Here is a 56,511-nt window from a genome sequence, read left to right on the forward strand (position 1 = left end):
CGACGGCATCCAGACGGACATCGCCGGTGGTCAAGGCGAAGGCATCGATTCCCTGTTCATCTCGGGCGGTCTGGCCGCATCGGAAACCAAAACTGGCATCAACCCGGATCCGGTTGCGCTAACTGCATATCTGGAAAGAGAAAACAGGAGCCCAACCTATACTATTGGACAACTGCGCTGAGCAGAAAGGGCTTGATTTTCTGCACCTGCAAAGTAATAAAGTTGCCAAAGTCAGGTGGAGACTTGCTCAAAGTTGCTCCGCCACCTGGATAGAGAGGGTGACATGTTGGACAATCTGCCGCGCGGAACGATCTGTATCGAAGATATCGAGATGGGCATGACCCGGTACCTGCGCAAACAGGTCACCGACGAGGATATCGAGATGTTCGCCCAGGTCTCGACCGACCGCAACCCGGTGCATCTGGACGACGAGTATGCCCGCGACACGATCTTTGAAGGCCGTATCGCCCATGGCATGCTGACCGCCGGGCTGATCTCGGCGGTGATTGGCGAGCAGCTGCCGGGCCATGGCACGGTCTATATGGGCCAGTCGCTGAAATTTCTGGCGCCGGTGCGCCCGGGCGACACGGTCTATGCCGAGGTCAAGGTGATCGACATCGATTTTGCCAAGCGCCGAGTCAAGCTGGACTGCCATTGCGCCGTCGATGGCAAGAAGGTGTTGGTGGGCGAGGCGATGGTGCTGGCCCCCTCGCGCAAGTTCGACTGATCAGAGGTAGGCGCCCACGAAGCGTGCTGGCATGCACTTCCAGCCAGCGCGAATCGTGTGATCGTACTCGTCCGGTGTGCCAAGGCGGACCAGCAGAAACCGCGTTTTGAGCGACCGGTCTGCGCTTCGAGACACGAAGATGTGATCTGCCTATCCAGGCACGACCTTAACCTCCGAACCCTGCTTTCCTGCACCATATCAACGAATTGTACGCTGGTGCCGATACAAGCGGCGCCCGTGCGCCTCTGGCACAAAACGGCTGACAACCGGCCCGGGCTTGTTATCGTCTGAAGAGATGACGCTTAACTTGTTCACGAAGGAGGGCGGGATGCGGGCAATCATCATCGGCGCAGGCATGGGAGGGTTGATGGCGGCCCTGGCGCTCCGGCAATCCGGGGTCTTTTCCGCGATAGAGGTTTACGAGCAGACCAGACACCCCAGCACAGCCGGGGCCGGGCTCAACATTCCACCCAATGGGGCGCGGATCTGCCGCTGGCTGGGGGTCGATCTGGATGGCGGTGACCCAAAGGGGCCGGATGGCGCGATTGATGGCGGTCGGGCCGCGATCCTGAAATCGACCCGGCAGTTCAACACCGATGGCAGCGTGACCGAAAGGCCATTCGACCATGTCACCGCAGCGGGCGATGCTGCCGGGTTCCATCACATGCACAGGCTGGACCTGCTGATGTGCCTTTACAAACGGGTGTTCGAGTTCGGCCCCGACAGCGGCGCGCCTTGCCCGATCTCGGTGCATATGGACTGTCGGCTCGACCGGTTGCACCAGACGGACGAGGGCGTGACAGCGGTCTTTGCCAACGGACAGAGGGCAACCGGCGACATTCTGGTTGGCGCCGATGGGATCAACTCGGCCACGTTGATGCTGGCATGGCCCAACCCGCGCCCCAAGCGCTGGACCGAGGTCACCTGTTTTCGCGGCCTCATTCCCCGCGCAACCGTGGCCGCGCTGCGCAAGCCTGATGGCCGTCCGCTGGACCACAATCCAATCCACTCTTTCAGCATGGACCGCCACAAGACGGAACGCAGCGGCGCCACCACCTATTGGGTACGCGGCGGCGAGTTGCTGAATGTCTGGATCGCCCGGTATGAACCCGACTCAACCGCCTTTGAACAGGAAGAGGGCGACTGGTTTCCCATCAGTCAGGAGGAGATCACCCGCGACGTCAGCGTGGCCTTTGCCGAGCTTCCCAATTGCGATGACTTAGTCGCCCTGGCCGGGGCGATGGTGCGTCCGACCAAATGGGGGCTTTATGACCGCGACGCGCTGGAGACCTGGGTGCAGGGGCGCATCTGCCTGTTGGGCGACGCGGCGCATCCGATGCTGCCCACGTTCGGCCAGGGGGCGGCGCAGGCATTCGAAGACGCCGCCGCGCTTGGCCGCGCCTTTGCCTTGCACCGCGGCGACGTGCCTTCGGCCCTGTCGCATTACGAACGGGTGCGGCACTATCGCGCCACCCGGTTTCAACTGGGGTCGAAGTTTGCCTTCGACCATCTGCGGCCCAAGGATACGGAGGCGCAAAAGGCACTGCTCGAAGGGCTGGATGAACGCGTCACGCCAGCGTTTTCACACGACAAGCGGGGCGGCGAGAATGACGCCTGGATCTATGCCTTTGACGCCCGCAATATCGGACTGGCCCTGCCCGCCAAGAAATGGGGGCCGTGGGATTACCGCGAGGCGTCGAAAGAGGACCATGCAAAGGCGATGCAAAGCCTCTGGCGGCCAGAGATCCCGGCCAATGGCGCCCGTCGCGTGACCCGCGCCGAGGTCGCCCGGCACAACACCCGCGACGATTGCTGGATCATCGTTTCGGGCAATGTCTATGACATCACGGCCTGGGCGCCCCATCACCCCGGCGGCGCGGGCATTGCCCGGATTTATGCGGGCAAGGATGCGACCGCCGAGTTCGGCGATTATCACAGCACGCAAGCGATCGCGCATATGGCGCATTTCTGTATCGGTGAACTGGTCGAGACAACGGAGGGGGCAGAGCCCTCGGCATGACCCGAGTGACCCAAACAGTCTCTGCCCGGTGACCGAAACGCCCCTGCTCCATCAAGTCGCGCTTGAACCCGGGGCGACCTGCGTTTACCCAACCTGCATGCGTATCATCCGCGACTACAGATTTCTTGAACCCGCAGACCGGGGCGCCAGCGTCGCCATCGGGAATTTCGACGGCGTGCATATCGGCCACCGGTCGGTGATCGAACTGGCGCGGCAGGCGGCGCCCGAGGCGCCACTGGGGGTGATGACCTTCGAGCCGCATCCGCGCGAGTATTTCGCCCCCGACAGCCCGCCCTTTCGCCTGATGCGCGGCCCGGCTCGCGCGCACCGGCTGGAAAAGCTGGGCGTCGAGCGGCTGTATGAGCTGCCCTTCAACGCCGCGCTGGCCGGGTTGACGCCCGAAGAGTTCGCGCGCCGCGTCATCTGCGACGGTCTCGGCCTGGCGCATGTGGTAATCGGTGCCGATTTCTGTTTCGGCAAGGGCCGCAGCGGCAACGCCGCCGACATGGTGCGGTTCGGTCAGCAGATGGGGTACGGTGTCACCATTGCGCCGCTTTTGGAGCAGACCGAGCGCGTGATCTCCTCGACCGCGATCCGCTCCGCGCTAAGCGAGGGCCGCCCGCGTGACGCCGCCGCAATGCTGGGCCATTGGCATCGGATCGAGGGGCCGGTAATCGGCGGCGAGCAGCGCGGGCGCGAATTGGGCTTTCCCACCGCCAATATGTCCATTGACGGGCTGCACCCGCCCCGGTTTGGCGTCTATGCGGTGCTGGTCGATGTGCTGGATGGGCCACACAAGGGCAGCTATCATGGCGCCGCTTCGGTCGGTGTGCGACCGATGTTCAAAGGCGAGCAGCCCAATATCGAAACCTTCCTGTTTGATTTTTCCGGCGATCTTTATGGCGCGACGTTGAGCGTCGGGTTGGTTGAGTATCTTCGTCCCGAAATGACCTTTGACGGGCTGGACGCCCTTATCGCGCAAATGGACGCCGATTGCGCCCGCGCCTGCGACATCCTGGCCGCCCTATGAAAGATCCGATCGACCGCAACGGGCTGCGCCCGCGTTTTTGGGAGCGCAAGCCGCTGGCGCGGCTGAGCAAGACCGAGTGGGAGGCATTGTGCGACGGCTGCGGCAAATGCTGCCTGAACAAGCTCGAGGACGAGGATACAGGCGAGGTCGAACTGACCCGGGTCGCCTGTCGGCTGCTGGATGACGAGAGCTGCCATTGCACACAATACCCGATCCGTCACCAGTTTGTGCCCGATTGCATCGTGCTGACACCTGACAATCTGGACAGCCACGCCTATTGGATGCCCCGCACCTGCGCCTATCGGCTGCTGTGGGAGGGCAAGCCGCTTTTTGACTGGCACCCGCTGATCTCGGGCGATGCCGAAAGCGTGCACCGGGCGGGCGTGTCGGTGCGCGGCATCACCGTATCCGAATTCGAAACCCCCGAAGAAGACTGGGAAGACCATATCATCGAGGAGCCCATCTGATGTTCTTTGCCTCTGACAATTCCGGCCCTGTCCACCCCGAGGTTCTGACTGCCCTGGCCGAGGCCAACCAGGGCTATGCCATGGCCTATGGGGCGGATGCGCAGATGCAGGCGGTGCGCGAGAAAATCCGTCACATTTTCGAGGCGCCCGAGGCGGCGGTTTATCTGGTTGCAACCGGAACGGCGGCCAACTCGCTGGCGTTGGCCACCCTGTCGCAGCCGTGGCAGACGATCTTCTGCTCGCCCGTGGCCCATATCCACGAGGACGAATGCAACGCACCCGAATTCTATTCGGGCGGCGCCAAGTTGACCCTGGTGTCCGGCGGCGACCGGATGACGCCCGAAGCGCTGCGCGCCTCGATCACGGGCGAAGAGACCCGTGGCGTGCACGGGCCGCAGCGCGGCCCGGTTTCGATCACCCAGGTGACCGAACGCGGTGGCGTCTATTCCATCGGCGAGTTGCAGGTTCTGTGCGCCGTGGCCAAGGAGTACGGTCTGCCGGTACATCTGGATGGCGCACGCTTTGCCAATGCGCTGGTCGCCCTCAACGCCTCGCCGGCCGAGATGACTTGGAAGGCGGGCGTTGACGCGGTCAGCTTTGGCGGCACCAAGAATGGCTGCATGGGGGTTGAGGCGGTGATCTTCTTCGACCCGAAACATTCCTGGGAGTTTGAGCTGCGCCGCAAGCGCGGCGCGCATCTCTTTTCAAAACACCGCTATCTGTCGGCGCAGATGGATGCCTATCTGACGGGTGACCTCTGGCTGCGCTCGGCACGGCGGGCCAATGACAATTGCGCCCGACTGGTCGAGGGGCTGCGGACGGCGGGGGCCACGTTCCTGCACGAACCGCAGGCCAATATCGTCTTTGCCAGCTTCCCGCGTGCCACGCACCGGCGGCTGATGGACGCGGGCGCGTCCTATCACCTGTGGGGTGCGGAACTGGAGGGAGAGGACGAGAGCGAGATTCTGGCCTGCCGCATGGTCTGCGACTGGTCGATCGGGACGGATCAGATCGACCGCTTCCTGTCCCTGCTCTAAGCGCGTGGGGGGCGCTGCCCCCCGCGCCGTTCGGCGCTCCCCCCGGAGTATTTTCAGCGAAATGAAGAGGCTGACCGTCAGCCGGCTCGCGACCAGAGCGCGCGGATGTACGCCGCCGTCTCTGCCGGGTGGCTGATGGGCAGCATGTGACCGGCCCCTGCTATGACCTCTTCGGTTGCATCGGGCAGACGCCGCACGAGACCTTTTGAGATCGCCTCCATCACCGGATGGGTCAACCCGCCGCGCAAGAGCAGGACCGGCATCGTGGCGCGGTCGAGCCGCCCGGGCGCCAGCAGCCCGGCCGTGTCATTGAACAGCGCCTCATCCACAGTTGGCACGATGTGAATGCCCCGGATCATTGCCGCGCGGGTCGCTTCGGGCAGGTCCGGCCAACGCGGGCTGTCGGCGGTGCTCCACATCCGGTTGAACAGACGGGCGGCCAGCGCCTTGTCGCCGCTTTTCAGGGCCGAGATATAGGGTTGTGCGTCCTGACCATGCTGTTCGATCAGGTCAGGCGCGTCCCGGCAGGCCACGGCGAAGAACACCGGCTCGATGAGCGTCAGGCTGCGCACGAGGTCCGGGTGTTCGACCGCCAGCCGCAAGGCGACGGTGGCGCCGAAGGAATGGCCGATCACATCCATAGGAGTGTCGAGACAGGCCTGCGCGTTTTCCAGGATGCGATCCTGATAGCCCCCCTGCCCGTCCCAATCCGGGCTGCGGCCGTGGCTGAGCATGTCGGGCGCTGTGAACCGGGCCTCGGCCCCCAGAGCGCGTGCCAGACCCTTCCACGCCCCGGAATGGGCAATGGTGCAATGCAGTGCCAGCACCTTCCGCGGCCCATGGCCGAAATGGCTGACGTGGACGGGTTGGGGCAAAGAGGATGTATCCCTCAACCCTTCATCTCCGACAGATGCGCGTCGAGATCGTCCAGCCGGTCCTGTCCCCAGAACCTCTGGCCATCCGAAGTGATGTAGAACGGGGCGCCAAAGACACCGCGATCGACCGCCTCCTCCAGGTTGGAGGCATAGGTTTCCGCCCCAACCAGCAGGCCGCTGTTTGCCAGATCCGGATCGAAACCGGCGCGGTCCAGGCAATCGCGGATCACCTCGTCCTGCGCGATGTCCGTGTCTTCGGCCCAGCAGGCCCGCAAGATCGAATGACACAGCGCACCGACATCGCCGCTGCCGTCCCGGATCGCTGCAATGATCGCGTAAGAGGAGGGCGCGGCATTCGTCGGCCAATGTGCGGGCTTGAGGTTGAACGGCAAACCGGTCTTCCTGGCCTGACGCTGCAACTCCTGGGCCCGGTATTCGATGCGCGAGGGGTGCCGGTCCTTCGGGGGCACGCCGCCGGTCCGGCCGAAAAGCGCCAGGATATCCACCGGCTTGTAGGCGATGCTGGCCCCGTGCTTTGCGGCCACCTCCTCCAGTCGCATCCCGGCCAGATAGGAAAAGGGCGAGAGTGTCGCAAAAAAGTAGTCGATATCGGCCATGTTCACTTTCTCCGCAGCGTTACCTTTGCTGGACCGTAAGCCCATGCTAAGCGGTGTCAACATCACGAATCTGTCACAACAGACAGTGCTGCCTGGGGATATCCGTCATGCCGTCACTCACCGAACCCAAGCTCATCTCTGGGAACGCCAATCTGCCGTTGGCCCAGTCGATAGCGCGCCGTATGAGCCTGTATCGAGGTGTCGACCAGGGTCTGGTCAACGCCCGTGTCGAACGGTTCAACGATGGCGAGATCTTTGTCGAGGTGTTCGAAAATGTCCGCGGCGAGGACATGTTCATCATCCAGCCGACATCGAACCCCGCCAATGACAATCTGATGGAGCTGCTGATCATCGCAGATGCGCTGCGGCGGTCGTCAGCGGCGCGGATCACGGCGGTAATCCCGTATTTCGGCTATGCCCGGCAGGACCGGCGGACCAAGGCGCGTACGCCTATCAGCGCGAAGCTGGTGGCGAACATGCTGACCGGCGCTGGGATCGAGCGGATCCTGACCATGGACCTGCACGCGGCCCAGATTCAGGGTTTCTTCGATATTCCGGTCGACAACCTCTATGCTTCACCGATTTTCGCCCTGGATGTTCGAACCCATTTCAAGGACCGGATGGGCGACCTGATGGTCGTCTCGCCAGACGTGGGCGGCGTGGCGCGCGCACGCGAACTGGCCAAGCGGATCAACGCGCCGCTGTCGATCGTGGATAAGCGCCGTGAAAAGCCGGGCGAAGTCGCCGAGATGACGGTGATCGGCGATGTGACCGACAAGATCTGCCTGATCGTCGACGACATCTGCGACACGGCCGGAACTCTGTGCAAGGCGGCGCAGGTGCTGCTCGATAATGGCGCGCGCGAGGTCCACTCGTATATCTCGCACGGTGTGATGAGCGGGCCGGCGGTCGAACGGGTGAGCAACTCGGTGATGAAATCGCTGGTGATCACGGATTCGATCCAGCCGACACCGGAAATCCTGGCCGCGCCGAATATCCGTGTGGTCCCAACCGCGCCGATTTTTACCCAGGCGATCCTCAATATCTGGAACGGCACCTCTGTCTCGTCCCTGTTCGAGGACAAGACCCTGCGGCCGATCTACGAGTCGCTCTATCATATGGACTGACGCACCGGTTGCCCGAACCGGGATGGAAATGGCGGCTTCCGGCAACGGTGGCCGCCATCCCTTTTTTTGTTGCATTGGAAATGCATCGCCCGGTCGCGATGGATGATTTCAGTAAAATTTTGTACACTTCATTGGAGCAGTCAGAGACCACCATCGGAAACCGGTAGGCTTTCGGGCGAGGAGCAGACGTCGGAGCGCATATGTCGGATGTGACCATGATTGGCCTTGGCGCGATGGGATCCGCGCTGGCGCTGGCGTACTTGCGAAACGGGCATGGTGTCTCGGTCTGGAACAGAACCACAGCGCGTATGACCTCTGTCGGGAACGAAGGCGCCGTGCCTTGTGAGACCGCTTGGCAAGCCGTCCGCGCCAGCCCGGTCACGGTCATCTGTTTGGACAACTATGACGCGACCTGAGCCCTGATCGACTCCGAGGGTCTTTTGGAAGCGCTGGCCGGTCGCACTCTGGTGCAGTTGAGCACGGGGACACCGGCCGAAGCCTGGCAGCTCGCGCGGTGGCGAAACTCGAACGGCATTGTTGTCCTTGACGGTGCCATCATGCCCTATCCGGAGGGCATCGGCGCCGATTATGCCTGAATCCTGTTTTCGGGGCCTGATGATGATTGCTCCCGGCATCAGCGATTTCCGGCGCCTTGGAAGAAGAATTGCGATACGTCGGCGCAGAAACCGGTGGTGCGGCAGTACTGGACATGGCCTTGTTGAGCCACCAACTCGCCTACTATCTTGGCGTCTGGCACGGGGCGCGGGTCTGTGAGAGCGAAGGGCTCGGCATTGATCTGTTTGCATCGTTGTTGCCGCCCCAGGACCCGGCGGCGCATTTGGCACGGCGCATTTCCGAGCACGACTATGACCAACCCGGAGCGACCCTGGAAGTCTGGAACGCCGCCTTGGACCGGATTCTGGAACAGGCCCAGACAAACAAGATCAATCAGGAGATTCCGGAGCTGATTTCAAGCCTCTTTCGGCGGGCCATCGCGCTGGGTCACGGCCATCGGGATATTGCGACTGTGATAGAAGTGCTTCGAGGGTCCCTCGGCACCTGAAGCTGGCAGCGCCCTCCCAAAGCACCTTGATCGTTCGGCAGCCATCTTTCGCCGATCTGGTTTAGACGTTTTGGTGCCCTACTCGACATCCCAATCGTCTTCGTTGGATACTTCACCGATCGCCGTCCATCCAATGCGAAGCCGGGCGACACGTGTATCGGCCCATGTGCGAAACACGATGTCGAACCCGTCCGGGGTGACGTCATCCGCCTTTACTTCGGCCCGAACTGCCGCTCCGGTATCGACATCCCAAAGTGAGATCCCAACCACAATGGCCGGAGCCGAGCGGAATGCCTGCTTGAAGCGGACGGTATGTCTGCGTTCGCGGTTTCCCGATCCGGTCCACATATCCCCTCCGTTCTCGTAGTCCGAGAACATCGCAACATCGCCTTGCTGAATGGCCATACGGTGGGCGGAGAAAACTTTCATGGGTCACGATCCAAGACGACGACAGGCGGGTGAGAAATATCACAGGCCAATCAGGCCAAAAATTGACGCAAAAAGGGCCAGCCCGTTGCCCGGCTGGCCCCATGTTCTTGCTGCGAAAGCCAGAAGCTTAGAGCCCCATATGGGTGCCCAGGGCCTCCATATCGGCCAGAAGCTTCGCCGCATCGTCCACGATGCTGTGATGCTCCTGTGCCTTGGCCGCGTCATGCGACGCACGCGCTTCGGCGATCAGCTCGTCCAGATGCGCGCGGGTGACTTCCGTTACCGGGATCGCCTTTTCGGCCAGCACCGACAGGGTGTCGGCACCGATCTGGGCGAACCCGCCGGTCACCAGATATTCGCTGGATCCTTCGGGTCCTTCGACCTTGAGGATCCCTGGACGCAGCGTGGTGATGGTGGGGGCATGATCGGGCATTGCCGTCATGTCCCCGTCCGCACCGGGAATCTGGACCGCAGTCACCTGGAGCGACGCAAGGCGGCGCTCCGGGCTGACGAGGTCGAATTGCATTGTATTTGCCATCAGGGATACTCCTTAGGCAGCTGCGGCGGCCATACGCTCGGCTTTGGCGATCACTTCATCGATGCCGCCAACCATATAGAAGGCCGCTTCGGGCAGGTGGTCGTATTCACCGGCCACAACTGCCTTGAACGACGAGATCGTGTCTTCCAGCGGAACCTGCACACCGTCCGAGCCGGTGAACACTTTCGCAACGTCGAAGGGCTGGCTGAGAAAACGCTGGATCTTCCGGGCGCGGGCGACGGTCAGCTTGTCCTCTTCGCTCAGTTCGTCCATGCCAAGGATGGCGATGATGTCCTGGAGCGACTTGTAGCGCTGGAGGATACCCTGAACGTCACGGGCAACCTGATAGTGCTCTTCACCGACAACCTGCGGGTCGAGGATCCGCGACGAGGAGTCGAGCGGGTCAACGGCCGGGTAGATACCCAGTTCCGAGATCGCACGCGACAGAACGGTGGTTGCGTCAAGGTGCGCAAAGGTGGTTGCAGGCGCGGGGTCGGTAAGGTCGTCCGCGGGAACGTAGACGGCCTGGATCGAGGTGATCGAGCCTGCCTTGGTCGAGGTGATGCGTTCCTGCATCGCACCCATGTCGGTGGCCAGCGTCGGCTGGTAACCCACGGCCGAAGGGATACGGCCGAGCAGAGCGGACACTTCGGAACCGGCCTGGGTAAAGCGGAAGATGTTGTCCACGAAGAACAGAACGTCGGTACCGGACTGGTCGCGGAACTGCTCGGCCAGGGTCAGACCGGTCAGTGCGACGCGAGCACGGGCTCCCGGAGGCTCGTTCATCTGGCCGTAGACCAGGGCCACCTGCGACTCTTCGAGGTTATCCGGCTTGATAACGTTGGATTCGATCATCTCGTGGTAGAGGTCGTTGCCCTCACGGGTCCGTTCACCCACACCCGCGAACACCGAGAAACCCGAGTGCACTTTTGCGATGTTGTTGATCAGTTCCATGATGAGAACGGTCTTGCCCACGCCTGCACCGCCGAACAGGCCGATCTTACCACCCTTGGAATAGGGGGCCAGCAGGTCGATGACCTTGATGCCGGTGACCAGGATGTCGGTCGCGGTCGACTGTTCTTCGAACTCGGGTGCGGGCTGGTGGATGGCGCGGGTCTCGGTCGCGTTGACCGGGCCCTTTTCGTCCACCGGCTCGCCGATCACGTTCAGGATGCGGCCCAGGGTGGCATTGCCGACCGGCACCGAGATCGGGCCGCCGGTGTCGGTCACCACGGCGCCACGAACCAGACCTTCGGTCGCGTCCATTGCAATGGTGCGGACAGTGTTTTCGCCCAGGTGCTGAGCCACTTCGAGAACGAGGCGTTTGCCGTTGTTCTCGGTTTCCAGCGCGTTCAGAATTTCAGGCAGTGCGTCATCGAACTGGACGTCGACGACGGCCCCGATGATCTGCGTGACTTTGCCTTTTGCATTCGCCATGTTTCGTCTCCGGATAGTCTTACAGCGCCTCGGCGCCGGAAATGATTTCGATCAGCTCGTTGGTGATGACGGCCTGACGCGAGCGGTTGAACTGGATTGTCAGCTTGTCGATCATCTCGCCCGCGTTGCGGGTCGCGTTGTCCATCGCCGACATCCGGGCGCCCTGTTCCGAGGCCCCGTTTTCGAGCAGTGCCGAGAAGATCTGCGTTGCAACACCACGCGGCAGCAAGTCGGCCAGGATGGCCTCTTCGCTGGGCTCGTAGTCAAACAGCGCAACCTCATCGCCCGCGCCATCGGTCTCGAAGGCCGCCGGGATGATCTGTTGCGCGGTCGGCACCTGGGTCACGACGTTTTCGAACTTCGAGTAGAAGATCGTCGCAACGTCGAACTCCCCGGCATCGAACCGGCCGAGAATGTCGCGGGCGATGTCCTGCGCGTTGGCATAGCCAAGCGATTTGACACCGCTCAGATCCACGTGCCCCACCATATTGGCGGCAAAGTCACGCTTGATCGCATCGCGGCCTTTCTTGCCGACCGTCAGGATCTTGACCGTCTTGCCCTTGGCCAAAAGTTCATTGGCGCGGTTGCGGGCCAGCTTGGCGATGTTCGAGTTGAACCCGCCGCACAGGCCGCGCTCGGCCGTCATGACGACCAGAAGATGGACCTGGTCGCTGCCGGTTCCGCTGAGCAGCTTGGGCGCACTGTCGCTGCCGCCGACCGAGGCCGCCAGCCCCGCCATCACGGCATTGAACCGCTCGGCATAGGGACGGGCTGCTTCGGCAGCGTCCTGGGCGCGGCGGAGCTTTGCCGCCGCGACCATCTGCATGGCTTTGGTGATCTTGCGGGTCGATTTGACCGACTCGATCCTGTTTTTAAGGTCCTTGAGAGAAGGCATGTCCCAACTCTCTCCTTATGCGAACGTGGCGGCGTATTCGTCGATCGCTGCCTTGAGTTTGTTCTCGGCGTCGCCCTTGATCTTCGGATCTTCCTTGGTGATCCACTCAAGGATATCGGCGCGCTTGCCACGCATGTGAGCGATCAGGCCTGCTTCCCAGCGGCCGACGTCCTTCAGGGCGACCTTGTCGAGGTAGCCGTTGGTGCCAGCGAAGATGACGCAGACGATTTCCGCGTTGGTCAGCGGCGAATACTGCGGCTGCTTCATCAGCTCGGTCAGACGCGCACCGCGGTTCAGCAGCTGCTGGGTTGCGGCGTCGAGGTCGGAACCAAACTGGGCAAAGGCCGCCATCTCGCGATACTGGGCCAGCGACAGTTTCACCGGGCCTGCAACGGTCTTCATCGCGTTGGTCTGGGCCGAAGAGCCCACGCGCGACACCGACAGACCGGTGTTCACGGCGGGGCGGATGCCCTGGTAGAACAGTTCGGTTTCCAGGAAGATCTGGCCGTCGGTGATCGAGATCACGTTGGTCGGGATAAAGGCCGACACGTCGCCGCCCTGGGTTTCGATGACCGGCAGAGCAGTCAAGGAACCGGCGCCGAAGTCTTCGTTCAGCTTTGCCGAACGCTCCAGCAGGCGCGAGTGGAGATAGAAAACGTCGCCCGGATAGGCTTCACGTCCCGGCGGACGGCGCAGCAGCAGCGACATCTGGCGATAGGCCACGGCCTGTTTCGACAGGTCATCATAGATGATCAGCGCATGGCGGCCGTTGTCGCGGAAGTATTCGGCCATCGCGGTTGCGGCATAGGGCGCCAGGAACTGCATCGGCGCCGGGTCGGACGCGGTTGCGGCCACGACGATCGAGTATTTCAGCGCGTCGGCTTCTTCCAGCTTCTTGACCAGCTGGGCAACGGTCGAACGCTTCTGACCCACGGCCACGTAAACGCAGTAGAGCTTCTTGCTCTCGTCGTCGCCAGCGGCTTCGTTATAGGACTTCTGGTTCAGGATGGTGTCGAGTGCGATCGCGGTCTTGCCGGTCTGACGGTCGCCGATGATCAGCTCGCGCTGGCCACGGCCGATCGGGATCATCGAGTCAACAGCCTTGAGGCCGGTCGCCATCGGCTCGTGCACCGATTTACGCGGGATGATGCCGGGCGCCTTGACGTCGGCAACGCCGCGCTGCTTGGCGTTGATCGGGCCTTTGCCGTCGATCGGGTTGCCCAGACCGTCAACAACGCGTCCCAGCAGCTCGTCACCCTGCGGCACGTCCACGATGGAGTTGGTGCGCTTGACAGTGTCGCCTTCCTTGATGTCCCGGTCCGAGCCGAAGATCACGACGCCGACGTTGTCGCTTTCCAGGTTCAGCGCCATGCCCATGATGCCGCCCGGGAACTCGACCATTTCACCAGCCTGAACATTGTCGAGGCCGTAAACGCGGGCGATACCGTCGCCGACGCTCAGCACGCGACCGATTTCGGCCACTTCTGCTTCCTGACCAAAATTCTTGATCTGGTCCTTCAGGATTGCAGAAATCTCTGCAGCTTGGATACCCATTTATCCGACCTCTTTCATTGCATTCTGGAGGGAGTTGAGCTTGGAGCGGATCGAGCTGTCGATCATCTTCGAGCCAACTTTGACGACAAGACCGCCGATGAGGGCTTCATCCACGGTCGCATTGATGGTGACAGACTTGCCGACGCGCTCGCTGAGCGTCTTGGTCAGCTTGTCGATCTGGGTCTTGGTCAGGGCCTTGGCCGATGTGACCTCGGCGGTCACTTCACCGCGTTCTTCGGCCAGCGCGTCCTGAAGTGCCTTGAGCAACTGCGGCAGAACAAACAAGCGGCGCTTTTGTGCCATAAGACCCAGCGAATTGGTCAGCACGGCGCCAAGCTTCATTTTCTTGGCAATCGCAGTGATCGCGGCTTCCTGTTCTGTGCGGGACACCAGCGGCGACGCGATCAGACCACGCAGGTCGGCGCTTTCGGCCAGGGCGGCAGCCAGATCATTGATGCCGGTTTCCAGACCTTTCAGGTCATTATTCTCTTTCGCGATCTCGAAAATCGCGGTGGCATAGCGCGCGGCAATGCCTGCGGAAATCGAAGCTGGTTCGGACACGTCCACCCTTCCGATATTATTGGCCCCGAACGCGCCGTTTGCGCGACCCCGGGGGCGTGAAGAAACCCCGCCGTGACGGCGGGGCATCGAAATCACCGGGGATGTAGCAGAGCGTTCCTTATGTCGCAATATAGTATAGCGATAACGGCCTTGCACCCAAATCGTGTGTTTTCAATGTCTTAACGAAACTGCGACCCTTTGGACCCCCATGACTGCTTGAAAAATGTTACCCGATTGCAGGTTTTCGCGATTCCTGTGATGCAAAACGGCATGCGCACACGGGCAGATGCCGCCAAGGGCACGCAGGACCGCTGTTGCCGGGATCAGCTCTGCAAGCCGCCCTGACAGCTGCCCCTGATGCATCGACATACGGTGCCCCGCGTCCTGTTACTTGACAAGAGCGGATCAACTGACGCGATATAGAGTCAGGTGATTTTTCCGAGGAGTGTTTTCGAATGGGTTTTCTTTCAGCTTTGCTGGGCCTCGGCGCACTTGCCGCGTTGAGTGGTTTGTTCGACTCATCGGACGACGGGGAAAGCGAAACACCGGGCGAACCGGACGAAACGCCGGAAACCCCCGAAGAAGAGGGCGCGCAGGACACCGGTGCAACGGTTACCACGCTCGAAGACGGCACGGTTGAGGTTGAACTGGGTGAGCACGAAACCGGTGGCCTTGTATCCCTGATCTATCTGGATTCCGAGGACACCGGCGAGAGTTCCGATTTCTACACCAAGTTCGAAACCCGGATCTATCTAGCGCCGGAAGGAACCGATTTATCGCAAAACGCTTCTGAATCATCGTCCGGGATTCCCGGATATGACGCGTTCGTAGCAGGCAATGGGACCGGAGCGTATGATCTGGAAGCTCTGGAAGAAACGCTTGGTCTGGAACTGCTCCATACCATTGACCTGATGCCGTCAATGCCTGACGGACAACCCACCTTCCCTGCCCTGATTGATCTGGGTCTGGACGCTCTTGATCAGGTCGAGGCGAACGCTCCAATCAAATCCTACTTTCTTGAGGCTGTGACAGATGGTGACGACCTGTCGCTCTTCCTGCCCGAAGATTACGTCCCGACCTACAACGGCGTCGCCGCGACCGCTGTGACCGACAACGTAACTGGGGGAGATGAAACCGACTGGTTTGCCGTGGAAGAAGGCGCGCCGACAGGGCTTGTCGTCGACACACAGGGTGGCGACGATTTGGTAACGACCAAAGTCGATGACACCGAAATTCGTGCGGGCGACGGCGATGACCTAGTCATTGCATACAGTAACGGTAACTCTGTCAGCGGTGGCGCAGGCAACGATACAATCAACGCCAGCGGTCATGATCTGGTGATCACAGGCGATGCCGGTGCCGACCAAATCCACACCTACGGGAGCGGCCAGGTGATGGGTGGCGAGGGCAATGACACACTCTACGCCGGAAATGATCAAGACCATTCCAGCTTGTCAAGCCGTTGGAATCCCTTCGAAATCGCACTGGAAACGGGATTGCCACTTGAAGTTGATGGTGGCGCAGGAAGCGACAATATCATTGTCAGCGGCGTCAACACCACAGGCTATGGTGGAGAGGGCGACGATTTCCTGTCCGTCGAGAACGGTGCCATGGGCTATGGCGGCGACGGCAATGATCATCTTCAGTTGAGCGCGGGCAGCACGGTTTTTGGTGAGGACGGCGACGATCTGTTCACAATGAACGAGTTTCAAAATGCCCCGGACAGCGCCGTTGCGACCGGTGGCGATGGCGCTGATACCTACCGCCTGGCGATACGCGGAGCAAATGCCCCGGATCCCGAACCCTATTTGAGGATCACCGATTTCGATCCCTCCGAAGATGCTCTCGAGGTTGCCCTGTGGAACCGCGATTCGGAGACCATCGAGTCGGTCACCCTGAGCGAGGCCTCGGACGGCAGCCATACGGATGTGCTGGTCAATGTGTCCAACATCTACGGGCAACCGCCCGCCTCTGTAATCATCCGGCTGGATGGTGTGACCGGAATGTCGCCGGACGCGGTGGTGATCCAAGCCTGACCCATGAGCCAGCTCGCCCGGGACGGCGGGCGGGGCGCCTTTTGGCGGCAGCCAAAACAGCGCCGTGCGCCGTTACACCGGTTCGGCCTTGCCGTTCGGCTGCGGATTCAGCACGCCCAGCGGGTTGAGCACGCGCACCTTGTCCTGCACTCCCTTCCGGCGTGGGGGATGAACCCGCTTGGAAGCTTCGACCATGAACACACCGCCCGCCATGATCGTCGGCAGTCGCGTTCCGGTTCTTTCCAGCAAGGCACCGGATTTCAGCCAGAACCGCCTCGAGGACGGAGGCTGGTACAGCGCAGAGCAGTGGAATTCGGGCAGGAACTGATGCTTGCGTAACTGGGTTTCCAGTTGCCCCAGAGTATAGGGGCGGCCAAAGCCGAATGGCGTCTTGTCGGACCGCGACCACAGTCCGGCACGGTTCGGAACGACAAAGATCGCCTTGCCCCCCGGTCCCAGCACGCGCCAGCATTCATCCAGAACGGCCGACGGGTGTTCCGAGGTTTCCAGCCCATGCATCACCACCAGCCGGTCTACATGACCTGTCTCGATGGGCCACAACGTTTCCTCGCACAGGACCGAGACATTGGGTAGCCCTGCGGGCCAGGGCATCACGCCCTGTGGCCCCGGCATCAGGCCGATGACCCGACGCGCGTCCTTCAGATAGGGGCGCAACAGCGGCACCGCAAAACCGTATCCGGCAACCGTCTGTCCCTTGGCCTCGGGCCAGATACCCAGAAGACGCCCCCGCACGGCCGCCTGCGCTGCCCGCCCCAGCGTGCTGCGATAATAGAAATTCCTCAGGTCCTGCACGTCCAGATGCATTGCAGCCGCTCGCCCGATCTGTTTGGCTGGGGCAGTCTAACAACGAAAAGGCAAAAGGCCATGCCTCTTGAAATCGTCACCATCCCCTGTCTCAGCGACAATTACGCGTATCTCGCCCATGATCCGGCCAGCGGAGAGACCGCGCTGGTGGACGCCCCCGAGGCCGGTCCCATCCTGGCCGAGCTGGCGGCGCGCGCCTGGCGGCTGAGCCATGTGCTGCTGACGCATCATCATTGGGACCATGTCGACGCCCTGCCCGAGATTCTGGCTTCCCATCCCGCACGGGTCATCGGTGCCGCAGCCGATGCGCATCGGCTGCCGCCCCTGGACATGGCGGTGGCCGAGGGGGACCGGTTCGACATTGGCGGTGAACCGGTCGAGGTACTGGATGTCTCCGGTCATACCGTCGGGCATCTGGCTTTTTACCTGCCGGAAAGTAACGCGGTTTTCACCGCTGACAGCCTTATGGCGCTGGGGTGTGGCCGCCTCTTCGAGGGAACGCCCGAGCAGATGTGGACCTCGCTGTCCAAACTGACCGCCCTGCCCGACGATACGGTTGTGTGCAGCGGACATGAATACACGCAATCGAATGCGCGCTTCGCCCTGACGATCGACATCGGCAACGACGCCTTGAAAAAGCGGGCGGCGGAAATAGATCATGCCAGAGCAGCAGGACGCCCGACCGTTCCCAGCATGCTGGGGTTGGAAAAGGCGACAAACCCGTTTCTGCGGGCTGCCGACCCGGACATTCAGGCGCATCTGGGCCTGCCCGGCGCCGACCCGGCTAAGGTCTTTGCCGAAATTCGCGGCCGCAAGGACAGGTTCTGATGCCGCAAATGCAACATTCACGCCACCAGTCACGACAAATGTGAGCGGTAAAGAAAAGAAAACCCTTGAAGCGCCGCTAACATCAACCAAACTCTAATAGTATGAGCACATGGTTGGCAGAGGGGTCCGACCGCAACTCGACCCCCTCCCGACCCAAGACAGAGGAGCACGCCTGTGCCTTCATTCTCGAGCACACTTGAGCAGGCCATTCACGCAGCCCTGGCGGCGGCAAACGAACGGCGACACGAATTCGCAACGCTGGAACATCTGTTGCTGGCGCTGCTCGACGAACCCGACGCAGTACGGGTGATGAAGGCATGCAGTGTTGATCTGAGCGAATTGCGCAGCACCCTGGTCGAGTTCATCGACGAGGATCTTGCCAATCTGGTCACCGACATTGACGGGTCCGAGGCGGTTCCCACCGCTGCGTTCCAGCGCGTGATCCAGCGCGCCGCGATCCATGTCCAAAGCTCGGGCCGCACCGAGGTGACTGGCGCCAACGTGCTGGTGGCGATCTTTGCCGAAAGGGAGTCGAACGCGGCCTACTTCCTGCAAGAACAGGATATGACCCGCTATGACGCGGTGAATTTCATCGCCCATGGCGTGGCCAAGGACCCGGCTTATGGTGAAAACCGGCCCGTTACCGGGGCCGAGCGCAGCGAAGAAGAAAACCGCGCCACGTCGTCGGGTGAAGGCGAGCAGAAGGAAAGCGCACTGTCCAAATATTGCGTGAACCTCAATGCCAAGTCGCGCGCCGGCGATATCGACCCGCTGATCGGCCGCGACCAGGAGGTCGAGCGCTGCATCCAGGTGCTGTGCCGCCGCCGCAAGAACAACCCGCTCTTGGTGGGTGACCCCGGCGTAGGCAAGACCGCCATCGCCGAGGGGCTGGCGCGCAAGATCGTGGCCGGTGAAATTCCCGAGGTGCTGTCGAACACCACCATCTATTCGCTCGACATGGGCGCGCTGCTGGCCGGTACGCGGTACCGCGGCGATTTTGAGGAACGGCTCAAGTCGGTCGTGAACGAGTTGGAAGAGCATCCCGACGCGGTTCTGTTTATCGACGAGATCCACACCGTGATCGGGGCCGGCGCCACTTCGGGTGGGGCGATGGACGCCTCGAACCTGCTCAAGCCCGCGTTGCAAGGCGGCAAGCTGCGCACCATGGGCTCGACCACCTACAAGGAGTTCCGCCAGCACTTCGAGAAGGACCGCGCGCTGAGCCGCCGGTTCCAGAAGATCGACGTGAACGAACCCTCGGTCGAGGACAGCGTGAAGATCCTCAAGGGCCTGAAGCCCTATTTCGAAGAACATCACGACGTGCGCTACACAGCCGACGCGATCAAGTCGGCGGTGGAACTGTCGGCGCGCTATATCAACGACCGCAAACTGCCGGACAAGGCCATCGACGTGATCGACGAGGCGGGTGCAGCGCAGCATCTGGTGGCCGAGAGCAAGCGGCGCAAGACCATCGGCGTCAAGGAGATCGAGGCTGTCGTGGCCAAGATCGCCCGCATCCCGCCCAAGAACGTCACCAAGGACGATGCCGAGGTGCTGAAAGACCTCGAAGCCAGCCTGAAACGGGTGGTCTTTGGCCAGGACAAGGCGATCGAAGCCTTGTCGAGCGCCATCAAACTGGCCCGCGCAGGTCTGCGCGAGCCGGAAAAACCCATCGGAAACTACTTGTTCGCCGGTCCCACCGGTGTCGGCAAGACCGAGGTCGCCAAGCAACTGGCCGATACACTGGGCGTGGAGCTGCTACGCTTCGACATGTCTGAATACATGGAGAAACACGCAGTCAGCCGCCTGATCGGCGCGCCGCCGGGCTATGTCGGCTTTGACCAGGGCGGGCTGTTGACCGACGGGGTCGACCAGCATCCCCATTGCGTGCTGCTGCTGGACGAGATCGAAAAGGCGCACCCGGATGTCTACAACATCCTGTTGCAGGTGATGGATCACGGCCAGCTGACTGACCATAACGGCCGCACAGTCAACTTCCGCAACGTGGTGCTGATCATGACCTCGAACGCGGGCGCCGCCGAACAGGCGAAAGCCGCCATCGGGTTTGGGCGCGACCGGCGCGAGGGCGAGGACACCGCCGCCATCGAGCGAACCTTTACGCCCGAGTTCCGCAACCGTCTGGATGCCGTGATCTCGTTTGCCCCCTTGCCCAAGGAGGTGATCCTTCAGGTGGTCGAGAAGTTCGTGCTGCAACTCGAAGCACAGCTGATGGACCGCCATGTCCATATCGAGCTGACCCGGCAGGCCGCCGAATGGCTGGCCGACAAGGGTTATGACGACAAGATGGGTGCCCGGCCGCTGGCGCGTGTAATCCAGGAAAACATCAAGAAGCCTCTGGCCGAGGAATTGCTGTTCGGCAAACTCGCCAAGGGCGGTGTTGTCCGCGTCAGCGTCAAGAAGGGCGAGTTGGTCTTGCAGGTCGATGGCCCGGACCGGCCACGTATTTCGGGTGACAAGCCGCCCCTGCTGACGGCCGACTGATGCGCACAGGCCTTTGGGCTTTTTTGTTGCTCGCCGCGTATCCCGCGGCGAGCAACCCCATTCTGGGCCTGCCCATCGACTGCACATTGGGCGAAACCTGTTACATCCAGCAATATGTCGATCGCGACCCCGGAGAAGGCGTGAGAGATTTCACCTGCGGCAAGCTCAGCTATGACGGGCACAAGGGCACCGACTTCGCGGTGCCGACGCTCGAGGCCATGCGTGCCGGTGTCAACGTGATTGCTTCGGCCGCCGGTGTCGTGCGGGGCGTGCGCGACGGGGTCGAGGACCGTGTCTACGGCCCCGACAATGCCGAGGCGGTCAAGGGTCGCGAATGCGGCAATGGCGTGGTTCTGGTGCATGAGGACGGGTGGGAAACACAATACTGCCACATGAAACAGGGGTCGGTCCGGGTGCGCAGCGGCGAACGGGTCGAGCGGGGCGATATCCTGGGTCAGGTGGGGATCAGCGGCAAGGCGCAGTTTCCCCATGTCCATCTGTCGGTTCGCCGTGACGGTGCGGTTGTGGATCCTTTTGATACCGGATCTGATGCCACTTGTGATCAAGTCGAATCCAGCCTTTGGCAAGAGCCAATCACCTACGCCGCAGGGGGCCTGATCGACGCCGGATTTACGGATCATGTCCCGGAGTTTGACGCGGTCCAGGAGGGCACGGCGGCGGCCGGACACCTGCCGTCCGATGCCGCTGCAATCGTGCTCTTCGTTCTGGCCTATGGCGGGCGCGCGGATGATACGCTGCGCCTGACTATCGACGGCCCCACCGGTCGCTTCGTGGCGCAGGACATGAAACTGGACAGAGATCAGGCGCGGCTTTTTCGTGCATCGGGGCGCAGGGCCGGAAGCGGTGATTGGCCTGAAGGCACCTATTCCGGCGAAATCATACTCTTGCGTGAAGGTCAGGAGATCGACCGGATCACTACAAGGATCACGGTGAAATGACCCTCATTTCTCGGTCAGTTTAAGCTCGATCCGGCGGTTCTGTGCCCGGGCCTCGGGCGTGTCCGCCGGGTTGATCGGCTGGTATTCGCCAAACCCGTTGGCCGACAGCCGATCTGGCGCGATGCCCAGGAAGTCAACCATGTACCGCACGACCGAGAGGGCCCGGCCCTGGCTGAGTTCCCAGTTGTCGGCGAACCGCCCGGTCCCCGACAGAGGAACGTTGTCGGTGTGCCCGTCTACCCGGATCACCCAATCGATCTCGGGCGGAATTTCGGCCGCCACCCCACGCAGAATGCGCGCGACCTTGGCGATTTCAAATTGCCCCTCGGGCGACAGATCGGCGCTACCGGGGTCGAACAGAACCTCGGACGAGAACACGAACCGGTCGCCCTCGATACGGACACCTTCCTGGTCCCCCAACAGGCCACGCAGCCGGCCAAAGAATTCCGAGCGATATTGTTCCAGGTCCTTGGCCTGAGCCTCAAGCGCTTTGGCTTCTTCGGCCAGTCGGATGGCCTCGGCCTCCAGTCGCTTGCGTTCGGCTTCTTCCAGGATGCGGCGCTTGCGCTCCTCGGATGCCGCCCGCGCCAGGGCCGCGTTCAGATCCTGACCCAAGGTCTGCACCTGCACTTGCGCCGCCTCATTCCGGCTTTTGTAATCGTCAAGCAGGGCCTGCAAGCTGCCAAGCTGGGACCGCAGCGCAGCCACCTGCTGGTTCAAGAGCGCGGTCTGGCGCTGAGCCTCAGCCGAAATCACCTGTTCCTCGCCCAGTGCCGCGCGCGCCTGCGCCAGCAGGTCGGCGCGTTGCTCGGCCAGGGTGCGCTGCTCGGCCGCGCTGGCCTCGGCTTCGGTTTGGGCGTTCAGGGCGGCCAGCAGCCGCTGTTGCAGGACCTCCTGATCCGAGGCGGCGGCCTGCGCCCGCTCCAGCGTTTCAAGCGCAGCAAGCAGGCGCGCCTCTACCGAGGCGCGATCCTCTTCCGTCGAAACGGCCGCGTTTTGCGCCGCCGCCAAATCCGCACGCGCGCGTGCCAACTCGGCCTCCAGCGCCGCCTTGGTGCCGGCTGCGTCCTCTTCGCTCTGCGCCAACCGTTCTTCGAGTGCCGTCCGTGTTGCATCCGCCAGGGCGCGCAATTCGGCCATTTCCCCTTCCAGCGCGGTGCGGGCAGCGGCGTATTCGGACTGGAGCCGCTCCAGTTCAACCTGGTACTGCGACCGGGTGGCAACCGTGGCGGCCCGCTGTTCCGCCAGTGCGGCCTCAAGCGCGCCTTGCGTATCGGCGGCACGAGCGCGGGCGGCGGCCAGGTCTGTCCGGGTCTGCTCGCCTTCGGCACGAATACGATCCAGCTCTGCCGACAAGGCATTCACCCGCGCCTGACTTTCGGATTGCGCCACCTCCATCTGGGCCAGGACCCGCGTCAGACGTTCGGCCAGTTCGTCACGCTCGTGCAGCTGCGCCCGTGCGGCTTCGATCTCGGCCAGCACCTCGGAAAGCCTTTCATCCAGCTGCGCCTTGGCGGCATCGGCTGCCGCCAGCAAGGTCAACGTGTCTTCGGCCTGTTTTCGCTGCGCCTCGAGCGCCAGGGTCATCGCCGTCAACTCGGCATCGGCGTTCTTGAGCTTGTCACGCAAGGCCTCGGCTGCCGCCGCTTCGGCCAGCCGTGCGGCTTCTTCCGCGCTCAGCTGTTGCTCCAGCGTCCCGATCCGGGCGGCGCTCCGGTCCCCTTCGCGTTCCAGATCGGCGATCATGGCTTCCAGCGCCTCGCGCCGGGCCGCAGCCAGGCGGGCGGCCTCGGCCCGGTCGTCGATTTCGCTGCGGGCTTGTGCCAGGGCCAGGTTCAGTGCCTCCTGCTCCGACAAGAGCGTGGCGCGCTGTTCCTCAAGCGCTGCCACAGTGCCCAGCGTCTGCTCGCGATCCGAGAGCAGCGCGGCGACCTGCGCCTCGAACGCCGTGATCCGGGTGGCTGCGTCGTCCAGGGCCGCGCGCTGCTGGTCGCGTTCGACGGTAAGCGATGCGATCAAGGCTTGCGCCTGGGTCAGATCGTCCTGAGCGTCGTTCAAGGTCGCGTTCAGCGCCCCCAGCCGGGCCTGCAATTGGTTGTTGGTGCGCTCTTCCAGACCAAGCGCCTGCGCCAGCCTGCCAACTTCATCAGCCAGCGCGTCCAGTTCGTGCTCTTGTCCGGAAATCGTTTCGCGGAGCACAAATTGTACCACCATGAAAATGGTTAGCACAAAGGTCAGCACCATCAACAGACCGGTCATCGCGTCGACGAAGCCCGGCCAGACCGATCCCTGGAACCTGTGGCCGGTGCGCCGCGACAGGGACATGATTTACACCTCGTCCCGGGTGGAGCCACGCAACGGCCTGCGTCCACCGGACAGCGCCTTGGCCAGCAACTCGATGTCCGTTCGCAACTCAGCCATGCTTTCTTGGCGTCCGGCGGAAATCTCTTCGAGAATGCGCAGCATCTGAACGTCAATGGAGCGCAGCCGCATCCGGCTTTCGGCGTCCATCCCCTCGTGCAGCCCATGGGTGCGCAAGTGGTCCAGCAGCGCCTCCTGCCCAGAGGCGACCCGATCGAGCGAAGCGGTAATGCTCTCCGTTTCGGCATCGCGCATGTTCATCTCGGAAATGGCGTCGGCCAGTTGCCCGAGGCGACCGGTGATCTCGCTTCGCCCCTCTTCGGAGGCTGCAAACATGGCCTTCAACGCATCCATCTGCTCGGCCATGGTATCCAGCACAGCCACGATCACACCGCTTTCCGAATGGCCATCCTCGCCCGACGAGAAACTGACCCGGGTGATGGTCGACAACCATTCTTCAAGCTCGCGGTAGAACCGGTTCTGGCCATGCCCCGCGAACAGTTCCAGCAGCCCGACGATCAACGACCCCGCCAGACCCAGCAGGGACGAGCCGAAAGCCGTGCCCATGCCGCCCAACTGCGCCTCGAGCCCGGTCATCAGCCGGTTGAAGACGGCAAGCCCCTCTTCGCCCTCCTGCGGGTTGAGGCTGCGGATCGTGTCGACCACGGCCGGGATCGTCGTCGCCAAGCCAAAGAAGGTGCCCAGAAGACCCAGATAGATCAGCACGTTGGTGATATAGCGTGTGATCTCGCGCTCTTCCTCGATCCTCTCGGCCACCGAGTCGAGGATCGACCGGGTCGAAGTCGACGAAATCTGCATCCGGGCCGCGCGCGACCGCAACAGCGAGGCCAGTGGCGCCAGCAAGGACGGCGCCGGCGTGCCGTCGCGCTCCATCCCGGCGGCAAAATCCTCGATCCAGCGCACCGAGCCGATAAGCTGGATCACCTGCCAGAAACAGGTCACCACGCCGATGAAAAAGACCATCAGGATGAACCCGTTCAGGTACGGGTTCGCCTCGAACACCGGCAGCACCCGCGGCATCGCAACAAACGTGCCAAAACCGGACAGTCCAATGACGATCAGCATCATCAGGATCTGACGGAACGGTTGCGAGAATTGCGGTCTCGCTTCTCGGTCTGGCTGCGCCATGCGCGGACTTCCTGAACCTGTCACTGCTCTTGTTTCGAACCTATCGAAAAGTTGTTCGCAACGCCAAGGGTTTATGCCGTGATTTGCCGCACACGGGCCGAAAGCCAATCAAGATCCGGGTCATTGAGCCCGATTTCGGCCAGATGGGCGGCAGTGTTGTAAAGATACTCGGTGTTGGGGCCTCGCCCGCCCACGGCATTGGCGATGATCAGCGCCTGTTCTTCCAATGGCATGCCGCCGCAATACTGCTCATGATGCGGGTCGATCACATAGGTCACGGCGGTTACCTGTTCGCCCCGATCCAGCTGCACATCCAGCAGACGTTCCAGATAGGCCGAGGAGATCAGTTCGCGCTCGCGCAACTCGTCCAGCGTGCGATCTTCGTGCCCGGCTTCGACCGCAAAGGCGATGCCACGGCACTGCGCGCCATGATGCTCGTCCAGGGCCAGAACCAGGCCCGGTTTCTCAACGCTCCCTCGATGATGGATCGAACTCATGCAAAAGGACCGCGACCAGCCATGCAGGGTTGCCAATTCGCGCCGGACCACCGGGAAACCGGGGTTCCACATCAGCGATCCGTATCCGAATACCCACATCGTCATCGTACTGGTCCTTGCCCGTTTCGGCCTATAAACAGGAAAACGAGAGCAGACAAAAGGGGCAGGCGATGTTGAACCTTGTACGGGTTGTGCTTCTGGCGGCGGTGCTGTGGTCTGGCTACTGGGCCATTGCAGGTTTCGGTTTGCGCAGCTCGGTCACAAACTGGTTCGCGGTACAGGCCGAACGCGGCTGGCAGGCGGAGCATTCCGAGATCAGCCTTTCCGGTTTCCCGCTGCGGCACCGGATCACCATCGACGGCCCGGCGCTGGCCGATCCCACGACCGGAACCGCCTGGCGCGCCGACTGGCTGGCGCTGGAAAGCCCGGCAATCTGGCCTGGCCGACAAACGCTGTACTTTCCCGAAACCCAGCAGCGTCTGTCCTATTACGACCAGACACTGGTGATCGAAGCCGCAGCGATGCACGCCGATCTGGACCTGGCGCCGGGAAATGCGCTGACACTCAGGTCCATGGCCCTGACCGCCGGCGAATGGTCCGTGTCCCGCGGAGACGAAGTATGGGCGGATGCAGACGCCCTTTCCATCTCGATGCAACAGCAGGAAAAACCGGAAACCTATCGCATCCATGCCGAAGCCTCGGACCTTGCACCGGGCAAGGACATTCGCCGCTTGCTTGGCGGGGCCGAAGAGTTGCCGCGCAGTTTCGACCGGCTGGAACTCGACCTTGACGTTGATTTCGACAAATCCTGGGACCGGACCGCGCTGGAGGAAAGCCGCCCGCAACCCCGCCTGATCAACCTGAAACTGGCCGAAGCCGCATGGGGCGAGCTGCGCCTGTTCGCGGCTGGAAAGGTTTCTGTTGATGACTATGGCGTTCCCACGGGCGAGGTAGCGCTCAAGGCAGAGAACTGGCGCGAGATGGTAGCGATGGCGCAGCAATCGGGCGCGCTGCCTGTTCGGGCGGCGGAACCGCTGACAAAAGTGCTGAACATGCTGGCAGGGCTCGGCGGAAACCCCGAGGCGCTGGATCTGGAACTTGGGTTCCGGGGTGGCTACGTGACGTTGGGCCCGATCCCTCTGGGACCGGCGCCGCGCCTGTTCCTGCGATAGGCGACCGCTTTACCGACAATAAGGCCCGCCCCGATGGCGGGCAGTGTCCAGGTGCAGGTGGTTCCAGTGATATCTGTCCGCCTCCGGTCCCAGAACAGTACCAAACGGGCCGCAAGCCTCTTTCCAGACCTGCCGAAGCATCTTGCGGGTCGCGCCCCGTTTCCAGCCTTCGGCGACGGTGATCACTTCGCCGTCGTTCATGGTAAAGGCTGAAATGTCGATGGCTCGGCCACGGCCATGTTCCGAGATCTTGGCGCCGCGCTGGTTGTTGCGCGTGCGACAGGCATAGTGGGCAGCCACATTCAGTTCCACAACGGGCCCGCGCCGGCGAAACGTGGGCTTGACGCTGCTATCGACCCACCGGTTCAGCGATTCCGCAGTGGTACAGTCCATGGTCGCGGGCACACTGAGCCGTACCCCCGATACTGCGGTCACCCGCACCGCATCCTTGAGCCCGCAGCCCTTGATCTTGCCCGGCACCTTGCCCACCGGTTCGCCTTGAATGTCAGGATTGCCGCAGACCGAGCCCTTGAGCCGTTTCTTGCGCCCGAAAAGCGCGCGTTCCTCCACCTCTTTGGGGCGTGCTTCGGGGCGGCTGGAGTGCTCGGGTCCCGCATCTTGTGGCACGGGCATCCGCGCCGCAGCCAGTATCTCTTGCTCCGATGCCGGACGAACGGTTGGCCGCAAGCGGGACACGGCGACCGATGCCGAGGCATCGGCGGCCGCCAATCGCACAGCCGCCTCTACGACCGGATCACCCGGTTTGCCCGGACGCTCGACCGGGCGCAGCGAAGTGGAAGGCGCATTCGCGGCGACAGGAAAGGCCCAAAGGGCCAGCCCCAAAACCCCGATGAGCGCCCCCCGTCCGATCATGGCTTGGCCTTGCTGCGGCCGAAATCCGGTGCGGCGGTATCCTGGCCGGCCTGGATGATGCCGCGCCGGATCGCACGCGTGCGGGTAAAGTAGTCGAACAGGTATTTTTCGTCGCCCATGCGGATTGCCCTCTGCAACACGAACAATTCCTCGGCAAAACGGCCCAGGATGTCCAGCGTTGCCTCCCTGTTCGTCAGAAAGACGTCACGCCACATGGTCGGGTCCGAGGCCGCAATCCGGGTGAAGTCGCGAAAGCCTGCCGCCGAATACTTGATGACCTCGCTTTCGGTCACCCGTCGCAGGTGATCGGCCACGCCAACCATCGTATAGGCGATGGCGTGGGGCACGTGGCTGGTGACAGCCAGAACCAGATCGTGGTGATCGGCCTCCATCTCGTCCACGTTCGAGCCGATACCCTCCCAAAAGCTTCGCATACGGGCCACGGCGGTGGGGTCGCTGCCCTCGACGGGAACCAGCAGGCACCAGCGGTTGTCAAAGAGTTCGGCGAACCCGGATTCCGGGCCCGAATGCTCGGTACCCGCCAACGGGTGGGCCGGAACGAAATGCACACCTTCGGGGATATGCGGCGAAACGGCGTCGATCACATGGCGTTTGACCGAACCGACGTCCGACACCGTAGCACCCTGTTTCAGCACCGGGCCGATTTCGGCAGCAACCGCAGCCATCGCGCCAACCGGGACACAGAGTACCACCAGATCGGCGCCTTCGGCCGCCTCGGCGGCGCTGTCGCAGACCCGGTCACACAGACCGATCCGGCGCGCGGTGTCGCGGGTCGCCTTGGAGCGGGCATAGCCCGTCACCTCGCCCGCCAGCCCGGCCCGTTTGATCGCCCAGTACATCGACGATGCGATCAGACCCAGGCCGATCAAGGCGACGCGATCATAGATCTGGCTCATGCGGCATGCTCCTTGAAGGCGCGAACCGCATCGATGACGGCACGGCATCCGGCCTCATCGCCCACCGTGATCCTGAGCGCCTGCGGCAGGTTATACCCCGCCACCCGGCGCACAATCACACCGCGCGATTGCAGGAACAGGTCACAGGCCTCGGCTTCGGCCCGGTCGGCAAAACGCGCAAGAATGAAATTGGCGCAGGACACGTCCGAAGCTACGCCAAGTTCGGCAAGCCGTTCCGCCATCCAGCTGCGCCATTTGGCATTTTCGAACCGGCAACGGACGACCCAGTCCCGATCACGCACCGCCGCCTCGGCGGCGGCCAGTTGCATGGTCGAAAGGTTGAAGGGCTGGCGGATGCGGTTCAGCACGTCGATGATTTCGCGCGGCGCATAACCCCAGCCGATCCGCAGCCCGCCCAATCCATAAATCTTCGAAAATGTACGGGTCATGATGACATTGTCACGGGCCGAGACCAGCGCGGCGCCACCATCGAACCCTTCGACAAACTCGGCATAGGCCCCGTCGAGCACCAGCAGCACATTGCCTGGCAGGCCGTCGGCCAGCCGGATCACCTCCGCTTCGGAAAGCATGGTACCGGTGGGGTTGGCCGGGTTGGCGAGGAACACGAGCCGGGTGCGGTCATTGACGGCAGCCAGGATCGCATCGACATCAACCACCCGTTGACGCTCGGGCACCTGAACCGGGCTCGCCCCCGCCATCCGCGCCAGGATCGGGTACATGGAAAACCCGTGCTCGGTATAGATCACCTCGTCCCCCGGCCCGGTATAGGCCTGGGTCACGAATTGCAGTACCTCGTCGCTGCCCACGCCACAGATGATGCGGTCGGGGTCGAGCCCGTGCACCTCACCAACAGCCGCACGCAGTTCGGCATGGACGGTGCTGGGATAACGATGCGCTTGCCCCGCCGTGGCCCGGATCGCTTCGACCGCTGCCGGGCAGGGGCCAAGCGGATTCTCGTTCGAACTCAGCTTGATGACGTTGGCCACACCTTCGACATGGGCCTTTCCGCCCTGATACAAGGCGATGTCCATGATGCCGGGCTGCGGGGTGAACTGGTTCATGCGGGGCGCTCCTGAAGATTAGCCCCTCATACCGGTCTCATTCGGCTGAGAAAAGCCGCAATTCCCTCATGCGGCCTTGAAACGCGCGGTCGCCGGATCGGCCTGATAGAGCGGCACATAGTCCTCGGTCCGGCGCGACAGGTCGTTGACGGCCTCGATGATGAAGCGAACCGTCTCCTCGCTCATCAGATACGAGAAATTGAGGCGCACCCAACCGGGTTTGCGCATTTCGCGGCCCGCTGCCAGATCGTCATGCAGCGCCTCGGAGGCCGCCCGATCTATCCCCAGCAGGCGGTGCGCATACGGCCCCGCGCAGGCACAGCCGCCCCGGGCCTGAATGCCATGGATATCGCTCAGCATCCGGGTGAAAAGCTGTTGATGCACGGGCTGCCCTGCCCGGTCCCGCACCAGAAAGGAAAAGATCGGCAAGCGATGCGTCTTGTCGGTGCCCAACAGGGTCAGATGCGAATTGTCCCCCCACCCCTCCAGCGCCATCGCGTTGAACTGTGCCTCGCGCCGGGCGATCTCGTCCGTGCCCACCGCGTCCTTGACGATAAAGGCAAGCGCGGCGCGGATATCGCCGATCACGTTCGGGGTTCCGGCCTCTTCCCGCGCGGACAGGTTGGCGCTGTAGTCATGCCGCCAGGGCGACACGAAACTGACGGTGCCGCCCCCCGGCCAGCTGGGCGCCTTGCGGCGCACGGCCTGCTTGTTCACGACCAGCACCCCGGAGGAGCCCGGGCCACCCGGGAACTTGTGCGGCGAGACGACAATCGCGTCCTTGCGAATGCCTCCTTCGCCCATGTCGATGGCCAGATAGGGACCGCCGCCGGCATAATCCCAGACCGACAGCGCGCCATGCGCCTTGAGCAGCCGGGTCACCGGCACCGTGTCGGTGACAATCCCGGTCACATTGGATGCGGCGGAAAACGCGCCCACCTTCAGATCGCTGTCGGCATGGGCCAGAAGCGCCGCTTCGAGCGCCACAAGATCCGGACCGCCCTCGGGCGCCTCGGGGATCTCGACCACCTTTGCCCGGCTCTCGCGCCAGGGCAGGATATTGGAGTGATGTTCATATGGTCCGATAAAGACAACCGGCCGGTCAGCCTCCCCAATCCCAAACAGGCTGACCAGCCGGTTCAACCCGGCGGTGGCACCCGACCCGGCGAAAATCACCGCGTCGTCTTCCGTGGCGCTCACGCACCGGGCAATCTCGTCCCGCGCCTCCCTGCGCAGACGAGTCATGTACGATCCGCAATAGGATGCCTCGGTATGGCTGTTGGCATAGAACGGCAGCACCTGCTCGGCCACGAACGCCTCAACCTGCCTGAGCGCGCGGCCCGAGGCGACGTAGTCGGCATAGACCAGCGGCACGTCGCCATTCAGCCCCGGGATCATCACATTCTCTCCGATCAGACCCGCAGACAGGCGTCCTGCGGCAACATCTGCTTTGATCGATTGGCGGAACTGGGAAAGGGTCATGTTCTGGCTCCTGTTTGCAGAACCAATATGATCTTTCGAACTCGGGAGAACTCACCCTTTCTTTGCTTGAAATTCGCAATCTTTGTGTCATTTGATAGATGTTATGGGAAAAATAGATCACATTGACACGAACATTCTGAAGGCGTTGCAACGCGATGCCTCGCTCAGCCAGCGTGAACTGGCCGAACAGGTGGGGTTGTCGCAAAACGCCTGCTGGCGACGGTTGAAGGCGTTGACGGATGACGGAGTGCTCAAAGGCTCCACCGCTCGCGTCACGCGCGAGAAACTGGGGCTCGATCTGGTGGTCTTTGTCATGCTGCGCACCCGGCACCATTCGGTGGAATGGCTGCAAAAGTTCCGCACCCACGTTCTGACGATCCCCGAAGTGGTGGATTTCCACCGCATCGGGGGCGATTACGACTATCAGCTCAAGGTCGTGACGCGCGACATGGCCAGCTATGACAAGGTCTATCAGCGGCTGATCGAAAAGGTCGAACTGGACAGCGTCACCAGCTATTTTGCGATGGAGGCGATTGCCGAGGGGCGGCCGTTGCCGCTTTAGCCCTCGGGCGTTTCGATCATGTCCACGCGGGTTGCGTGACGGCCGCCTTCGAATTCCGCTGACAGAAACGCATCGACGATATCCAGCGCCAGCCCCTCGCCCACCACGCGCGCGCCCAGCGACAACATGTTGGCGTCGTTGTGCATGCGGATCATCCGGGCCGAGAACGTGTCGGAACAGACGCCGCAGCGGATGCCCGCGACTTTGTTGGCGGCCATCATGATGCCCTGCCCGGTGCCGCAGAGAATGATTCCCAACCGGCAATCGCCCGAGGCGACCCGCTCTGCCGCAGCGCGGCCATGTTTGGGGTAGTGGGTGCTTTCGGTGGTTTGCGGGCCGATGTCGACCACCTCCCAGCCTTGGGCCGAGATATGCTCGGCAACCGCGCGTCGCAGATCGATGGCGGCGTGGTCGCTGGACAGGACGATACGTTTGCTGGCGGTCATGCGGCAGGCTCCGGTTGCGCAAATGCTTTGGCGGCGCGATATCCACAGCGACCGACAGGGTCAACCCGGACAAAAGAAAGCCGCGCAGAATCTGCGCGGCTCTCGGAATTCGTAAGCGCTGAACGGATCAGTTCTTGGCGTAGTATTCGACGACCAGGTTCGGTTCCATCACCACCGCGTAGGGCACGTCGCCCAAGCCCGGGGTGCGGACGAAAGTGGCCGTCATCTTCGAGTGGTCAACTTCCAGGTAATCCGGCACGTCGCGCTCGGCCAGCGACACGGCTTCGAGAACCGAGGCCAGTTGCTTGGAGCGGTCACGCACTTCGATCACGTCACCCTCTTTCACGCGGTAGGAGGGGATGTTGACGCGCTTGCCGTTGACCAGAACGTGACCGTGGTTCACGAACTGACGGGCGGCAAAGACGGTCGGCACGAACTTGGCGCGGTAGACGACGGCGTCCAGACGGCGCTCGAGCAGGCCGATCAGGTTTTCACCGGTGTCGCCCTTCACACGCTCGGCTTCGCCGTAGATGCGGCGGAACTGCTTTTCGGTCAGGTCGCCGTAATAGCCTTTCAGCTTCTGCTTTGCGCGCAGCTGGAGGCCGAAGTCGGACATCTTGCCCTTGCGGCGCTGGCCGTGCTGGCCGGGGCCGTATTCGCGACGGTTGACCGGGGATTTCGGACGACCCCAGATGTTTTCACCCATCCGGCGGTCGATTTTGTACTTGGCAGACGTGCGTTTGGTCACGGCTGATCTCCTTCGTTATGGTCGAGGCCCACAAGGGCCACTATGAAGGGCGTTGTCCTCTTGCCTTGCGGCATGACAGGCGATCCCTTGCGGGAGCCACCAACACCAATGAAGCCGCGCTTATATACGTCCGCCGGCCCGAGTCAACACGTGATGTTCAGGGCTTTTGCGCTTTTGTGACAGGTCCGCCAAACCGTGCTAGGGTGCGGCTACGTGCCATGCCCGCAAACAGGAATTCCACCTGTGTCCGGGCGGCACGATCCAGATATGTGAACCGGAGCGATCTTGGCAACCTCATCCGACTGGTCCCGCGGATATCAGGCGCGGGCGGCATATTTCGACACCGCGCAACCCAATGCGGCGCCGGTCATGATAGATCTTTCGTTGACCGTCGCGGGCTACAGACCACCGCGTAACGGCGACCGGTTCCGCTATGTCGAGTTCGGATGCGGTTCGGCCTTTAACCTGATCCTTCTGGCGGCCCTGCACCCCGAGGCAAAGTTTCTGGGCGTGGATTTCATGCCCGAACATGTCGCGACCGCACGCGCGCTGATCGAGGACGCGGGCCTGGACAATATCACCATCCGCGAGGCCGCGTTCAGCGACCTGCTCGACGAGGGTGATCCGGAACCCTTCGACTATGCCGCCCTGCATGGCGTGTGGACATGGGTTGCCCCCGAGGTTCAGGCAGAGTTGGTTGCGCTGCTGGGTCGGTGGTTGAAACCCGGAGGGGTTGCCTATTTCGGATATGCCGCCGCCGCAGGCTGGGCCGCGCCGGAACCGATACGACACCTGTTTCGCTCGATACCCAAGCTGGCGGGCGCGGCCGGATACGATGCGGCCCGCAATGCCGTGACGCACTGGCTCGAGGCGGTCGAGCCCCCGGGCGTGACCAAGATGTGGGACCTGTTGTCCTCTTTGCCGGATCTCTACCTTGCACATGATCTTGGGGCGGAATTCGGTCGCCCTGTCTGGCTGTCGGATCTACAGACGGCCCTCGCCCCGGCCAAACTGACCTTTGCCGCGCCCTGCGATCTGGCCGAACAATTCGACATCCTGCGATTTCGCGACAAGGTGCTGACCTTTGTCACCGAGGCGGCCAAGGCCGGCTGGGGAGAAACCGCCCGCGATCTGGCATCCAAGCGCAGCTTCCGGGCCGACCTGTTCGTGCGCGGAGCGCCACGGCTCAGCGGGGCCGAACGTAACAGGCGCCTCAAGGCGATGACAGTCGCCCTGTGGCCGCCCCTGCTCGACGAAGAGCACGACGTGGCGCAAACCCGAGACGCCTTTCCGTTGACAGCCGATATCAACCGCGAGGTGAATGACATTCTAGCGGAAGGGCCTTTGACGCTTGGTGACTTCGTTGCCAGTTCAAGTTTTGACACCCGCAAGGCCCTGCAAGCCGTCTTGCTGAGCATGGCACTGGAGCAGGTACGGACGATCACCCCGCAGCACAGTAAAGCAGAGCAGTCCGTCGCCCGGTTGCACCAAGTGCTCAGGGCCCGACATGGCGATGGCATGCGGCTTCCGGGTATCGCATCACCCAGGCTGGGCTGTCCGGTCTGCCTGAAACCATCGGACATACGCGCCTTTGCCGACCCCCAGAATGCCAGTGCGGCGCATCAGACGGGTCTGGAGCGGCTTGGGCTTTGACACGCGCGGCGGCCGTGTGATCAGGCCGCCTCGTACATCATCAATGCCGCCTCGGTCGGTGTCAGGTTTCGGCGGGCGAAACCGCCATATCCATAGGGATCGGCTTCGAGCCCCGGCATCTGGTGGAGCAATCGGCGCCTGTCGGACTCGGTCAGCGCAGACAGGGCGGCATTGGCCGGATGAAAGCTTTCCGTCTCGATCCCGTTTGCCCACAGGATCTGATGGCTGGGCAACAGCAAATGGATATAGGTCACTTCGCGCGACATCAGATCCACGGTGATGGTCGACTCGTTGACCAGATCCCGGGCCGGAACCAGCACTTCGGTGGTGTTGAAAAGTGCCTGAGCCACCGGACCCCGCAACAGCATCCTGTGTTCCGGCGAAACAAGAAGCTCGGCGTCCGGCCGGTCGATGCCCAACGCGCCCACACGCAAGCGGATCGGTCGCAAATGCGGCATCACGAACAGCCGCGCCCCTGTCATTCGCCGCTGCCCGATCCACTCGATGGGTTGCGGACCACTGTCGCGGGTCTGCACCTTGTCCCCTTCGCGCAATTCCTCGATCAGCCTTGGACCGGTCGGCGTCGCGATCCTGGTGCCCGGGGTAAAACAGATCACACCACCCGCCGGTCGCTCCACCAATTTGGGTTCACCACCACTCAGGCCACAATGTACAACCCAAAGGTCGGTGTTTCTGGGCGGAATGTCATCGACGAACATCAGCAACGGCAAAGACCCGTTTCCGGTTTCGATCAGCGTGACGGTATAGCTGCGCGCGCCATTCGTGACGACAAAGCTTTGATCCATCAATGGATCGTCCACTTCGATCGCATCCACATCGGTTCGGTTCTGAACCGCCGCGCCGACCAGTCGCCTCACCTTGCGCGCCGCACGTCTGCGCAGCGCCTCATCTCCGTCCGCCCGGTCCAGCCGCAACAGCCCATTGGGTCCATCGACCTGAACAGTCTCGCCACGCCACGACCAGACCGCCCCAGCGGTCAGCGCGTCGAGAGGAGCCCCCTCAAGTCCATCTAGATCTGTTTGCGACCAGGAAATGACGAACGTGCCACGAAAGCCCGTTTTCATTTACCGACTGCCTGCCTCATTTTTTTTATTGACGCACGAGTAACAAATTTTCGGACTCAGGGGAAGAACTATGTTTCCAATCCCTTAAAGCGTGTTCTTCAAGTCTCACCAAAGAAATCGGCCTGCTCGGTTCTCGTTCTTCTCCGGTCATCTAGGCCCAGAACGGCCGTCGTTGCGCCAACCTTGCCCGAACTTCAAAATTGGTCTGTTCATTTTATTCACTTCTGGCGGTTTTCCAGCAATCCTCTTTGATTGACAAAGGAGCCACCCCTTTCAATCGACAGAAACCCAAAAGACAACCGAACCCAGGACCGCCAACTTGATGAAACTTCCTTCTGTTTGCCCATTGGATTGCCCCGACACGTGCAGCCTGTCGGTCACCGTCGAAAACACCCGCATAACAAAGGTCGCAGGAAGCGATGCAAATCCCTTCACCGCCAATGTCATCTGCAACAAGGTCGCGCGCTATTATCCCGACTTCGTACATGGAAAGGCCCGTCTGACCCGCCCGCTCCGGCGGATCGGGCCACGCGGGTCGGGCAGGTTCGAGCCGATCGACTGGAACACGGCCCTTGACCTGGTCCATGCCGGGTTTTCCCGCGCGATTGCCGAGCATGGACCGCAATCCGTTCTGCCCTTCAACTATGCCGGCCCGCATGGCGAACTGGCCGGCGGCTCGATGGACCGGCGGTTCTTTTATCGGCTGGGTGCAACAATGCTGGACCGAGGGCCGCTGTGCGGAGGCGTGCGCGGCACAGCATATTCAAGTCTTTTTGGCCCTGCTCCCGGCATGCCCCCGGAACAGGCCGTGCATTCCGATCTGGTTCTTGTCTGGGGCAACAATGTCACCGTCTCCAATCTCCATCTGATGCGGGTCCTGAAACAGGTCCGGGCGGCAGGCGGTCGGGTCGTGGTGATCGATCCAAAGCGGATCAAGCTGGCCGAGCAGTGCGATCTGTTCCTCCAGATCCAGCCGGGGACGGACGTGGTGCTGGCACTGGCACTGGCGACCGAGCTTGAGCGCCGTCAGGTACTGGATACGGCCTTCATCGACCAATGGGTGGCCGGGGCCGCCCCCTATCTGGAGCAAGCGCGCCGCTTCGGCGTTACCGATGTCGAACAGGCCTGCGGACTGACCGCGGTTCAGTTTCACATGCTGGCGGATTGGATCGCCGGGGCGCGAAACATGGCGACTTCGCTGGGCAACGGGATCGAGCGCGGCTGTTCCGGCGGCTCGGGCCTGCGCGCCGCGATGGCGATCAACGCGCTCATGGGCCAGCACGGGCGGCAGGGCGCGGGCGTGATCGCCAAGCCGGGCTCGGCCTTTCCTCGCACCACCACGCGCCTGCATGGCGACCATCTGAAGCGGCCCGGGACACGGGTCTTCAACATCGTGGATGTCGCCGAAAAACTTCTCGACGACACGCTGGACCCGCCGGTCAAGGCGTTGATGATCTACAATCACAACCCGGTTGCCACCCACCCCGATCAGACCGCTCTCTTGCGCGGGCTAGAGCGCGAGGAGCTGTTCAGTGTTGGCGCGGATGTGGTGATGACCGACAGCATGGCCTTTTGCGATGTTGTCCTGCCTGCGGCGAGCCATTTCGAATATGCCGATATCTACGGCGCTTATGGCCAGACCTGGCTGCAACGGGCAGACCCCGTTATTCCGCCTGTGGGCGACAGTCTTCCCAATACCGAGATTTTCCGCCGTCTGGCCGCGCGGTTCGGATATGACGAGCCAGAGTTCCGGGACACGGACCAAGACTTGATGGATCAGGCGATGAATGGTGCCGACCCGCGGCTAGAGGGCATCGCCCCCAGCGCCCTGCCCACCGACCGGGCGCTGGATATGGGGCGCCGTGACGGCGCGCCGCTCATCATGTGCGACACCGTTCTTCCGGCCACGCCCTCGGGTAGGATCGAGCTGTTCAGCCAGGACCTGGAACAGCGGTTCGGATGCGGTGTCCCGGTCTATCGGCCCGCCAAACCCGATCTGCCCTTTACCCTGATTTCCCCCAGTTCGGCAAAACGAACCAACGCGACCTTTGGCGGTCACGCTGACAGCCTTGGCCCCGAACAGGTCGAGATACACCCCGAGGATGCCGAGCGGCTGGGGCTGTCGGATGGAGAGCGTGTGCGTGTCAGCAATGCCCGGGGCGCCGTTGAGCTGGTTCTCTCGGTAACCGACGCAACCCGGCCCGGTGTGCTCTATAGCCCCAAGGGAACCTGGCGGCAAAGCTCTGCCACCGGGCTTACCGTGAATGCGCTGATCCCGGCCGACCTGCGTGCCGACATAGAGCGGGGCGCGGTGTACAATGAAACCTTTGTCGAGGTGCGCCGGGCCTAGGCCCGGCATGCCGCCAGACCATACCGTTGTCTTCCCTCGGCATCGAAGTTCTCCGGCAAAAGCCAGGTTTCAAAACCCCGTTTCACCTTAGGCCAGTCCCGGTCGAGGATCGAAAACCAGGCGGTATCGCGATTGCGCCCCTTATAGACAACCGCCTGCTCGAACAGGCCGTCATAGCGGAAGCCCAAACGCGACGCGGCCCGGCGCGATGCCGCATTGAGCGCGTCGCACTTCCATTCATAGCGGCGATAGCCGAGATCATCAAAGGCATGTGCCATCATCAGGAACATGGCCTCGGTCGCGGCGGGCGTCCTTTGCAGAATGGGCGCAAAGGCGATGCCACCCACCTCGATCACCCCATGCTCGGGTTGAACGCGCATGAAACTTGCAATCCCAGAGGCGCGTCCGCTCGCAAGGTCCAGAATGGAATAATAAACGGGATCGTCGCCCTGGCTCATCGTCGCAAGAAACGCGGCGAACGCGGCCTGCCCGCCGAAAGGGCCAAAGGGCATATAGGTCCAAGAACGGCCTTCGACGTCCGCTGCAAAGGCGTGCCACAGGTCCTCCGCATGCCGGGCCACATCGAGCGGTTCCAGCCGTGCGAACCGTCCCTCCAACACGCGCCGATCCGGGCGCGAACGCGGCTGCCACTCAGGCAGGGCAAATCCGATGGGCTGACCCAGAAGATTTATCTCGTGATCCATGATCCACTCTCTAACTTGTTTCAGCCTGTTTGCAGGCAAACCGGTGCGCCGTTAATATCCAACATCAAATCAAATCAGCAGACCAATTCCATGCCGCAAACCTCCTGGCCCGCCATATCCATCGACCGGCAGGACCCCTTGCCGGTCTTCGAGCAGATCTGTGCCGCGATCCGGTCGCGCGCGATTTCGGGCGAATTACCCGCCGGCAGCCGGATGCCGCCGACACGGGCTTTGGCCACCGAACTGGGTGTGTCGCGGTCGACCGTTGTCACCGCCTATGATCAGTTGGTGGCCGAAGGGTACCTGAAGGCGCGGCAAGGCTCCGGTTTTCTGGTCTGCACGATGGGCGAGGTCGAACTGTCGGCGCGGCCAGATGCCCGTACCGCGTCCGCGCCACCTGCCTCGCCGGGCCCACGCCCGTTTGTCGCCGGGACACCGGACATGCGGTTGTTTCCCTACAGACAATGGGCAAAGACGGTGGCCCGGCTCTGCCGCTCGAACCCGCAGGCTATGTTCAGCGCCGGGGACCAGTTTGGAAACCCCGCCTTGCGCGAGGCCATAGCCGCGCATCTGCGGGACTGGCGCGGCATCGACGTAGCTCCAGATCAGGTGATCGTGACCGCCGGGGCCACCGATGCACTGGAATTGTGCATGCGAACCCTTGCCGAACCGGGCGATTCCATCGCGCTTGAATCTCCCGGATATCCGCCGCTTTTCGCCTTTTCCGCGGCGCAGGGGTTGCAGCCCGTTTTTTTGCCGATCGATGCCGAGGGGGCCTCTTTGCCCGGCCCCGCAACCCAGGCCCGGCTCGCAATTCTCACGCCCTCGCATCAGTACCCCCTCGGCGGGGCGATGTCGCCCAGCCGACGCCGCGCCTTTGTCAACTGGGCACAATCATCCGGCGGTTGGATCATCGAGGACGACTACGACAGCGAATTCCGTTACTCCGGTCGGCCGATCCCTGCGATGGCGGGGGGCGACACGCTGGGCCGCACGATCTATGTGGGCTCGTTTTCCAAGATCTTCTCGAACGCATTGCGCCTTGGTTATCTGGTAACCCCCGAGATACTCACCGACCGGTTTCGCGCCACGCTCCGCCGATTTGGCCTGCACGCAAGTTCGATGCCCCAGCAAGTTCTGGCCGAGTTCATGTCAAGCGGCGAGTTCTACCGGCATCTGCGCCGCGTGCGCCGGATCTATGGCGAGCGTCGGCGCTTTCTGTTGGACCGGCTGGCGCGGGATTTCGCCCGTTACGGTACAGCCGCCGACCATCAGGCCGGAATGCAGACGGTGCTACACCTGCGGCCAGGGCTGGACGATGCCGCACTGGCCGAGCGCGCCCGCGCATCGGGGCTGACCGTCTCCGCCCTCTCAGGCTATTGCGCGGTACCGGGGCGCGGCAATGGTCTGGTCCTGGGGTTCTGCGCCTTTTCCGAGGTCGAGATGGCTCCGGCCCTCGACACCCTGCGCGACCTGCTGGCGACCGCATGATCCGAATGCGAAACGGGCCCGCACCGTTACGGCACAGGCCCGTCTGCTTGGGTCGCGGCCGGGCAGAGAACCGCCCGGCAGATCGGCTCATTCCGCCGGCTTGCCCACGATCAGGCCCAGCTTTTCACGCTTGCCATCGCGATATAGCGCTTTGGCCAGCGAGATGCACATCAGACCCATCACCACGGTGAAGGGCAACGCACCGATGATCATTGCGCTCTTCAGCGCCTCCATCGGGTCGGCACCGCCATTGGTCTTGCCCGCGATCAGCAGTGTGCCGATCACGGCGGTCAGGATCAGGCCCCAGACGATCTTGTGCTTGTTGCCGACCTCCTGATCGCCGCCCGACATGATCGTGTTCATCACCAGGATGCCCGAGTCAGCAGAGGTGACCAGGAAGGTCATGATCAGCACGACGCACATCACCGTGATCGCCGACAGGAATCCGCCCGACAGCATCTGACCCAGGGTCACGAACAGCTTTGCGGTGTTGGACGCGCCGATGATGGCACCATTGGCACCGCCGGTCAGTTCCAGATCGATGGCCGTACCGCCCAGGATGGTCATCCAGGCAAAGCAGACCAGCGCCGGGGCGAACAGGCAGCCGACGATGAACTCACGCACCGTGCGACCGCGCGAGATACGCGCCAGGAACAGACCCACGAAGGGCGAGAAGGCAATCCACCAGGCCCAGTAGAAGGTGGTCCAGCCTGCCTGCCAGCCGAACTGACGTCCCGGCTCGCCTGCGGCATAGGCTGCGGCAAGAACCTCGTCGGAAAGGGCTGCCGCCTCGCCTTCGAGACTGGACTTGAACCCTTCGAACGAACCCCAGGCATTGGTCGCCCCGCCGCGCAGCGCATCGGCATAGGGGGCGGCCTCGGCCGGCAGTGCGGCCACAAAATCGGCCGGATCCTGCGGACCATAGGCGCCGAAGCTGATCGAGAGGAAATTCAGCAGGTAATCCATCAGGGCCGAGGCGTAGGTCGTCATGGCGAACAGGAACGAGCCAAACAGCACAAAGGTGAAGAGCAGGACCAGCGACAGAACCAGGTTGAGGTTGGACAGGTATTTCACACCCCGGCCCACACCCGAAACCGCCGAGATGATCGACAGACCCATGATCACCACCAGACCGGCGATCAGGCCGACGGTGCCCGGAGCAGGCGCCTCGCCGGTCATGTCCATCATCCATTCCATGCCGGTGATCGCGTACATGCCGTCGATGAATTGCGAGACACCAAAGCCGATGGTCACCGACACACCCAGGATGGTGGCCAGCACGCCCAGCACGTCGACCACATGGCCCAGGAACCCGTTCATCAGCGACCCGAACAGCGGTGTCAGCGCCGAACGGATGGTCAGCGGCATGTCACGGGTATAGGCGTAATAGGCCAACGCCAGACCCGTCACTACATAGATCGCCCAGGCGTGAAAGCCGTAATGGGCAAAGGTATAGCGATAGGCCGATTGCAGCGCCTCCTCGGTATTGCCGACAACCGCGCCCGATACCACGACCGGATTCGATCCCCACAGGCCCAGCGGTTCAGCGGTGGCGAACACCATCAGGCCGACACCCAGACCGGCGCCGAACATCATCGAGAACCAGGAGAAGTTGGAAAACTCGGTGCCCTCCCCCGGTCGACCCATGATCCGCTTGCCGGTCTGCGGCAAGGCCGCCAGCACGAACAGGAAGACGGCAAAGAAACCGACGATGACAATGTAGAAGACGTTGAAATCCTCCAGCAGCCGCCAGTTCAGGCTGCCCAGCACGCCGTTTGCGTTGGCAGGCCAGACAAGGGCCCAAAGGACAAGGCCGACCATGATCGCCTTGGAGAATAGCGCGATTTCGACGCTATGCCCTTGGTAGAAACCGGACGCGGCCCTTTTGACCTCGATCTCGGTGAATGGTGGTTTGATAGACATGCGATCCCTCCCTGACACAAGAATTTGGTTGTCTTAGCGGTCCCGCAGCGGTCAGAGCGACACAGGACCGGTGGTCTTTGACTTATTAGCGACGTCCGAAATGCCGCTTATCCGGCGATGATCTTCTCGATCCGCTCCAGTGTGGCGCAACTGACGGCGACTCCCGCCTCACGTGCATGAAGGCGGCGTGCCCGGCGCCCATCGCCAGGCAAGCGCGCGTTGTCCTGATCGTGGACCGCAGCGGTCAGCCGTGCGATCAACGGTGCGAACCGGTCGCCCGAGGTCGCGCCCGGGTCGATCGCAAGAAAGAACTGGCCGGTGCGGGGCGGCCCGCCCGCCGTGCCGGAAAACGGCGAGGCATCGATCCCCAGCGTGGCGCCGGTCAGCGCCGCGGCCATGGTCTCGACCAGCAGGGCAACCCCCACCCCCTTGTAGCCGCCCGACGGCGCCATCGAACCTTTCAGTCCGACCTCGGGGTCGGTGGTCGGGTTGCCTTCGGCATCCAGCGCCCAGCCGACCGGGATCGGCTTGCCCTCGCGGGCACGCTTCATCACTTCGCTCTTGGCAATGGTGCTGGCGCTCTGATCGATCAGGAACGCCGGTTCGCCATTCTCGCCCGGCACCGCCAGCGAGAACGGGTTGGTGCCGACCACCGGTTTCGATCCTCCCGAGGGCGCGATTGAGGCGGGCGCGTTGGTAAAGCCCAGACCTACCAGCCCTTCACGGGCCAGACGGGCGGTGTGATAGCCCAGCACGCCGCAGTTATAGCTGTTGCGGATCGCCAGCGCGGCTACGCCTTGACTGCGTGCCAGCGGTATCAGTTGATCAAAGCCAAGGTCGATGGCGGCATGGGCAAACCCGGTCGCCGCATCCGCGGTCAGCACCGATGGCGCGGGACGGTCGAGCCGGGGTTCGGCCCGCCCGTCGACCTTGCCGCATTGCACATGCTCGCAATAGATCGGGATGTAGAGCAACCCGTGGCTGGCGATACCGTCGGCCTCGGTCGCGGCGGTGGCCACGGCCAATGGCCGGGCATTGGCCTCGGAGGTGCCAGCGGCCACCAATGCGCGAAAGCTCAGATCTTCGATCTCGTCCAGGCTCAGGGTGCGGGTTTCGGTCATGGCGTCCTCGCTTCAGTCATTGTCGGAAAGCCCCGCGCCCGCGCCCTTTAACCGGGATTCCTCGGTTGCGGGGGCATAGGTGCGATGGGCAAGGCGGTTCAGGGTGGCCCAGGCCTCGGGTGCAGGCTGGGCGCGGCTGCGGATCGGCGTTGCAGAGCCGATCTCGCCGCCTGGTGTCACCTCGACCAGAGGCGCAAGCTCCGGCGCCGTGCCGGAAAGGTCGAGCGCCGCGCCATCGGTGACGGCACCGCCGCCCTCCCAGCGCAGGGTGACCGGGCGGCCGATCTGTTGCGCGATCAGCGCGGCAAAGGGCATCAGCAGCGCGGGCCGGGCCACTTGTTGCAGCCGGAACCCTGCATCGGACAGCTCTGCCGCGCGGTCAGACAGCGCCGCGCCAGCCGCCAGCGGGCAGAGCATTCCGCCCGACGCGACCCAGGTCGCGCCGTTAGTGTCAGGAGAAAGATCGGCAAGCGACACCCTGTCGATCCGGGTCAGCAGCCCGGCCAGCTCGGCACAGGCATCCAGATCATGGGCGGCGAGCCAGCGGGTCGCCTTGGCCGCCTCTTCCGCAAGGCCCCAGGGATAGCCCGCGCCGCGCGCAGCACGCTTGGCGGTGGCCTCGATCTCGTTGAGGGAAAAGCTCATGCCGGCACCTCCGGGTAAACCCAGTCATCCGCCGTCTCGGGCGAGAGTTCCTCGGGGTATGGCGCACCCGCATACATGCAGATCCGCACCCAGCGGTCCGAACGGGGATCGAAATGGATGGCGCCAAAGAAGGCCAACTTTGCCCGCAACATGTCGATGGGCAGCACCGAGGCGCTGATCGTGTTGTCGTGGATCTCGCCATAAGGGGCCAATCGGCTCATCTGGGCACGGCGCACGGTGTGGCGGTGTTCGGGATGGGCCAGCAGGAACTCGGCCACCGGACGGGAGCCCTCCCAACTGGCCAGCGCGGCATGTGCCGCCGCCGCATCGCGGGCCGGGGCCAGCGGCTGTTCGTACTCGGCAATCGGCTCGTCGAACCGCTCGCCCAGACGCGGCTCCAGCTTCTCCTCGGAGACATACCAGGCGCGGGCGCAGTTTTCGGGCGCCGTCCAGTTCAGGTCAAAGGCCCAGGCGTAGCTGGCGGCGATCAGCGCGCGCAGCTCCGAAATCGGCATCGCTCCGTCGATACGAAACGCACCCGGATTGCCATCAGCCATGCAGCTGGCCAGACCGTCCACCAGATCGGGATAGGGTTCGAGGATCAGCGAGGCGACCAGTTCCTGCCCCTCCTCGCTGAGCGCGCCCTCGGCCCAGCGCATCAGCCGATCCCAGGGGTGATCGTTCAGCTGGTCGTCGCCCGCCACATGGCGCGAGAGCACCTCCATGTCGCGGCGCAGATCGGCCAGCTTGGCCTGTTGAATCGGGTGCTCCGAGCGCCACTGGCCCAGCGACACCTCGCTGCGCCGAAGCATCTGGCGAAATTGCGCGGCCGCGTCGGGGCTGGCGGTAGCGACACTGCGCACGCGGGCAATCGCCTCTTCCCGGGCCATGACCCAGTTATTGAACAGGACCGGGTGGTTGACGATATAGGGCGCCATGCCCAGACCGGTGGAGTTGCCGATGCCCATCCGCCGGGCCAGCGCCGGGTCCAGATCGACCGCGCCTTCGCCACCCTTGGCCCGCGCCATGTGCTGCACCAGATCACGCACGAAAACACGGGTCAGATAGACCGACAGCATCTCGGCCTGGAACGGCACCTGCATCTCGGGGCGGTCGGCAATCTGCTCACGATCCGCCGCCCCCAGTTTGCCCGAACCATAGACGGCGGTGGTGCGCATCAGATAGCCCACCTTGTCGATTTCGGCGCGGTCGGGCTGTTGCCCGCTGGCCAGCGCGTCGACCACATGCGCCCAGAGCCGCACCGACCGGTTAGCCCTGCTGACCGATATCTCGCTTTCGCTGACCCGGCCCGCCTCTTGCAGCGGCACGTTCTGCGACAGCCGCGCGATATCATCCTCGGTCGGGATGCCGTCGAACAGGGTGAATGTCGCATCCCAGGCGGTGGCGATCACCCGGTCCGAACGCATCTCGGGCGGCAGGTCATGGGCAAAGGCCACCAGTGAATAGGCACGGTCGGGCCCCTGCGCGGTATAGACCGCATGCCCCACGCCCGCCGCGTCGATGCCGAACACGGGGCGCGAAAAGCTCCAGTTCTCGCGCGCCATGCGCCGGGTCAGGATGCGCATGAAGCTGAGGCGGCATTGATGCAGCGAACCCAGCCGTGACAGCCGCATGACTGTTGCCGGATCCCTGCGCTGGATTTGCCTGTTCGGGGCGGTGTCCATCTCTCTATCCTTGCGGGACGAAGTTCTGGGCAAAGAACCTGTACCAGTTCCCGCCCATGATCCCGGCCACTTCGTCCTTGTTCAGGCCGGTCGCGCGTAACCCGTTCTCGATATTTCCAAAATCGCGATTGTCCTGGAACCAGTGCGGCATCGGGGGAAAGCCCGGCGCGCTGGCGGAACCTTCGCCAAAGTCGATCTCCTTGGACCAGCGCCCGGTGCGCATCCATTCCACCACGCTGTCGGGCTGGTCCTGGCACAGGTCGGTGCCGATCCCCAGATGCTCGACGCCATACCGCTCGGCAGTGCGCGCGATCATCTCGCAGAAGCTTTCCAGCGTGCAGCCGGACTTGTCCTTCAGGTGATGGGGATAGACCGAAAAGCCCAGCATGCCGCCGTTTTCGGTCACCGCCCGGATCACGTCGTCCTTCTTGTTTCGCAGGGCCGGGGCCCAATCATGCGGGTTGGCATGAGTGATGGCGATGGGACGCTCCGAGATCTCGGCGGCCTCGATGGTCGAGCGGTCGGCAGAGTGGCTCATATCCACCACCAGCCCCACCCGGTTCATCTCTTTGATGACCTGACGGCCCATGCGGGTGATACCCGCATCCTCGGCCTCGTAGCAACCGGTCGCCAGCAGCGACTGGTTGTTATAGGTCAGCTGCATGAAGCGCGCGCCCAGCGTGTGCAGGATCTCGACCAGCCCGATGTCGTCCTCGATCGGGCTGGGGTTCTGAAATCCGAAAAAGATCGCGGTGCGCCCGGTCTCGCGCGCGATGTCGATATCGCCGGCCCATTGCCCCTTCATGATCAGATCGGGGTATTGCTCGAACCAGCGGTTCCATTTCTCGAAATTCAGGACCGTCTCACGAAAGCTCTCGTGATAAGCGATGGTGACATGCACCGCATCGACATTGCCCGCGCGCAGCTGGCGAAAAATCTTTTCCGACCAGTTGGCATATTGCAGGCCGTCGATGCGATAGCTCATTGTGGCGCCCCCGCGCTGATATACGCCGTCTTGACCGTGGTATAGAACTCGGCCGCCGCCTTGCCCTGTTCACGCGGCCCGTAAGAGCTGTCGCCGCGCCCCCCGAAAGGCACATGGTAATCAGTGCCCGCGGTCGGCAGGTTCACCGTCACCACCCCGGTACGCGCGTTACGCCGGAAATGGGTGGCGCGCGCCAGCGACTGGGTCACGATGCCCGAGGTCAGGCCGAAATTGGTGTCGTTCACCACGCTCAGCGCCTCGTCATAGCTGCCGACCTTGATCACGCTGGTCAGCGGCGCGAACATCTCTTCGCGGTTGATGCGCATGGTGTTAGTGGTGTTCAGGAACACGCCGGGCGACATGTAATACCCGTCCTGCGGCATCTCCAGCCGCTGCCCGCCGCAGGCAAGTTCGGCGCCCTCGGACTTGCCCAGATCGACATAGGCGAGATTCTCGGCCAGTTGCTGGGCGCTGACCACCGGGCCCATCTGGGTGCCCTCGGCCAGCGCATGGCCCACCTTCATGGCCTGTGTGCCTGCCACCAGCTTCTCGACAAAGGCGTCGTGGATGGCGGCATGGACCACCAGCCGCGAGCTTGCGGTGCATTTCTGCCCGGTGCCGCCAAAGGCGCCACCCAGCGCCAGCGTCACCGCCAGATCCAGATCGGCATCATCCATCACCGCCAGCGCGTTCTTGGACCCCATTTCCATCTGCACCTTGGTCAGGTTCTGGATCGCGGCCGAGGCGATGCCCTTGCCCACCGGCACCGAGCCGGTGAAGGAAATCGCGTTGACCAGCGGGCTTTCCACCAGCCGTTGACCAATGCTGCGTCCCGACCCCATGACCAGACTGAACAGGCCCTTGGGAATGTCCTGGCGCGCGATGATCTCGGTCAGCGCCACGGCGCTGGCCGGGGTGATATTGGCCGGTTTCCAAACCACCGCATTGCCATAGCAAAGCGCGGGCGCGATCTTCCACGAGGCGGTGGCGGTGGGAAAGTTCCACGGGCTGATCACCGCAACGACGCCCACCGCCTCGCGGCGCACGTCGATCTCGACGCCCGGGCGCACGCTGTCGGCATTTTCGCCCAGTTGGCGCAGGCATTCGGCGGCGTAATAGGTAAAGAACTGACCGGCGCGATAGACCTCGCCCTTGCCCTCGGCAAGCGGTTTGCCCTCTTCGCGGCTGAGCAGCGTGCCCAACTCCTCGGCCCGGGCCATCAGTTCGGTGCCGATGGACATCAACACCGCCTGCTTGCGCTCCATCCCATAGGCCGCCCATTCCGCCTGTGCGCGCCGGGCCTGTTGCAGCGTCGCATCAAGCTGATCGGCGCTGGCCTGTGCGAACATGCCAACCAGATCGCTCAGGTCCGACGGGTTGCGGTTTTCGATTTCGGCTTCGCCCGCCAGCCATTCGCCCGCGATAAGATTGAGTTTTGTGTCCGACATGCCTCTGGCCCAGTTCCTCGAATGAATTGGGGCATGGTGGACTTTGGTCATGACATCGGTCAAACTTAAATTTCTTAAAGAAATTTCAGGATTTCTGAAATCATGATCAAGATCGAGATGCTACGCTGTTTCAGCACGGTCGCGCAGACCGGCAACCTGGCCGATGCCGCGATGCGCATGGGTCGGACCCAGTCCGCCCTGTCGATGACCCTGAAACAGTTTGAGGAACATCTGGGCCAGCGCCTGTTCGAGAGCGAGCGCAAGAACCGCCTGACCCCGCTGGGGCAAGAAGTGTTCCGCTTTGCCCAACAGCAGTTGCGCCAATTCGATGACACCGTGCAGGCGATCGAGGCGGCGGCGCGGGCGCCACAGGGGCTGCTGCGGGTGGCCTCGATCCCTTCGGCCTCGGGCCTGGCGCTGCCAGCCGCGATCGAGACGATGATGCAACGCCATCCCGCGCTCGAGTTGGAGCTGCGCGACATGGACAGCGGCCGGGTGGTTGACGCGATGCTGCAAGGGCAAGCCGATCTGGGCATTGTCTCCGGTCGGCCGGTTCTGAACGGGGTCGCAAGCGAGATCCTGTTCGAGGATGCCTTTGGCCTGCTCTGCGCACCCGGTCACCCGCTGGCGCAACAGCCGCAGCCGCCCGATATCGAAGCTATCCTTACCTCGGGCTTCATCCGCAACAACCTGTGCGCATTGATCGAGGCGCCCGAGATAAGCGCCGCCCTGCCCCGCGCCCGGATCACCGTGCACAACACCCATTCGTTGCTGGCGATGGTGCGCACGGGGAAATGGGTGACGATCCTGCCGCGCTCGGTCGCGCAGGTGCAGCCGAAAGAGCTGGCGTTCCGCCCCATCGCCGGGCTGGAGGAGCAGCGCAGCGTGTCACTCTTGATCCACACCCGGACCCAGTTTCCGCAGCTGGTCGAGGAATTCGCCGAAATCCTGCGCCACAGCCCCTGGACAGGCTGAGGCTCAGATCACCCCGATCTCGGCCAAGGCCCGGTTCAGATCCTCGGGCAACGCATCGTCCTGCGCGCGCCCCTTGGGCAGATCGGGCGGCGTGTCTGCGGGGTTCAGATAGCGCCAGCCCTGAAACGGGCGTTTCTGGGTGCTGTGGGTGCGGTGCATTTCGGGGTCGAGCACCAGCGCACAATGTCGGGTGCCATCCTGTCCGGTGACCTCGTCCATCCGTAACACCCGCTGGCGGCACTGGATCAACCCCTTGATCACCCAATAGATCGACCCGCCCGCCAGGATCTCGGCCTCGCGTTTCGGCCACATGCGGGTGACATGGCGCGGCAACCCGTCCGGCGTCTGAGCCCGCCGCGTCGCCTGCCATTCGGCCAGGCTGTCGACGCTTTCCGAACCGACGCTGAGCTTGATCAAGTTGACGTAGTTATCCACAGCTTTCCCACAGAGTCGTCCCAAGGCCACCTTGATATTGTAGCTCACCCCGCTCCGGCATCAAGCTGTTGTGGCGCACCTCACATTTGGTTTAAGCTGGATACCTCTTCCAGCACGAGGGAATCATCCGATGAGCCGTTTCGCCGCCCCCATCGCCGAGCAGATTTGGGACATGAAATACCGTTTCAAACAGGCGGACGGCACCCCGATCGACCAGACGGTCGAGGACAGCTGGCGCCGGATCGCCCGCGCTCTGGCGCAGGTCGAGAAGGATCCCCGGCACTGGGAACAGGAATTCTATACCGCGCTGGAGGATTTCAAATATCTCCCCGCCGGGCGCATCACCGCCGGAGCGGGCACCGCGCGTCGGGTGACGCTGTTCAACTGCTTTGTCATGGGCACGATCCCCGACAGCATGGGCGGCATCTTCGAGATGCTGAAAGAGGCGGCGCTGACCATGCAGCAGGGCGGTGGCATCGGATACGACTTCTCGACCATCCGCCCGCGCGGCGCCGATGTCAAAGGCGTGGCCGCCGATGCCTCGGGGCCGCTTAGCTTCATGGATGTCTGGGATGCCATGTGCCGCACCATCATGTCCGCCGGTTCCCGCCGCGGCGCGATGATGGCGACCATGCGCTGCGACCATCCCGATATCGAACAGTTCATCGCCGCCAAATCCGACCCCGCCCGCCTGCGCATGTTCAACATGTCGGTGCTGGTCACCGATGCCTTCATGGAGGCGGTCAAGGCCGATGGCTCGTGGGAGCTGCAATTCGACGGCAAGATCTATCACACGGTCGAGGCGCGCGCCCTGTGGAACAAGATCATGCAGGCCACCTATGATTATGCCGAACCGGGCGTGATCTTCATCGACCGCATCAACGCGGCCAACAACCTGAACTATGTCGAGACCATCGCCGCCACCAACCCCTGTGGTGAACAGCCCCTGCCCCCCTATGGCGCCTGCCTGTTGGGTTCGATCAACCTGGCGCGGCTGGTCAAGGCCCCGTTCGAGGCCGAGGCAGCGCTGGACCCCGAGGCGCTGCAAGAGCTGGTCGCCACCGCCGTACGGATGATGGACAACGTGGTCGATGCCTCGAAATTCCCGCTGCCCGAACAGGCCGCCGAAGCGCAGAACAAGCGCCGGATCGGTTTGGGCGTGACCGGACTGGCCGATGCGCTCTTGATGCTGGGCCTGCGCTATGGCAGCGACGAGGCGGCCAAGCAGACCGAGGACTGGCTGCACGCCATCGCCCGCGCCGCCTATCTCGCCTCCGTCGAGCTGGCCAAGGAAAAAGGCGCCTTCCCCCTGTTTGACGCCGAGAAATACCTGGCCTCGGGCACCATGCGAGCCATGGACGAGGATGTGCGCGCTGCGATCCGCACCCATGGCATCCGCAACGCGCTTCTGACCTCGATCGCGCCCACCGGAACAATCTCGCTTTATGCCGGCAACGTGTCGTCGGGGATCGAACCGGTCTTTGCCTATGCCTATACCCGCAAGGTGCTGCAAAAGGACGGCAGCCGGACCGAGGAAGAGGTGGTCGATTACGCCGTGCAGATGTGGCGCGACAAGTTCGGCGACACACCCCTGCCCGACTATTTCGTCAACGCCCAGACGCTGGCGCCCGCCGATCACGTGCGGATGCAGGCGGCGGCGCAGAAATGGATCGACAGCTCGATCTCCAAAACCATCAACTGCCCCGAGGACATCTCGTTCGACGATTTCAAGGATGTCTACATGCAGGCCTGGGATCTGGGCTGCAAGGGCTGCACCACCTATCGGCCCAACGATGTGACGGGGAGTGTGTTGAGTGTGGCTGAGAACTCCGAAAAGTACTCCAGTTTTGGAGTTGCCCTGAAAAACCGCATGGAAGCCAGCGGCAAGAAGATCTCAGAGGTTTCAAAGTTGTCAGGCGTTTCGCGCGACGTTCTAAACAAGTTGCTTGGGAGAGAGAGTTCTTCGACAAGCGCTGAAAATGCTGTCGCGATAGCGAAAGTGTTTGGTCTAGGCGTAGACGAATTCTTGCTGAAGAAAGCCGCCCCCACCGTCGTTGCCAAATCCGATGCCGAACCGATGACACCCCATGGCGACGTCATCTATATGTCCGAGCCGCTGGACCGGCCCGAACATCTCGAAGGCAACACCTACAAGATCAAGTGGCCCGACAGCGAGCATGCGCTCTACATCACCATCAACGACATCATCATCAACGGCCACCGCCGCCCGTTCGAGGTGTTCATAAATTCCAAGAACATGGAGCATTTCGCCTGGACCGTGGCACTGACCCGGATGATTTCGGCGGTGTTCCGGCGCGGCGGCGATATCAGCTTTGTTGTCGAAGAGCTGAAGGCCGTCTTCGACCCGCGCGGCGGTGCCTGGGTCAAGGGCAAATACATCCCCTCGATCCTGGCGGCCATCGGAGGGGTGATCGAACAGCACCTGATCGCCATCGGCTTTCTCGAAGGCGAGGGCATGGGCCTGAAATCGGACCCGCAGGCGCAGGTCGTGAACGGCGATGCTCCGCGTGGCAAGGCCTGCCCCAGCTGCGGCCAGTTCGACATGCAGATGGTCGAAGGCTGCATGACCTGCCGCAGCTGCGGCCATTCCAAGTGCGGCTAGGATGTCATCCGGCATGCCGGAGTATTTGTGACCAGAAAGAAGCCTGATCGCGCGCGCTTCTTTCTGGTTGAATACGCTCCGGGGCAGCGCCCCCTATTGCGACAAACGCTGCAAAAACTGATCCAGAGCGCTCTTTTCAACCGCATCCATCGGCGCCACCCGGCTGCGCCAGAGCGTCGCCTGACTGCGCAGGATCAGCCCGTCACTGAGAATCTTCAAATGATTGGCGCGCAGGGTCTCGCCGGTCGAGGTGATATCGGCAATCGCCTCGGCGGTCTCGTTCTTGACCGTGCCCTCGGTCGCGCCCTGGCTGTCGACCAGCGTATAATCGGCCACCCCCGCGCCGGTCAGGAATTCGCGCACCAGCCGGTGATACTTGGTGGCGATGCGCAGGCGGTGCCCATGCCGCGCCCGGAACCCCGCGGCCGCCGCGTCGAGATCATCGAGCGTGTCCACATCCGCCCAGCAGGCGGGTACCGCGATGATCAGGTCGGCCTGGCCAAACCCCAGCGGCGCCACCTCCTCCAGTTGCTGATCCCAGAGCGGCAGTTTCTCATGCACCAGATCGGTGCCGGTAACGCCCAGATGGATGCGCCCCGCCGCCAGTTCACGTGGGATTTCCCCCGCCGAGAGCAGCACCAGCGACACGCCCTCGATCCCATCGACGCGACCGGCATATTCGCGGTCCGACCCGGTGCGGCTGAGCGTGATGCCGCGCTTGTCGAACCAGGCAAAGGTCTTTTCCATCAGCCGCCCCTTGGACGGCACCCCAAGCTTCAGGCTCATGTCTCGGCCTCCGCAAGCAGCAGCATCAGGCCCGGGCGCAGCACGCCGCCCACGGCGGGGATCTCGGCGCCGTTGCCCAGCCGACGGGTCAGCGCGTCATAGCGCCCACCGGTCGCGATGGGCGGCAGGTCGGGCCGCCGCTCGGCATAGAAACCAAAGACGAAGCCGTCGTAATATTCCATCGAGGTGCGCCCATAGGAGGCCTCGAAATCGAGCCGGTCCACGTCGATCCCGCGCGCCCGCAGGGCGGCGATGCGCGCCTCCAGCCGGTCGAGCGCCGGGGTGATCTGCGGCAGGTCCACCGCGATATCGCGCAGATGCTCCAGCGCATAGGGCATCGTCTCGCGCACCGATAACAGCGCGTCGAGCCCGGCCATTTCATTGTCCGAAATGGGTGCGGCGGCGGCATCCGCACGCAGCACGGCGATCCGCGCCTCGACATCGGCGCGGTCGCGCTTGCCGATCTCGGGGGCGCCGCCGGCCAGCGGATCAGCGGCCTTGAGCAGCGCGGCACGCGCGGGTGGCACCGGCGCGCGACCAGCGTAGCGGTCGAGCAGCGCCCGAAACCGGCGCGGGCGCCAGATATGACGCATCAACGCCGCCTTGCGAGGTTCGGTGGTCTTCAGCCCGGCCACGGCGGCCATCAGGATACCAATATCGCCGGTGGCCGCGCGCAGCGCCAGACCGTCGAGCGCCTGGGCGATCAGGGCGAACACCTCGGCATCGGCGGCGGCGGGGTTGGTGCGGTCGAATACCTCGTATCCCACCTGAATGTACTCATTGGCGCGGTCGGGGTCGTGTTCCTGCCGCCGGAACACCTCACCCGCATAGGTGTAACGGGCGGGTTCGGCGCCGTGTTCCATGTGCTTTTGTACAACTGGTACAGTGAAGTCCGGGCGCAGCATCTGCTCGCCCCTCAGCGCGTCCGAGGTGATATAGGCGCGGGCACGGATATCCTCGCCATAAAGGTCGAGCAGGGTTTCGGCCGGTTGCAGGATCGGCGTTTCCACCGTCTGCGCGCCTGCCGCCTCGAACCGAGCGCGCAGCTGCGCGGCCTGCTCCAGAATACGGGCGCGGGTGATCATCCCGCCTGCCCCGCCAAAATCTCGCGCACCTTGGCCACCAGGTCGCCGCGCGCCACCTCGTATTGGCTGGGGCGTTCCTTCCACTCTTCCAGCGTCGCATTGGCGGCGATCTGCGCGCCCAGAATCAAGTCCTTGATCTGCACCACGCCATTGGCTTTCTCGTCGCCACCTTCGATCACGGCCACTGGCGAGTTACGCTTGTCGGCATATTTGAGCTGGTTGCCGAAGTTCTTGGGGTTGCCGAGGTAAACCTCGGCCCGAATCCCGGCATTGCGCAGCTCGGCCACCATCGCCTGGTAATCCGCCATGCGATCGCGATCCATCACCGTCACCACGACGGGGCCATGTTCCACGGCCTGAATGCGGCCCTTCTCGCGCAGGGCGGCAAGCAGGCGGTCAACGCCGATGGAAACACCGGTTGCCGGGACTTCCTGGCCGGTAAACCGCTTGACCAGGTCGTCATAACGGCCGCCGCCCGAGACAGAGCCGAACTGCCGCTTGCGGCCTTTTTCGTCAAATATTTCAAAGGTTAGCTCGGCCTCGTAAACCGGCCCGGTGTAATACCCAAGACCGCGCACGACCGAAGGGTCGATGACGATCCGATCGGGGCCGTAGCCGCCCGCCGCCAGCAGATCGCCGATCTGGTCCAACTCGTTGATCCCCTGTACCCCGATCTGGGAGGCGCCCACTGCCGCGCGCAGATTGGTCACGGTGGCGGCTGCATCCTCGCCCTTGGAGGTCAGGAAAGCCAGCACCGGCCCTGCCTGATCGTCGCTCAGACCGACACCGTCGATGAACGCGCCCGAGGCGTCGAGCCGTCCTTTGCCCAACAACTCGCGCACGCCGTCGGCGCCGACCTTGTCGAATTTGTCGATGGTCCGCAGCACCGCGTCGCGCTGACCCTCATCAGCCAGACCCATGGTTTCCAACACGCCGTTCAGAACCTTGCGGTTGTTCACCCGCACCACATAGTCGCCGCGCGGGATGCCGACGGTCTCCAGCGTGTCGCTGAGCATGGCGCAGATTTCCGCATCGGCGGCCATCGAGGCGCTGCCGACGGTATCCGCATCGCATTGATAAAACTGACGATATCGGCCCGGGCCGGGTTTTTCGTTGCGCCACACGGGCCCCATCGCGTAGCGGCGATAGGGCGTCGGTAGGTCGTTGCGGTGCTGGGCATAGACGCGCGCCAGCGGCGCCGTCAGGTCATAGCGCAGCGCCATCCAGTCGCCCGCGCCGTCCTCCTCGGATTCCTGCCAGGCAAAGACGCCTTCATTGGGGCGGTCGACATCGGGCAGGAACTTGCCCAGCGCCTCGACCGTCTCGACCGCGCTCGATTCCAGCGCCTCAAAGCCGTAGCGATGATAGACCCCCGCGATGGTGCGCAGCATCTCGGTCCGCTGCGTCACCTCGGCGCCGAAATAGTCGCGGAACCCTTTGGGCGTTTCGGCCTTGGGGCGGGGCGTTTTCTTGGGCTTGGCCATGGTGGGAGTCCTTGGGCGTTCTGTTCCGCGCGCGGTCTAGCCCATGGCCCGCCCCGGGGCAAGGCGCAGTACAGCCGCAGGCGAAAAAACCCATGTTTTTAAGCTGTTTTCAGATATCGGCAAAGCTGCCCGAGCGGCCCTTGCCGGCAGCGAAGCGGGCGGCGCCGCTGCGGCCTTCGGCGGCAAAGGTGGCGGTAGAGCGCCATTCGCGACGCAGCGCTGTGGCCAGCGCGGCGGGGTCCATGCGCGAAGACAGGTGATCGGCCAGCATGCAGGCCTGCGGGAACCGGGTCAGGTCGCGGGCGAGATCGCGGGCGGTGTCCAGTGCCGCGCCCTGCGGGCAGGTGCGGTTGGCAAAGCCCAGGGCCAGCGCCTCGTCCGCCTCGACCGCGCGGCCGGTTAGGATCAGGTCGCTTGCCCGCCCCTGCCCCAGAATACGCGGCAGGCGCACGGTGCCGCCGTCGATCAGCGGCACGCCCCAGCGACGGCAGAACACGCCGGTGACCGCGCCCCGGGCCATCACTCGCAGGTCGCACCAGGCGGCCAGTTCCATGCCGCCTGCGACCGCTGGACCTTCGATCGCGGCGATCACCGGTTTCGACAGCAACAGCCGGGACGGCCCCATCGGACCGGGCCGGGGATCGGTCACCGGATCGGACCAGACCTCAGGAATATCGAGCGATCCCAACCAGTTATCCGCATTCCCGGACCCTGCCGCCTTGAGATCGAACCCGGCGCAGAAATAGCCCCCAGCCCCGGTCAGGATGGCGACGCGCTGCGCCGCGTCAGCCTCGAAATCGAGAAACGCCTGATAGAGCGCGCGGGCGGTGGCGGGGTCCACAGCATTGCGCGCCTGTGGCCGGTTGATGGTTATGGTGGTGATACCGTCGGTATGGTCGATGGTGATGGTCATGGATGATCCTCCCCCATCAGAGTGCGGTCGCGCCCGTGGGGCTGGCAAGACTGACGTTGCGCCTGTATGGGGGAGAGAGGCCGCGGAAGGACAGGACGACATGCAGCATCTGGAAGAGCGTATCGCGCATCTGACCCGTACGGTGGACGAGTTGAGCGATATCGTGGCGCGGCAGCACGACGAGATCGACCGGTTGGCGCGGCGGGTCGAAATGCTGATGCGGCGCGAGGCCGAAAGGGTCGCCGAAGGTAGTGGCGGGGTCATCCTGGGCGATGAGCGCCCGCCGCATTACTGAGGCGTTTGG

At 63.2% G+C, this 56,511-nt stretch carries 53 protein-coding genes (1 of these 53 running past the window's edge); 22 read left to right on the plus strand and 31 right to left on the minus strand.

Translation table 11 applies throughout. The features are described from left to right. The 6 genes from G0P99_RS23940 to G0P99_RS23965 all read left to right on the plus strand — a co-directional run. A protein-coding gene (locus G0P99_RS23940) for an HAD family hydrolase (RefSeq protein WP_164133015.1) crosses the window boundary here: on the plus strand, positions 1-181 show its 3' end. Its footprint begins 695 nt before the window's first position; only the last 181 of its 876 coding nucleotides appear in the window; its start codon lies off the left edge, out of view; it ends in the stop codon at positions 179-181. A gap of 102 nt (positions 182-283) precedes the next feature. Further along, positions 284-727 carry a MaoC family dehydratase gene (locus G0P99_RS23945; RefSeq protein WP_044028673.1) on the plus strand — a complete coding sequence of 148 codons (444 nt, stop codon included), beginning with the start codon at positions 284-286 and terminating at the stop codon, positions 725-727. Positions 728-1,055: 328 nt separating this feature from the next. Continuing rightward, positions 1,056-2,747, plus strand: coding sequence for a cytochrome b5 domain-containing protein (locus G0P99_RS25005; RefSeq protein WP_164133016.1), 1,692 nt, complete (start codon positions 1,056-1,058; stop codon positions 2,745-2,747). A 97-nt stretch (positions 2,748-2,844) separates the two neighbouring features. After that, entirely contained in the window at positions 2,845-3,777 is a 933-nt protein-coding gene (locus tag G0P99_RS23955) for a bifunctional riboflavin kinase/FAD synthetase (protein ID WP_164133017.1), read from the plus strand. Continuing rightward, entirely contained in the window at positions 3,774-4,244 is a 471-nt protein-coding gene (locus G0P99_RS23960; RefSeq protein ID WP_164133018.1) for a YcgN family cysteine cluster protein, read from the plus strand. The genes G0P99_RS23955 and G0P99_RS23960 overlap by 4 nt, the downstream gene beginning before the upstream one ends. Further along, positions 4,244-5,281, plus strand: coding sequence for a low specificity L-threonine aldolase (locus G0P99_RS23965; protein ID WP_164133019.1), 1,038 nt, complete (start codon positions 4,244-4,246; stop codon positions 5,279-5,281). The genes G0P99_RS23960 and G0P99_RS23965 overlap by 1 nt, the downstream gene beginning before the upstream one ends. 77 nt (positions 5,282-5,358) lie before the next feature. On the opposite strand, the gene G0P99_RS23970 is transcribed toward G0P99_RS23965, so the two are convergent. Beyond that, a complete protein-coding gene (locus G0P99_RS23970; RefSeq protein ID WP_239059926.1) occupies positions 5,359-6,156 on the minus strand; it encodes an alpha/beta fold hydrolase in 798 nt (265 codons plus the stop codon). A gap of 14 nt (positions 6,157-6,170) precedes the next feature. Beyond that, complete coding sequence (locus G0P99_RS23975) at positions 6,171-6,773, minus strand: 2-hydroxychromene-2-carboxylate isomerase (protein ID WP_164133021.1); 603 nt, start codon at positions 6,771-6,773, stop codon at positions 6,171-6,173. 107 nt (positions 6,774-6,880) lie between these two features. Here G0P99_RS23975 and G0P99_RS23980 point away from each other — a divergent pair, with 107 nt between their 5' ends. The 4 genes from G0P99_RS23980 to G0P99_RS23995 all read left to right on the plus strand — a co-directional run bounded on the left by G0P99_RS23980 (position 6,881) and on the right by G0P99_RS23995 (position 8,963). Next, complete coding sequence (locus G0P99_RS23980; RefSeq protein ID WP_164133022.1) at positions 6,881-7,900, plus strand: ribose-phosphate pyrophosphokinase; 1,020 nt, start codon at positions 6,881-6,883, stop codon at positions 7,898-7,900. Positions 7,901-8,100: 200 nt separating this feature from the next. Next, the gene (locus G0P99_RS23985; protein ID WP_164133023.1) at positions 8,101-8,316 is read left to right on the plus strand and encodes an NAD(P)-binding domain-containing protein; all 216 of its coding nucleotides are present in this window, start codon (positions 8,101-8,103) and stop codon (positions 8,314-8,316) included. Between the two features lie 24 nt (positions 8,317-8,340). Beyond that, complete coding sequence (locus tag G0P99_RS23990) at positions 8,341-8,496, plus strand: hypothetical protein (RefSeq protein ID WP_164133024.1); 156 nt, start codon at positions 8,341-8,343, stop codon at positions 8,494-8,496. A gap of 56 nt (positions 8,497-8,552) precedes the next feature. Then, a complete protein-coding gene (locus tag G0P99_RS23995) occupies positions 8,553-8,963 on the plus strand; it encodes a hypothetical protein (protein WP_164133025.1) in 411 nt (136 codons plus the stop codon). Between the two features lie 78 nt (positions 8,964-9,041). On the opposite strand, the gene G0P99_RS24000 is transcribed toward G0P99_RS23995, so the two are convergent. The 6 genes from G0P99_RS24000 to G0P99_RS24025 all read right to left on the minus strand — a co-directional run bounded on the left by G0P99_RS24000 (position 9,042) and on the right by G0P99_RS24025 (position 14,377). Continuing rightward, the gene (locus tag G0P99_RS24000; protein ID WP_164133026.1) at positions 9,042-9,392 is read right to left on the minus strand and encodes an H-type lectin domain-containing protein; all 351 of its coding nucleotides are present in this window, start codon (positions 9,390-9,392) and stop codon (positions 9,042-9,044) included. Between the two features lie 127 nt (positions 9,393-9,519). Next, the gene (locus G0P99_RS24005; RefSeq protein WP_164133027.1) at positions 9,520-9,930 is read right to left on the minus strand and encodes a F0F1 ATP synthase subunit epsilon; all 411 of its coding nucleotides are present in this window, start codon (positions 9,928-9,930) and stop codon (positions 9,520-9,522) included. A 12-nt stretch (positions 9,931-9,942) separates the two neighbouring features. After that, the gene (gene atpD, locus G0P99_RS24010; protein WP_164133028.1) at positions 9,943-11,367 is read right to left on the minus strand and encodes a F0F1 ATP synthase subunit beta; all 1,425 of its coding nucleotides are present in this window, start codon (positions 11,365-11,367) and stop codon (positions 9,943-9,945) included. Positions 11,368-11,386: 19 nt separating this feature from the next. Further along, complete coding sequence (locus tag G0P99_RS24015; protein WP_164133029.1) at positions 11,387-12,262, minus strand: F0F1 ATP synthase subunit gamma; 876 nt, start codon at positions 12,260-12,262, stop codon at positions 11,387-11,389. 15 nt (positions 12,263-12,277) lie between these two features. Continuing rightward, a complete protein-coding gene (gene atpA / locus G0P99_RS24020) occupies positions 12,278-13,816 on the minus strand; it encodes a F0F1 ATP synthase subunit alpha (RefSeq protein ID WP_164133030.1) in 1,539 nt (512 codons plus the stop codon). Next, positions 13,817-14,377, minus strand: a complete 561-nt coding sequence (locus tag G0P99_RS24025) for a F0F1 ATP synthase subunit delta (protein ID WP_164133031.1) — start codon at positions 14,375-14,377, stop codon at positions 13,817-13,819. Positions 14,378-14,832: 455 nt separating this feature from the next. On the opposite strand from G0P99_RS24025, the gene G0P99_RS24030 reads away from it, so the two are divergent. Then, positions 14,833-16,413 carry a calcium-binding protein gene (locus G0P99_RS24030; protein WP_164133032.1) on the plus strand — a complete coding sequence of 527 codons (1,581 nt, stop codon included), beginning with the start codon at positions 14,833-14,835 and terminating at the stop codon, positions 16,411-16,413. A 72-nt stretch (positions 16,414-16,485) separates the two neighbouring features. On the opposite strand, the gene G0P99_RS24035 is transcribed toward G0P99_RS24030, so the two are convergent. Then, on the minus strand, positions 16,486-17,238 hold the full coding sequence (locus G0P99_RS24035) for a class I SAM-dependent methyltransferase (protein ID WP_164133033.1): 753 nt from the start codon (positions 17,236-17,238) through the stop codon (positions 16,486-16,488). A gap of 60 nt (positions 17,239-17,298) precedes the next feature. Between G0P99_RS24035 and gloB the strand changes: the two genes are divergently transcribed. From gloB to G0P99_RS24050, 3 genes are all read left to right on the plus strand, one after another. Then, entirely contained in the window at positions 17,299-18,066 is a 768-nt protein-coding gene (gene gloB / locus G0P99_RS24040) for a hydroxyacylglutathione hydrolase (protein WP_164133034.1), read from the plus strand. 174 nt (positions 18,067-18,240) lie between these two features. Beyond that, positions 18,241-20,568 carry an ATP-dependent Clp protease ATP-binding subunit ClpA gene (gene clpA / locus G0P99_RS24045; protein ID WP_164133035.1) on the plus strand — a complete coding sequence of 776 codons (2,328 nt, stop codon included), beginning with the start codon at positions 18,241-18,243 and terminating at the stop codon, positions 20,566-20,568. After that, entirely contained in the window at positions 20,568-21,527 is a 960-nt protein-coding gene (locus tag G0P99_RS24050; protein ID WP_164133036.1) for a M23 family metallopeptidase, read from the plus strand. Before clpA ends, G0P99_RS24050 begins: the two co-directional genes overlap by 1 nt. 3 nt (positions 21,528-21,530) lie before the next feature. Here G0P99_RS24050 and G0P99_RS24055 read toward each other — a convergent pair whose 3' ends face one another. The 3 genes from G0P99_RS24055 to G0P99_RS24065 form a co-directional block, all read right to left on the minus strand. Continuing rightward, the gene (locus G0P99_RS24055) at positions 21,531-23,852 is read right to left on the minus strand and encodes a peptidoglycan -binding protein (protein ID WP_164133037.1); all 2,322 of its coding nucleotides are present in this window, start codon (positions 23,850-23,852) and stop codon (positions 21,531-21,533) included. A gap of 3 nt (positions 23,853-23,855) precedes the next feature. Beyond that, positions 23,856-25,037 (minus strand): biopolymer transporter ExbB, encoded by a 1,182-nt coding sequence (locus tag G0P99_RS24060; RefSeq protein ID WP_164133038.1) that lies wholly within the window; start codon positions 25,035-25,037, stop codon positions 23,856-23,858. A 71-nt stretch (positions 25,038-25,108) separates the two neighbouring features. Beyond that, the gene (locus G0P99_RS24065; RefSeq protein WP_164133039.1) at positions 25,109-25,639 is read right to left on the minus strand and encodes a gamma-glutamylcyclotransferase; all 531 of its coding nucleotides are present in this window, start codon (positions 25,637-25,639) and stop codon (positions 25,109-25,111) included. A 65-nt stretch (positions 25,640-25,704) separates the two neighbouring features. On the opposite strand from G0P99_RS24065, the gene G0P99_RS24070 reads away from it, so the two are divergent. After that, positions 25,705-26,706, plus strand: coding sequence for a DUF2125 domain-containing protein (locus tag G0P99_RS24070; RefSeq protein ID WP_164133040.1), 1,002 nt, complete (start codon positions 25,705-25,707; stop codon positions 26,704-26,706). A 9-nt stretch (positions 26,707-26,715) separates the two neighbouring features. Here G0P99_RS24070 and G0P99_RS24075 read toward each other — a convergent pair whose 3' ends face one another. The 4 genes from G0P99_RS24075 to G0P99_RS24090 all read right to left on the minus strand — a co-directional run bounded on the left by G0P99_RS24075 (position 26,716) and on the right by G0P99_RS24090 (position 31,060). After that, entirely contained in the window at positions 26,716-27,579 is an 864-nt protein-coding gene (locus tag G0P99_RS24075; RefSeq protein WP_164133041.1) for an extensin family protein, read from the minus strand. Then, positions 27,576-28,496 (minus strand): prephenate/arogenate dehydrogenase family protein, encoded by a 921-nt coding sequence (locus tag G0P99_RS24080; protein ID WP_164133042.1) that lies wholly within the window; start codon positions 28,494-28,496, stop codon positions 27,576-27,578. Before G0P99_RS24080 ends, G0P99_RS24075 begins: the two co-directional genes overlap by 4 nt. Then, positions 28,493-29,578, minus strand: a complete 1,086-nt coding sequence (hisC, locus tag G0P99_RS24085) for a histidinol-phosphate transaminase (RefSeq protein WP_164133043.1) — start codon at positions 29,576-29,578, stop codon at positions 28,493-28,495. Before hisC ends, G0P99_RS24080 begins: the two co-directional genes overlap by 4 nt. Positions 29,579-29,644: 66 nt before the next feature. Continuing rightward, the gene (locus tag G0P99_RS24090) at positions 29,645-31,060 is read right to left on the minus strand and encodes an aminotransferase class V-fold PLP-dependent enzyme (protein WP_164133044.1); all 1,416 of its coding nucleotides are present in this window, start codon (positions 31,058-31,060) and stop codon (positions 29,645-29,647) included. 103 nt (positions 31,061-31,163) lie between these two features. On the opposite strand from G0P99_RS24090, the gene G0P99_RS24095 reads away from it, so the two are divergent. Next, entirely contained in the window at positions 31,164-31,622 is a 459-nt protein-coding gene (locus G0P99_RS24095) for an Lrp/AsnC family transcriptional regulator (protein WP_164133045.1), read from the plus strand. Here G0P99_RS24095 and rpiB read toward each other — a convergent pair. Together rpiB and rpsD are read right to left on the minus strand one after the other, a co-directional pair. Beyond that, entirely contained in the window at positions 31,619-32,068 is a 450-nt protein-coding gene (gene rpiB / locus G0P99_RS24100) for a ribose 5-phosphate isomerase B (RefSeq protein WP_164133046.1), read from the minus strand. The genes G0P99_RS24095 and rpiB overlap by 4 nt on opposite strands. Before the next feature lie 127 nt (positions 32,069-32,195). Next, a complete protein-coding gene (gene rpsD / locus G0P99_RS24105) occupies positions 32,196-32,816 on the minus strand; it encodes a 30S ribosomal protein S4 (RefSeq protein WP_164133047.1) in 621 nt (206 codons plus the stop codon). Between the two features lie 285 nt (positions 32,817-33,101). Here rpsD and G0P99_RS24110 point away from each other — a divergent pair, with 285 nt between their 5' ends. Further along, the gene (locus G0P99_RS24110) at positions 33,102-34,469 is read left to right on the plus strand and encodes a class I SAM-dependent methyltransferase (protein ID WP_164133048.1); all 1,368 of its coding nucleotides are present in this window, start codon (positions 33,102-33,104) and stop codon (positions 34,467-34,469) included. A 20-nt stretch (positions 34,470-34,489) separates the two neighbouring features. On the opposite strand, the gene G0P99_RS24115 is transcribed toward G0P99_RS24110, so the two are convergent. Then, positions 34,490-35,554 carry a Hint domain-containing protein gene (locus G0P99_RS24115; RefSeq protein WP_164133049.1) on the minus strand — a complete coding sequence of 355 codons (1,065 nt, stop codon included), beginning with the start codon at positions 35,552-35,554 and terminating at the stop codon, positions 34,490-34,492. A 322-nt stretch (positions 35,555-35,876) separates the two neighbouring features. Between G0P99_RS24115 and G0P99_RS24120 the strand changes: the two genes are divergently transcribed. After that, complete coding sequence (locus G0P99_RS24120; RefSeq protein ID WP_164133050.1) at positions 35,877-37,904, plus strand: molybdopterin-dependent oxidoreductase; 2,028 nt, start codon at positions 35,877-35,879, stop codon at positions 37,902-37,904. Here the strand turns inward: G0P99_RS24120 and G0P99_RS24125 are convergent. Continuing rightward, on the minus strand, positions 37,901-38,608 hold the full coding sequence (locus tag G0P99_RS24125; protein ID WP_164133051.1) for a GNAT family N-acetyltransferase: 708 nt from the start codon (positions 38,606-38,608) through the stop codon (positions 37,901-37,903). The two genes, G0P99_RS24120 and G0P99_RS24125, sit on opposite strands and share 4 nt — an antisense overlap. Positions 38,609-38,698: 90 nt before the next feature. Here G0P99_RS24125 and G0P99_RS24130 point away from each other — a divergent pair, with 90 nt between their 5' ends. After that, complete coding sequence (locus tag G0P99_RS24130) at positions 38,699-40,099, plus strand: PLP-dependent aminotransferase family protein (RefSeq protein WP_164133052.1); 1,401 nt, start codon at positions 38,699-38,701, stop codon at positions 40,097-40,099. Positions 40,100-40,186: 87 nt separating this feature from the next. Here the strand turns inward: G0P99_RS24130 and G0P99_RS24135 are convergent, their stop codons facing one another. The 6 genes from G0P99_RS24135 to G0P99_RS24160 all read right to left on the minus strand — a co-directional run bounded on the left by G0P99_RS24135 (position 40,187) and on the right by G0P99_RS24160 (position 47,906). Then, positions 40,187-42,022: a BCCT family transporter gene (locus G0P99_RS24135; protein WP_164133053.1), complete on the minus strand. Its 1,836-nt coding sequence runs from the start codon at positions 42,020-42,022 to the stop codon at positions 40,187-40,189. Positions 42,023-42,129: 107 nt separating this feature from the next. Continuing rightward, positions 42,130-43,143 (minus strand): Ldh family oxidoreductase, encoded by a 1,014-nt coding sequence (locus tag G0P99_RS24140; RefSeq protein WP_164133054.1) that lies wholly within the window; start codon positions 43,141-43,143, stop codon positions 42,130-42,132. 12 nt (positions 43,144-43,155) lie between these two features. Further along, a complete protein-coding gene (locus G0P99_RS24145) occupies positions 43,156-43,788 on the minus strand; it encodes a DUF3726 domain-containing protein (RefSeq protein ID WP_164133055.1) in 633 nt (210 codons plus the stop codon). Further along, on the minus strand, positions 43,785-45,473 hold the full coding sequence (locus G0P99_RS24150) for a hypothetical protein (protein ID WP_164133056.1): 1,689 nt from the start codon (positions 45,471-45,473) through the stop codon (positions 43,785-43,787). The genes G0P99_RS24145 and G0P99_RS24150 overlap by 4 nt, the downstream gene beginning before the upstream one ends. 4 nt (positions 45,474-45,477) lie before the next feature. Further along, a complete protein-coding gene (locus tag G0P99_RS24155; RefSeq protein WP_164133057.1) occupies positions 45,478-46,458 on the minus strand; it encodes a membrane dipeptidase in 981 nt (326 codons plus the stop codon). Beyond that, positions 46,455-47,906, minus strand: a complete 1,452-nt coding sequence (locus G0P99_RS24160) for an aldehyde dehydrogenase family protein (protein ID WP_164133058.1) — start codon at positions 47,904-47,906, stop codon at positions 46,455-46,457. The genes G0P99_RS24155 and G0P99_RS24160 overlap by 4 nt, the downstream gene beginning before the upstream one ends. A 102-nt stretch (positions 47,907-48,008) precedes the next feature. Between G0P99_RS24160 and G0P99_RS24165 the strand changes: the two genes are divergently transcribed. Next, positions 48,009-48,881: a LysR family transcriptional regulator gene (locus G0P99_RS24165; RefSeq protein ID WP_164133059.1), complete on the plus strand. Its 873-nt coding sequence runs from the start codon at positions 48,009-48,011 to the stop codon at positions 48,879-48,881. Positions 48,882-48,884: 3 nt separating this feature from the next. On the opposite strand, the gene G0P99_RS24170 is transcribed toward G0P99_RS24165, so the two are convergent. Next, positions 48,885-49,316, minus strand: coding sequence for a DUF1489 domain-containing protein (locus tag G0P99_RS24170; RefSeq protein WP_164133060.1), 432 nt, complete (start codon positions 49,314-49,316; stop codon positions 48,885-48,887). 130 nt (positions 49,317-49,446) lie between these two features. On the opposite strand from G0P99_RS24170, the gene G0P99_RS24175 reads away from it, so the two are divergent. Next, entirely contained in the window at positions 49,447-51,939 is a 2,493-nt protein-coding gene (locus G0P99_RS24175; protein WP_164133061.1) for an adenosylcobalamin-dependent ribonucleoside-diphosphate reductase, read from the plus strand. 93 nt (positions 51,940-52,032) lie between these two features. On the opposite strand, the gene hisG is transcribed toward G0P99_RS24175, so the two are convergent. The 4 genes from hisG to G0P99_RS24195 form a co-directional block, all read right to left on the minus strand. Next, positions 52,033-52,725, minus strand: coding sequence for an ATP phosphoribosyltransferase (hisG, locus tag G0P99_RS24180; protein WP_164133062.1), 693 nt, complete (start codon positions 52,723-52,725; stop codon positions 52,033-52,035). Next, positions 52,722-53,810 carry an ATP phosphoribosyltransferase regulatory subunit gene (locus G0P99_RS24185; RefSeq protein WP_164133063.1) on the minus strand — a complete coding sequence of 363 codons (1,089 nt, stop codon included), beginning with the start codon at positions 53,808-53,810 and terminating at the stop codon, positions 52,722-52,724. The genes hisG and G0P99_RS24185 overlap by 4 nt, the downstream gene beginning before the upstream one ends. Beyond that, complete coding sequence (gene hisS / locus G0P99_RS24190; protein ID WP_164133064.1) at positions 53,807-55,294, minus strand: histidine--tRNA ligase; 1,488 nt, start codon at positions 55,292-55,294, stop codon at positions 53,807-53,809. Before hisS ends, G0P99_RS24185 begins: the two co-directional genes overlap by 4 nt. Before the next feature lie 109 nt (positions 55,295-55,403). Further along, positions 55,404-56,207 carry a crotonase/enoyl-CoA hydratase family protein gene (locus tag G0P99_RS24195; RefSeq protein ID WP_164133065.1) on the minus strand — a complete coding sequence of 268 codons (804 nt, stop codon included), beginning with the start codon at positions 56,205-56,207 and terminating at the stop codon, positions 55,404-55,406. Between the two features lie 100 nt (positions 56,208-56,307). Here G0P99_RS24195 and G0P99_RS24200 point away from each other — a divergent pair, with 100 nt between their 5' ends. After that, positions 56,308-56,502 (plus strand): SlyX family protein, encoded by a 195-nt coding sequence (locus tag G0P99_RS24200; protein ID WP_164133066.1) that lies wholly within the window; start codon positions 56,308-56,310, stop codon positions 56,500-56,502. The last annotated feature ends 9 nt before the right edge of the window (positions 56,503-56,511 follow it).

Source organism: Ruegeria sp. PrR005, assembly GCF_010500245.1.
Classification (GTDB): Bacteria; Pseudomonadota; Alphaproteobacteria; order Rhodobacterales; family Rhodobacteraceae; genus Ruegeria_B; species Ruegeria_B marisflavi.

What these genes read in the sequence shown, in the direction of transcription:
- G0P99_RS23945 (WP_044028673.1), top strand. Translation starts at nt 284, where the DNA reads ATGTTGGACAATCTGCCGCGCGGAACGATCTGTATCGAAGATATCGAG.
- G0P99_RS25005 (WP_164133016.1), top strand. Translation starts at nt 1,056, where the DNA reads ATGCGGGCAATCATCATCGGCGCAGGCATGGGAGGGTTGATGGCGGCC.
- G0P99_RS23955 (WP_164133017.1), top strand. Translation starts at nt 2,845, where the DNA reads ATGCGTATCATCCGCGACTACAGATTTCTTGAACCCGCAGACCGGGGC.
- G0P99_RS23960 (WP_164133018.1), top strand. Translation starts at nt 3,774, where the DNA reads ATGAAAGATCCGATCGACCGCAACGGGCTGCGCCCGCGTTTTTGGGAG.
- G0P99_RS23965 (WP_164133019.1), top strand. Translation starts at nt 4,244, where the DNA reads ATGTTCTTTGCCTCTGACAATTCCGGCCCTGTCCACCCCGAGGTTCTG.
- G0P99_RS23975 (WP_164133021.1), bottom strand. Translation starts at nt 6,773, where the DNA reads ATGGCCGATATCGACTACTTTTTTGCGACACTCTCGCCCTTTTCCTAT.
- G0P99_RS23980 (WP_164133022.1), top strand. Translation starts at nt 6,881, where the DNA reads ATGCCGTCACTCACCGAACCCAAGCTCATCTCTGGGAACGCCAATCTG.
- G0P99_RS23985 (WP_164133023.1), top strand. Translation starts at nt 8,101, where the DNA reads ATGTCGGATGTGACCATGATTGGCCTTGGCGCGATGGGATCCGCGCTG.
- G0P99_RS24000 (WP_164133026.1), bottom strand. Translation starts at nt 9,392, where the DNA reads ATGAAAGTTTTCTCCGCCCACCGTATGGCCATTCAGCAAGGCGATGTT.
- G0P99_RS24005 (WP_164133027.1), bottom strand. Translation starts at nt 9,930, where the DNA reads ATGGCAAATACAATGCAATTCGACCTCGTCAGCCCGGAGCGCCGCCTT.
- atpD (WP_164133028.1), bottom strand. Translation starts at nt 11,367, where the DNA reads ATGGCGAATGCAAAAGGCAAAGTCACGCAGATCATCGGGGCCGTCGTC.
- G0P99_RS24015 (WP_164133029.1), bottom strand. Translation starts at nt 12,262, where the DNA reads ATGCCTTCTCTCAAGGACCTTAAAAACAGGATCGAGTCGGTCAAATCG.
- atpA (WP_164133030.1), bottom strand. Translation starts at nt 13,816, where the DNA reads ATGGGTATCCAAGCTGCAGAGATTTCTGCAATCCTGAAGGACCAGATC.
- G0P99_RS24030 (WP_164133032.1), top strand. Translation starts at nt 14,833, where the DNA reads ATGGGTTTTCTTTCAGCTTTGCTGGGCCTCGGCGCACTTGCCGCGTTG.
- G0P99_RS24035 (WP_164133033.1), bottom strand. Translation starts at nt 17,238, where the DNA reads ATGCATCTGGACGTGCAGGACCTGAGGAATTTCTATTATCGCAGCACG.
- gloB (WP_164133034.1), top strand. Translation starts at nt 17,299, where the DNA reads ATGCCTCTTGAAATCGTCACCATCCCCTGTCTCAGCGACAATTACGCG.
- G0P99_RS24050 (WP_164133036.1), top strand. Translation starts at nt 20,568, where the DNA reads ATGCGCACAGGCCTTTGGGCTTTTTTGTTGCTCGCCGCGTATCCCGCG.
- G0P99_RS24055 (WP_164133037.1), bottom strand. Translation starts at nt 23,852, where the DNA reads ATGTCCCTGTCGCGGCGCACCGGCCACAGGTTCCAGGGATCGGTCTGG.
- G0P99_RS24060 (WP_164133038.1), bottom strand. Translation starts at nt 25,037, where the DNA reads ATGGCGCAGCCAGACCGAGAAGCGAGACCGCAATTCTCGCAACCGTTC.
- G0P99_RS24065 (WP_164133039.1), bottom strand. Translation starts at nt 25,639, where the DNA reads ATGACGATGTGGGTATTCGGATACGGATCGCTGATGTGGAACCCCGGT.
- G0P99_RS24070 (WP_164133040.1), top strand. Translation starts at nt 25,705, where the DNA reads ATGTTGAACCTTGTACGGGTTGTGCTTCTGGCGGCGGTGCTGTGGTCT.
- G0P99_RS24075 (WP_164133041.1), bottom strand. Translation starts at nt 27,579, where the DNA reads ATGATCGGACGGGGGGCGCTCATCGGGGTTTTGGGGCTGGCCCTTTGG.
- G0P99_RS24080 (WP_164133042.1), bottom strand. Translation starts at nt 28,496, where the DNA reads ATGAGCCAGATCTATGATCGCGTCGCCTTGATCGGCCTGGGTCTGATC.
- hisC (WP_164133043.1), bottom strand. Translation starts at nt 29,578, where the DNA reads ATGAACCAGTTCACCCCGCAGCCCGGCATCATGGACATCGCCTTGTAT.
- G0P99_RS24090 (WP_164133044.1), bottom strand. Translation starts at nt 31,060, where the DNA reads ATGACCCTTTCCCAGTTCCGCCAATCGATCAAAGCAGATGTTGCCGCA.
- G0P99_RS24095 (WP_164133045.1), top strand. Translation starts at nt 31,164, where the DNA reads ATGGGAAAAATAGATCACATTGACACGAACATTCTGAAGGCGTTGCAA.
- rpiB (WP_164133046.1), bottom strand. Translation starts at nt 32,068, where the DNA reads ATGACCGCCAGCAAACGTATCGTCCTGTCCAGCGACCACGCCGCCATC.
- G0P99_RS24115 (WP_164133049.1), bottom strand. Translation starts at nt 35,554, where the DNA reads ATGAAAACGGGCTTTCGTGGCACGTTCGTCATTTCCTGGTCGCAAACA.
- G0P99_RS24120 (WP_164133050.1), top strand. Translation starts at nt 35,877, where the DNA reads ATGAAACTTCCTTCTGTTTGCCCATTGGATTGCCCCGACACGTGCAGC.
- G0P99_RS24125 (WP_164133051.1), bottom strand. Translation starts at nt 38,608, where the DNA reads ATGGATCACGAGATAAATCTTCTGGGTCAGCCCATCGGATTTGCCCTG.
- G0P99_RS24130 (WP_164133052.1), top strand. Translation starts at nt 38,699, where the DNA reads ATGCCGCAAACCTCCTGGCCCGCCATATCCATCGACCGGCAGGACCCC.
- G0P99_RS24135 (WP_164133053.1), bottom strand. Translation starts at nt 42,022, where the DNA reads ATGTCTATCAAACCACCATTCACCGAGATCGAGGTCAAAAGGGCCGCG.
- G0P99_RS24140 (WP_164133054.1), bottom strand. Translation starts at nt 43,143, where the DNA reads ATGACCGAAACCCGCACCCTGAGCCTGGACGAGATCGAAGATCTGAGC.
- G0P99_RS24145 (WP_164133055.1), bottom strand. Translation starts at nt 43,788, where the DNA reads ATGAGCTTTTCCCTCAACGAGATCGAGGCCACCGCCAAGCGTGCTGCG.
- G0P99_RS24150 (WP_164133056.1), bottom strand. Translation starts at nt 45,473, where the DNA reads ATGGACACCGCCCCGAACAGGCAAATCCAGCGCAGGGATCCGGCAACA.
- G0P99_RS24155 (WP_164133057.1), bottom strand. Translation starts at nt 46,458, where the DNA reads ATGAGCTATCGCATCGACGGCCTGCAATATGCCAACTGGTCGGAAAAG.
- G0P99_RS24160 (WP_164133058.1), bottom strand. Translation starts at nt 47,906, where the DNA reads ATGTCGGACACAAAACTCAATCTTATCGCGGGCGAATGGCTGGCGGGC.
- G0P99_RS24165 (WP_164133059.1), top strand. Translation starts at nt 48,009, where the DNA reads ATGATCAAGATCGAGATGCTACGCTGTTTCAGCACGGTCGCGCAGACC.
- G0P99_RS24175 (WP_164133061.1), top strand. Translation starts at nt 49,447, where the DNA reads ATGAGCCGTTTCGCCGCCCCCATCGCCGAGCAGATTTGGGACATGAAA.
- hisG (WP_164133062.1), bottom strand. Translation starts at nt 52,725, where the DNA reads ATGAGCCTGAAGCTTGGGGTGCCGTCCAAGGGGCGGCTGATGGAAAAG.
- G0P99_RS24185 (WP_164133063.1), bottom strand. Translation starts at nt 53,810, where the DNA reads ATGATCACCCGCGCCCGTATTCTGGAGCAGGCCGCGCAGCTGCGCGCT.
- hisS (WP_164133064.1), bottom strand. Translation starts at nt 55,294, where the DNA reads ATGGCCAAGCCCAAGAAAACGCCCCGCCCCAAGGCCGAAACGCCCAAA.
- G0P99_RS24195 (WP_164133065.1), bottom strand. Translation starts at nt 56,207, where the DNA reads ATGACCATCACCATCGACCATACCGACGGTATCACCACCATAACCATC.
- G0P99_RS24200 (WP_164133066.1), top strand. Translation starts at nt 56,308, where the DNA reads ATGCAGCATCTGGAAGAGCGTATCGCGCATCTGACCCGTACGGTGGAC.